We start from the raw sequence: 57,671 nt of genomic DNA on the forward strand, positions 1-57,671 counted from the left end.
ACGTGCGGCTGCGCGGTGTGCCAACGAGTTAACGGCATTGTTTGCCGATATCGGTGTCTTGACTCCGGAACGCTTTGTCGCGGTACTCGCCATGGAGGATCGGGGGGAATTGGGTGCCTCGCAAGTGAAGGTCCTTCTGCGCGAGGCCTGCACGGATCCTGCCCCGGCCGCAGAGTTGATGGCCAAGCTCGGCTTTGGAGCTCGTGATGAGGGCGCGATCAGGGCGATTGTGGAGGGGATCATTGCGCAGTTTCCCGATGAATGGAGTCGTTATTTGGGCGGTGACGAGAAGGTCGCCGGCTTTTTGTTGGGGCAGGTGATGCGTCAACACGGACGCCAGGTTTCGGGTGCTGACGCCCGTCAGGCCTTGGTCGAGCTGGCAGATGAGGCGCGCAGCGGGGCTGGCTGATTTGCTCGTCGTGGTGGCGTCCGTTCCCGAGACGTCGAGAGCGCAGCTGGCGCGGCGTCGTCCAGGGTCGAGTGAGGCTACAGTGGCTTAGAGTTGCACCACGACCAGAGGGGAAACCAAACGATGAGTGATACCAAGTCGATTCGCATTCGTAGCCAAGAGGTGACTGAAGGGCCGAGGAGAGCACCAGCGAGGGCGATGCTGCGGGCGGTTGGCCTCAATGATGAGGACTTCTCGAAGCCTCAGATCGGCATCGCATCCTCGTGGAACGAGGTGACTCCCTGTAATCTCGTGCTCTCTGATCTCGCACAGCGTGCGAAGGCCGGCGTGCGATCCGCCGGCGGTGTGCCGCTGGAGTTCGGCACCATTGCCGTTTCGGATGGGATATCGATGGGTCACGAAGGCATGCACTCCTCCTTGGTCTCTCGCGAGGTGATAGCGGATTCGGTAGAGCTGATGATGCACGCTGAGCGCTTTGACGCGATGGTGACCTTGGCTGGTTGCGATAAGTCGCTCCCAGGAATGATGATGGCGGCGGCCCGCCTCGACCTCCCCTCTGTCTTTGTCTACGGTGGGAGTATTCTTCCTGGTCGCTTCCGCGGTGAGACACTCGATATTGTGAGCGTCTTCGAGGCGGTTGGCGCCTATGCTGCCGGCAGCATCGACGAGCAGCGACTTGGCGATGTCGAACGCAACGCGTGCCCTACCAAGGGCTCCTGCGCGGGGATGTACACCGCTAACACGATGGCGTCCGTGGCGGAGGCACTGGGAATGGCCCAGATCGGTTCTGCCTCGGCACCGGCGGTTGATCGTCGCCGAGAGGACATCGCGTTTGAGGCTGGTCGAGCGGTGATGAACCTGTTGGAGTTGGGGATCACACCTCGCCAAATCATGACCAAAGCGGCTTTTGAGAATGCGATTGCTGTCGTGATGGCGCTTGGCGGGTCGACGAACGCCGTCCTCCATCTGCTGGCTATTGCCTATGAAGCCAAGGTCGAACTCACCCTCGACGACTTCAATCGAGTCGGGGCTCGAGTCCCTCACCTCGCTGACACAAAACCCCATGGCAAGTACCACATGACCGATCTGGATCGTATCGGCGGGATCCCGGTGGTTCTCGGCGAACTCCTTGAGGCTGGCCTTGTGCATGGTGATTGTCTGACAGTCACCGGACGAACACTCGCCGAAGAGTTGCGTGCCTATGATCCACCGCGTCCAGATGGGGAGGTCGTCCATCATTATGATCAGCCGATCCATAAGGTTGGCGGGATCGCTGTACTCCGGGGATCGCTCGCACCCGCAGGTTCGGTCGTGAAGGTGGCCGGTCTTGATCAGGAGCATTTTGACGGAACTGCCAGGGTGTTTGATCGTGAAGAGGCGGCACTTGACGCCATTCTCGCCGGAGAGATCCAGTCTGGGGATGTGGTGGTGATTCGCTACGAGGGGCCCAAAGGTGGACCTGGGATGCGTGAGATGTTGGCGGTAACGGGGGCGATGAAGGGTGCCGGGCGTGGTCACGATGCTGCTTTGATCACCGATGGCCGCTTCTCTGGCGGAACGCACGGGTTCTGCATCGGCCATGTTGCGCCGGAAGCCACCGATGGTGGACCTATCGGTCTGGTCCGTGATGGCGACCGAATCGTGATCGATGTTCCCTCCTACTCGATCGAGTTACTGGTGGACGAGACAGAGCTGGAGCTTCGACGGCAAGCTTTTGTTCCGGCACCCGCGCGCTACACCGAGGGAGCGCTCGGGAAGTACGCTCTTTTGGTCAAAGGGGCAGATATTGGAGCGGTAACTGGCGGATAGCACTCCAGACTGGGTATGCTTCCTCGTATGACTATTCGACGCGCGCTGGTAGTACTCCTTCGTTAGGGCACGGCTCTTCGCTGCGTCGTGCCCAAGACCTCCCTTCGCGGGAGGTCTTTTCGTATCTACGCTCGTGAGGATGCCCGCTCGGAGAACTATTGGCGATGCGTTGCTAGTGCGTATGCATGGAGGAGACGATCATGAAGTTAACCGGAGCACAGGCGTTGATTAAATCCCTTGAAATGCAGGGGGTTGAGACGGTATTTGGCCTCCCTGGTGGGGCGATTCTTCCCGTCTATGACCCCCTTTTGGAGTCGCCGATCCGGCATATTCTGGTTCGCCATGAACAGGGTGCTGGCCATGCCGCGGAAGGGTTTGCGCAGGCGACCGGGAAGCCAGGGGTGGCTATTGTGACAAGCGGTCCTGCGGCCACCAATATCGTCACCGCCGTCGCCGACGCCTACGTTGACTCGATACCGATTGTGGTGATCACCGGGCAAGTGGCTACGACCTCGATCGGTACCGATGCCTTTCAAGAGACCGATACGACAGGGATTACGATGTCGGTCACCAAACACAACTGGTTGATCACCAAGGCTAGCGACATCCCGCGTGTGATTGCTGAGGCTTTCCATGTCGCGACGACAGGTCGACCTGGACCGGTCGTGGTCGACCTCCCCAAAGATGTGGCGAACGATACGATGGAGTGGTACTGGCCGCGCCGGCTCGATCTGCCCGGCTACCAGCCGACGGTCAAGGGGCACGCCAAGATGATCGAGCAGGCGGCTGCCATGATTGCGGGGGCCACACGGCCGATCATCTATGCAGGTGGTGGGTTGATCCGTGGCAATGCCGCAGCGGAGCTGCGAGCACTGGTGGATCGATCTGGCATCCCAGTGGTGACGACGCTGATGGCCAGAGGAGTGCTGCCTGACTCCGATCCGCTCTGCCTTGGTATGCCCGGCATGCATGGCAACTTTACTGCGGTGACGGCGCTGCAACAGGCTGATTTGGTGATCGCACTCGGAGCTCGTTTTGATGACCGTGTGACCGGAAAGGTGGATGCCTTTGCGGCCAAGGCGCGCATTATCCACGTTGATATCGATCCGGCTGAACTGGGTAAGGTGCGCCGTCCCGATGTTCCAATCGTCGGAGATGTGAAGTCGGTGATTCCAGAGATTACGCGGCACCTGCCTGCCAAAGGGGCGGATCTCTCGGCCTGGGTCGCCCAACTGCACGCCTGGCAGGAACACTATCCCTACTCCTATGAACCCTCGTTACCCGGTGCGGCTATCAAACCTCAGTATGTCGTTGAACGACTCTCGGCGCTTGCACCGGCTGACACGATCGTGGCTTCGGGGGTTGGGCAGCATCAGATGTGGGCTTCGCAGTACTTCCAGTTCGCGTCGCCGAACTCGTGGATCAACTCCGGGGGACTCGGAACGATGGGTTTTGCTGTGCCGGCCGCGATCGGTGCGAAAGCCGGCCGTCCTCAGAGCACGGTTTGGGTCATCGACGGCGATGGATGTTTCCAGATGACGGCGCAGGAGTTGGTGACGGCGACGGCTGAACGCATCCCAATCAAGGTTGCTATTTTGAACAACGGTTATCTTGGTATGGTACGCCAGTGGCAGGAGATGTTCTATGAGGAGCGGTACTCCGAGGTCTTTCTCTCACCCGATCTGCCTGACTATGTCAAGTGGGCTGAGGCAATGGGCGCGGTTGGTTTCCGTGTCGACCAGGTCAGTGAAGTTGACCCAGTCATCGAGAAGGCGAACCAGATCGATGACCGACCGGTAGTGATTGACTTTCGGGTTGACACCTTCGAAAAGGTCTATCCGATGGTGCCGGCCGGCGCGCCAAATGATGACATCGTGTTGCCTCCGCACCAGCAGGGGAGTCGATGATGGCGGAGCGATCATCGAACCTCGTACCGATTGGATCGATTCGTCCCCCGGTGGAGGGCCGCCATCATATCCTGAGTGTATTAGTAGAGAACCGAGCTGGCGTGCTTGCCAGGGTAGCGTTGCTCTTCTCCCGACGCGGCTTTAACATCTACTCGCTAGCGGTTGCACCTACTGACGATGAACGCTTTTCGCGTCTCACCATTGTGGTCGACGTCGAGACAGTGCCACTTGAACAGATCACGAAGCAACTGCATAAGTTGATCAACGTGATCAAAATTACCGAGATCGACCCAGTGGATGCACTCGAATATGAGTGTATGCTCGCCACGATTAATGCGGAAGCGGGTGCCCGGGCGAAGGTGATGGAGCTGGTAGAGATTTTTCATGGTGAGATCATCGACGTCTCGATGGATCGATTGACTGTGGTCTTCGCGCTCTCTCCAGAGAAGCTTGACGACGTCGAGGCATTCCTGGCTGAGTTTGGTCTGATTGAGCTGCAACGAACCGGTAGGATTGCTCTTAGCAAGCTACCAAAACCGACACGTCGACCGAGAAAGGGAAGAGTATCGTAAATGGCTCACATGTACTACGACAAGGACGCAGACCCATCCATCATTAATGGCACCCGTGTTGCCATCATCGGCTATGGTTCGCAAGGACATGCCCACGCACTGAACCTGTCCGACTCCGGCGTTAAGGTTCGTGTTGCGCTTCGCCCGGGGTCGGCCTCTGGCGATAAGGCGTGGGCTAGTGGACTCGAGGTTCTGTCGGTGCCAGAGGCGGTCGCTTGGGCGGACCTTATCATGTTTCTCGCACCCGACACGGTGCAAAAAGAGATCTACGACAACGAGGTAGCTCCACACCTTCGTCCAGGTCAAACGCTTGGCTTCGCCCATGGCTTTAACATCCGCTTCGGGGAGATCGTTCCACCTGAGGACGTAACGGTGATGATGGTGGCCCCAAAGGGCCCTGGACACCTTGTGCGCCGCACCTACGAAGAGGGTGGCGGCGTTCCGTCGCTGATCGCTGTCGCAAATGACCCACAGGGGACCGGTCACGCGCTCGCTCTCTCCTATGCATGGGGTATCGGTTCCACCAAGGCTGGCGTACTTGACACGACCTTTGCCGAAGAGACGGAGACGGATCTCTTTGGTGAGCAGGTGGTGCTCTGTGGTGGTTTGAGCGAGCTCATCGTCGCTGGTTTCACCACGTTGGTCGAGGCTGGCTATCAGCCGGAGTCCGCCTATTTCGAGTGCCTGCACGAGATGAAGCTCATTGTCGACCTGCTTTATGAAAATGGATTAGCCGGTATGTGGTTCTCGGTCTCAGAGACTGCGGAGTACGGGGGACTCACGCGTGGGCCACGGGTGGTGAACGAGGCGACGCGGGCAGAGATGCGACGGATTCTTGGCGAGATTCAGGATGGAACCTTTGCGCGGGAACTCATCGACGAGATGGCGGCTGGGCGTCCCCACTTCAATCAACTCCGCCAGCAGGCAAAGGACCAACCGGTCGAGCAAGTTGGCGCTACGCTGCGTGCGATGATGCCCTTCCTGTCGACGAAGTCGAAGATCACCGAGGTGTCTGGCGGTTGACGTGACCCCTCTTGCCCTGCGTGCCTGGCGTAAACCAGTGTTGTGGGGGGTTGTCAGTTTGATCGTCTTCGTGGCCGTTCTTGATCGTGATCTCGACAAGGTCGTGCACTCGCTGCCTGGAGCTGCGCTCGGAGGCGGTCTGCTCTCAGCCTTCTTCGTCGCGAGTGCTATCAGCCTTGGGCAGCGCTGGAGTCGTGCGGTGGCCGTAGTGGTCGTGGTGGTCACGATCGCCTACGCAGCGGTTGCCTGGTACGCACTGCGCCACCAGGGCCTCATCCACCAAGACGTGGCACCTTGGTTGCTGCTGGCGGGTGCGCTCGCCCTCTGGATGGTTGGCCTAAACCGGTGGACGGTGGCGGGTATCGGGATCGATCTGGGCCTAGGGCTTGGGGTGTTGCTCTGGATCGTCGGAGTGGCAAGTGGCACTGCGCTGGTCATTCAACGCGGCGTATCCCACCTGCTCATTGGAGACGGTGCCCTGGAGCGATCGGTGTTCGCGCTGTTTATCGGGATCGTTGTCCTAGTCGGGTCCCGTTGGGCGCCGCAGGTGCAACGGGCACGTGCTCTGGATGGACGTTTTGTTGAGCAGTCGTTGAGTCTATCGTCGTTGTTGCGTTATCCTGGGTTGACCCTGGGCGCGATTAGCGTTGTTCGACTGGAGACAAGGACATGGTTGCGGGTACTGCTCGTGACACTGGCACTCGTGCCGTTGGGTATCGGTCTTGCCGAGGGGCTGCTGGTGCTCGGACCGCTTGTGGCGGCCATTGGTTGTTGGCTTGGTTGGGAGTTGAGTCCCATCGCTGCGACACTCGTGTCGCCGGAGGGACTCCTCGGGGTTCTGCCGCGGACGCGCGGATCCTATGGGCGGCGTGGGTCGGTGGTGCCGGCGTTGTTGTCGAGCGTACTCGTTGTGATGGCGATCGGCATTGCCTGGCGGGTGAGCTTTCTCATCGGTTTTGGGACCGCTGTGGTCATCGCACTTGGTTGCGGTGTGGGCTTCCTTGGCGCGGGAGTCGCGCTTCGGGTGATGGCCACAGATGTCCATCTCGCGCAAGAGCGATGGGTGAGTGGGGTGCTCGCCGTTGCGCTCGCTGGGTGTGCCCTTGCCCCGTTGGTGCAACTGAACAACGCCTTTGGGGCCCACGGACTCTTCCTCGAGTACGTGATCACGGGAACGAGCTTTTCGGTCATCATGGGAATCGTTGGTGTCTCGCTGGTCAGTTGGTGGCAGGGAGAGGTCCGTGACACCTAAGACGGTGCTTGAAGTGCAGGGTTCGGTCGCCTATGGCGATGCGACGCTACGTTTAGGGACATGGAAGCTCGCTGAGGGTGAGACGATGCTCTTGACCGGCGGCCCACCGGAGCCGGTTGTTCGGGCTTTTCTTGGCTTGGATCCCCACGCTGCGATCAGTGTCCTTGGTGCTCGAGTCGGCAGTCGGGAGGCGCGCTCCGTGCTCGGTATCGCCTTTGGGGGCTTTGTGCCTATGCACTCGCTCAAGGTGCTCGAACATCTCGCGCTAGCGGTGCGGATAGGGCCCCCTCGGCTCGGAAAGGTTCCGTCGTTTCGAGCGGTTCTTGAGGAGGTTGGCCTGCTCCCTTTGGCGAATGAACCCGCCGGTCGCCTCGACGCTAACGGTCGATTTGCGCTCTCGCTGGCGGTCATGCTTGTTCGATTGTTGCCGGTTTGGGTAGTCGTGACTCCGCCCGGGTTTGTGCCCTCCCCATCGGTGGTGGAACGCCTCAAGCAGGCTCGTGTGGTTGGTGTAGGGATCGTCATGCACTCAGACTCCGAGGCACTGCAGCTCCTTGCTCATCAGACACGTCGATTGGAGACCAAGACCGCACAAGATTAAGGGATCGTTACGGACAACCATGGCGGGCATGGTGTCTACTATGCTCGATCGAAAGTACGAGGAGGTAAGGATGATTGCGACACGAATGCGTCAGCGCAAGACGGCAGCGGTCGATGCCCCTGGAGCCCCGAGTCGTCCAAAGGTGGTCGTCGTTGGTGCGGGTTTTGCTGGTCTGGCGGCGGTGGAGGAACTCTCGAAGCTGTCTGCCGACGTTACCTTGGTTGATCGTCATAATTTCGCCACTTTTCAGCCATTGCTCTACCAGGTGGCGACGGCTGGACTCAACCCCGGCGACGTTGCCTTTCCTATACGGACGGTGATCCGGAGTATGGCCCGGACCAAGTTCCAACAGGGTGAGTTGGCATCGGTGGATGCTGAGCGCAAGTTCATCGTGCTCGAGGACGGGCGTACCATCGACTACGACTACCTCATCCTCGCGCTGGGTGCGACCGCAAACTACTTCGGCATTGAGGGTGCTCGTGAGTATTCGCATGCGATCTATACACTCGACGAGGCGCTTGACGTGAGAAACCATCTCTTTCATCAGTTTGAGCAAGCCGTTGCTCATGGGGTCCGTGATGGTGCGCTCACCTTTGTGGTAGTCGGTGGTGGTGCGACGGGGGTTGAGCTTGCGGGTGCCATCGCTGAACTCGCCCATAAGGCCCTCTATACCGACTATACCAGCCTGAATCCCGATGATGTGAAGGTGATTCTCATCGAGCAACAGTCCCGTCTCTTGGAGGCTTTTAATGAGGGACTCTCGGAGTACGCGCGACGGGAGTTGCGCACCCGTGGCGTCACCGTACTGCTCAAGGAGGCGGTACAGGCGGTGGAGCCGGGGGTGATCCTGTTGCACAGTGGCCGTGAGATCCAGAATGGTCTCGTTCTTTGGGCGGCCGGCGTGGCAGTGCCGTCGGTAATCGGGCGGCTGGGCCTACCCACCGGTCGAAGTGGGCGCCTCATGGTCGGAGGCGACCTACGTGTGCTCGGCTCGGAGTCGATCTTTGCTATCGGGGACGTTGCGCTCGCCTCTGATCCCACTGGGAACCCCTTGCCCCAGCTCGCCCAGCCAGCTATTCAAGGAGGGCGCCATGCCGCTCGCCAAATCGGTGTCTTAGTCAAGGGGGAGGCGACCTATCCCTTCCGCTATCGTGACAAGGGGACGATGGCGACGATTGGCCGGCGCGCCGCCGTTGCGGAGGTGGGTCGTGGCATACGCCTGAGTGGGACCACGGCCTGGTTGGCTTGGCTCGGCCTCCATGTGGTCACCCTTTTAGGCTCGCGGAACAAGGCTTCAGTGATGATCAACTGGACGTGGCACTACCTCTCGTGGGGCAAGGGTCCACGAGTTATTCTTGGAGGTTGAGCTCCATCTCGGTAAAAGCGACCATGCGCCGTAACGCTTGGTAGTTGTGGGCGACCCCCTTGAAGCGGTCTTGGCGGATACGGATCTGCTCTGAGGTGGCACCCCCGAGGTAACCGAAGTGTTCGAGGACTACTTTGAGATCTGCCAGAACAGGCGCGCGTCCCAGTCCTCCTGCAATCGCCATAGCGATGGCGACTACGCCGGCCTGGATATCGGAGCGCTGTTCTGTGGGTAGGGTTTGGAGCTGGTCCGCAAGGTGTCCGTAGAGCGTGAGTGCGTAGCCTTGATCCGGGCCCGGGCGCCCGTTCAGCTGCCCCTGGGCAAGCTTGCGGCCAGTGAGCTCTGCGGGTCGATCGAGCGCCAACTCGACTGGGTTGACGGGTTCGGCCCAGAACAACGGTGCGCGTTCACCCTTACTAATCTCGACCATGTCTGGCTGACTCATGGTGCATTCCCTTCAGTTGTGATGGTTTTCACGAGTGCGAGGACGAAGCCTTCAGTCAGTGCCGAAAACGACGCCTCGATGATGTTGGTGGAGACTCCCGTGGTCGTCCACTGGGTCTCAGTGTCGGAGAAGTCGATGAGGACCCGGACAACGGCATCGGTGCCGCTTGAGGTGTCCAGCACGCGCACCTTGTAGTCATCAAGCCCCATGGTGGCGAGAGAGGGGTAGGTGGTCTGTAGCGCCTGTCGGAGCGCCTGATCGAGTGCATGGACGGGTCCATTCCCCTCAGCGGTAGCGATGATTCGTTGGCCGTGTACCTGCACCTTCACCGTCGCTTCGGTAAGCAGATCAGGTCCGTGATAGCCGTCGGTCGTCACCCGGTAGGACTCCACATGAAAATAGGGCTGTGTCCAGCCGAGAGCATGGCGCATCAACAGTTCCAGTGAACCATCTGCGACTTCAAAGTGATATCCCTGATGTTCGAGATCCTTCAGGCGCTGCAACAGTGAGGTGGTCGCGTCGTCGGTGAGCTCGAGTCCGAGTTCCCCCGCTTTGATCAGGAGGGTTTGACGGCCTGCCATCTCTGACACGACAAAGCGACTATGGTTGCCGACGAGCTCAGGATTGATGTGTTCATAGGCATCGCTGCGCCTTGCGATGGCGCTGACATGGAGGCCGGCTTTGTGCGTGAAGGCAGATGCGCCCACATAGGGAGATTGTGGAGCGAGTGGGAGATTGGTGATCTCTGCAATGTGACGGGCGGTTGAGGTGAGGAGTTCAAGATTGTGGGGTGGGATGGTGATGATCTCCTGTTTGAGTGAGAGTGCCGCAATGATAGGGACAAGGTTGGCATTACCCGTCCTCTCTCCGTAGCCGTTGATGCACCCCTGTACCTGGCTGGCTCCGAGATCGACGGCTATGAGTGAGTTTGCTATGGCACAGCCCGAGTCGTTGTGAAAATGGACTCCGATGGGAAGCCCCGCCCGCTCGTTGACACTGCTCATGATCGTGGGAACCTCTGATGGCAGGGTTCCGCCATTGGTGTCGCAGAGCACCAGTGTGGTTGCTCCGGCCTCCTCGGCAGCAGTAAGTACCGAGAGTGCGAAGGTTGGATTGTCCTTGAAGCCGTCAAAGAAGTGCTCAGCGTCGAGCAGCACGTGGCAACCGTGGCTGGTCAAGAAGGCGACCGAATCTCGCACCATGGCAAGCGCCTCTTCGAGAGAGGTGCGAAGCGCGTGCACGACATGGTAATCCCAGGCCTTGGCGACGATGCAGACGTGAGTGACGCCACTATCTACCAGAGCCTGGAGATTCGGGTCACTATTGACATCCCCATTTGCGCGGCGGGTTGAGCCAAAGGCTACCAGCTGGGCAGTATGGAGGTTCAGCTCATCGGATGCTCGGGCAAAAAACGCCGCATCCTTCGGATTAGCTCCCGGCCAACCTCCCTCGATGAACTGTACCCCAAGAATGTCGAGCTGGCGGGCAACGCGCAGCTTGTCCTCAACGGTGAGGGCGATACCCTCCTGTTGGGACCCATCTCGTAGGGTCGTATCGTAGATAGCAACGTGACGCAGAACGTTAACCCTTCACGTACTCAAGCCAGTGATCGTAGGCAGGTTCGTTGCCAGTGACGATCTGGAAGTATCGACGCTGGAGTTCCTTGGAGATCTTGCCAGGCTCGCCTGTTCCGATCAAGCGATCGTCGACCGAACTTACCGGCACTACCTCGGCGGCGGTGCCAGTAATGAACATCTCATCAGCAAGATAGAGGTCGGTTCGGAGGAGCTGGGCTTCGCGTGTCTCGATACCCATATCCTTGGCGACCTGGGTGATGGTCTTACGGGTGATGCCTGAAAGCGCTCCCGAGGCGTCAGATGGGGTGAAGAGCGTGCCATCCTTAACGATGAAGATGTTTTCGCCTGTGCATTCACTAACATTACCCTGGCCAGAGAGCATGATGGCCTCATCGTAGCCTGCTTTGATGGCCTCTGCTTTGGCGAGCGCCGAGTTGATGTATCCACCGGTCGTCTTGGCGGCTGGCGGGATAATGTTGGGGTCATGACGCTTGAAGGAAGAGATCTTCGCTCGAATGCCTTTGGCGAGGCCCTCATCGCCGAGGTAAGCACCCCACGGCCAGGTAGCGATCGCGACATCAGTCGTACCGGTCAGTGGGTTTAAGCCCATCTCACCGTAGCCGAGATAGGCGATGGGACGGATGTAGCACGATGCGTATTCGTTGTCTCCGACAAGTCGCTTGGTGGCTTCCACGAGCTCGGCGGGTGCGTAAGGGATCTCCATCATCAGAATCTTGGCCGACTCATAGAAGCGGTTGATATGGTCGGTGAGTCGAAAGATCGCTGAGCCTCGTGGAGTCTCATAGGCGCGGATACCTTCGAAGACTCCATAACCATAGTGGAGTGCATGTGTGAGAACATGAACCTTGGCATCCTCAAAAGGAACCTGTTCGCCATTCATCCAGACGTATTTCATTGCTTGTATTGGCATTAGTGCGCTACCCTTTCTCCGTAGAAATCACCTATTTCGGCGGTCGTTGCACCCGAAGGGGGCAAAACCGTCAGTGCGTGTTCGATTTTTGTGGCGATTGCTGTCTCTCCAAGGAAGGCGAGCATCATCGCTGCCGACCTGATGGCGGCGTAGGGGTTTGCCTGACCCGTCCCGACGCGGTCGTGTGCTGCACCGTGCACCGGTTCAAAGAGCGAGGGGCCTGTGCGTGCGGGGTTGATATTCGCCGAGGCCGCATAACCAATACCTTGGGAGACCGCTGCGGCTAAGTCGGTCAGTATGTCGCCAAAGAGGTTGTCGGTGACCACCACGTCGTAACGTTCTGGCGCCTCGACAAGATAGATGCAAGCAGCATCAACGTGGTTATAGCTGGTCGTTACGGCCGGATATTCCGCCGCGACCTCAAGAAAGGTTCGATACCACAAATCCCCGGAGTACGTGAGGACGTTCGTCTTATGTACGAGCGTGAGCAACTTGCGCTCTCTTGTTTGGGCGAGATCAAAGGCAAAGCGAATCGCTCGCTCGACACCGTTGCGGGTGTTTACTGAGCCCTGGGTGGCCACTTCGTAGGCGGTTCCCTTGCGCAGGAGCCCGCCTTCGCCAGTGTAGGCACCCTCGGTATTCTCACGAATAACCACCATATCAACGGGTTTGTGGGTGATGGTAACGCTCGGATCGAGGGTAAGGAAGGGGCGTTGGTTGATGTAGAGATCGAGAGCGAAGCGGAGACGCAACAGCAGACCTCGCTCGAGGATGCCCGAGGGGACCGTGGTTGAACCGATCGCAGGGCCGATAGCTCCGAGCAGGATGGCATCAAAGCTCATGAGCTCCGCTAGCGTCTCGTCGCGCAGCACCTCACCGGTGTGCTCGTAGTGAGCCGCGCCGAGTTCAAATTCCTGGGTCTCCAAGACTGCACCAGCCGACCGGGCGACCTTCAAGGCTTCTCGGGTCACCTCTGGTCCAATGCCGTCTCCGCCGACCACGGCAATACGATACTTCACCTATTCCACCCTTGTCACTATGGCTTAATACAACTATGGCTCAATAAATCTGTGTACTCGACTATTGTAGGCCGTTTTCGCAAAAATCCGAAACTGGTGGGCGATTGCGCTTGGTGATATGTCGAGTACCGCGTTGCTAGGGGCGTTCTCGCATCTGTTGCTTGCTAGTTCGGGGTTGGAACTCGTCGGAGGTGCCGAAGGAAGGACCATTTTGATGGGCAAGTGCTATGGTGGGTGAGACGCTAGAGTGTCTGTCATGACGGATACTACGATCTCCCAAGCTACCTATGACGCACTGGTCGCTGAGCTCCATGAACTCACCACCACAGGCAGAATCGAGATCGCCAAGGCTATCGAGTCTGCCCGTGCACTCGGCGATCTCAGCGAAAACGGTGATTACCACGCGGCCAAGGATGCTCAGGGAAAGATGGAGGCACGAGTACGCCAGCTTCAGTCGTTGCTCGAAAATGCCGTCGTCGTCACCGACGAGGGGGCGGACGTCGACAGTGTGCGTCCTGGACTGGTGGTGGCCCTGCGGTATGAGGAAGACGATGAGGTGAGTGAGTACTTCCTCGGTTCGATTGAGGAACGACTCGCCGGAGTAGAGGTCGTATCGCCGACATCACCTCTTGGTCAGGCACTGATAGGTGCAGCCGCTGGTGATTTAGTGGAGTACCAGGCGCCAGGTGGACGGCTCAAGGTCGAGGTAGTAGCGATTCGCCGGGCGTAGTTCGACCGCGCTGGTCAACGCAAGCGTTAAACGGGTGCGCGGCTACCTGCCATAGGGTTGCGTGTGGGCGCTGTTGGTGGGTGGCCTGCATTGTCGTGGGTGATGGAGGTGGTTCGAGTGAACCATGGAAAGGGGGAGTGACCAGTGGTCAACGGAAAGACGCTCGCCGAGAAGGTGTGGGAGTCTCACCTAGTGGATCGAGGAGGACCGGGAGAGGCAGACCTGATCTATATCGATTTACATCTTGTCCATGAGGTGACCTCTCCGCAGGCCTTCGATGGGTTGCGGCTGGCGAATCGCCGAGTTCGTCGTCCAGACCTCACCGTCGCAACGGCCGATCATAACGTTCCTACCGAGCATATCGACCGCCCAATTGCCGACCCGATCAGCGCAAAACAGCTGGAAGTATTGGCGCGCAACTGTGATGAGTATGGGATCAGGTACTATCCCATGGGCTCACAGGGCCAGGGAATCGTACATGTGATTGGTCCGGAGCAGGGACTCACCCAGCCGGGTTTGACGATCGTCTGCGGTGACTCGCATACCGCAACCCATGGAGCGTTTGGCGCTCTTGCTTTTGGAATTGGTACCTCCGAGGTAGAGCATGTTTTGGCCACGCAGACGCTGGCCCAGGTCCGACCAAAGACGATGGCGGTGACAGTTGATGGCGCACTCCCAGAGGGGACCTTCGCCAAAGACCTCATTCTGGCCATCATCGGGCAGATCGGGACGGGTGGAGGTATTGGCCATGTGATTGAGTATCGCGGTGAGGCCATTACCAATCTGTCGATGGAGGCTCGTATGACGGTCTGCAATATGAGCATCGAAGCTGGCGCTCGTGCGGGCATGATTGCGCCCGATGCCACGACCTTTGCGTATCTTACGGGTCGCGAATTTGCTCCTCAAGGTGAACTCTTTGGACAGGCGACGGCGGCTTGGAATGAGCTCGCAAGTGATCCAGATGCGGCATTTGATACAGAGGTCCGGATCCAAGCTTCCACGCTGAGGCCGCAGGTCAGTTGGGGGACGAATCCCTCGCAGGTTGTCGATATCGATGGCACGATCCCCGATCCGGATCAGTTTGCACTCGCGCCGCAACGTGAGGCTGCTCATCGTGCTTTACGCTATATGGATCTCCGCCCAGGGACAGCGATCCGCGCTATCGGAGTCGATGTCGTGTTCATCGGATCATGCACCAATTCGCGCATTGAAGACCTTCGGATCGCCGCTGCGGTCCTTGAGGGTCGACATGTCAACCCTTCTGTACGCACCCTGGTGGTGCCTGGTTCACGTCGTGTGATGCAGCAAGCCGAAGCCGAGGGTCTGGATCGGATTTTTCGTGCTGCGGGAGCGGAGTGGAGGGAGCCTGGTTGCTCCATGTGTTTGGGCATGAACCCGGATCAGCTTAAGCCTGGTCAACGGGCGGCCTCAACTTCGAATCGTAACTTTGAGGGGCGACAGGGTCGGGGAGGGCGTACCCATCTGGTCTCGCCAGCGATCGCAGCCGCAACGGCGCTGCGCGGTACCTTTAGTTCGCCAAGCGATCTGGACTAGTCACAACAACGATCGAGAAAGAGGGAGAGGGAATGGAGCCTGTAACTGAACTACGCGGACACGCGGTACCGTTAGCGATATCAGATGTCGACACCGATCAGATCATTCCGAGTGAGTGGCTCAAGCGTGTCGAACGTACAGGTTTTGGTGAAGGATTGTTCTCTGAATGGCGCCAAGACCCTGAGTTCGTTCTGAACAAGCAACAGTTTGCGGGATCGACGATCTTGATCGCACGAGAGAACTTCGGGGTTGGTTCCTCACGCGAGCACGCGGTATGGGCGTTAATGGACTACGGTTTCCGGGTCGTGATATCGCCACGGTTTGGCGATATTTTTCGTAACAACTCGTTGAAAGTCGGCCTGCTGCCGGTGGAGTTGAGCCAGCAAGAGGTGCAAGCATTGCTTGAGTTGGTTGTCAAAGAACCTGCTACGGAGATCCTGGTGGACTTAGAGAGCCAGCGCGTGAGCGTACCAGGTGCCTCGCTTGAGTTCGGATTCGCGATCGACCCAACTGCGAAGGCGCGGTTACTCGCTGGTCTCGATGAGATCGGGATCAGCTTGACCAAAGAGGCTAAAATTCGTGACTACGAAAATGACCGTCCGCCGTGGATGCCAAGTCTCTCGATCAGCTGAGCGATGCATCGGCATCCTGGGGGGGTGAGCACTAGCCTTCCCTAGAGATAGACCGAGTTAGGGGTCCAGGGGTTTAAAGTCGGCGGCGCTAGCGTCGGCCCACAATGAAGTCGATGCACTGGGTGAGGGCTTCGACGTCATCAGGGTTGATCGAGGGAAAGAGCGCGATGCGTAGTTGGTTGCGGCCAAGCTTACGATACGGCTCGGTGTCGACGATACCATTAGCACGGAGTGTGGCCGCGACCGCTGTCGCATCCACACTATCGTCAAAGTCGATCGTTCCAATCACCGGTGACCGGAGTGCGGGGTCACTGACGAAAGGCTGTGCATACGCCGCACTGTCGGCCCACTGATACAGGATGGCGGCTGAGTCTGCCGAACGTTTGGCAGCATACGAGAGCCCGCCGTGCGATAGCAACCACTCGAGCTGAGCGTTGATGAGGTAGAGGGTTGCGATTGCTGGCGTGTTGTAGGTTTGGTTCTCTCGCGAGTTGTCGATAGCAACTGACAGGTCGAGCATGGTGGGGATGTAGCGGCCAAGGGCGACAGTCTCGACGGCGCGCGATATCGCTTGGGGTGAGAGCAGTGCGATCCAGAGTCCGCCCTCAGAGGCGAAGGCTTTCTGAGGCGAGAAGTAGTAGGCATCAAAGACGGAAGGGTCTACCGGGACCGCTCCCGCTGCTGAGGTGGCATCGACGAGGACTAAGGCATCCGGCGACTGTGGCCGCTGGAGAGGGGCGAGAACGCCTGTTGAGGTTTCGTTGTGCGTGAGGGCGTAGGTGTCGATTCCCTCGACCTCCTCAAGCGTGGGGCACGATCCGTACTCGGCCTTCACCTCCTTGACCGAGTTGATGAAGGGCGCCTGCCGCGCTGCGGCGGCGAATTTTGATGAGAACTCCCCGAAGACGAGATGTTCACTCGAGGACCTGATCAGGGAATGGACGGCCATGTCCCAGAAGAGGGTGGCTCCACCGTTCCCGAGGACAACCTCGTAACCGTCGGGGAGCTTGAACAGTTCGGACATCCTTTCACGGATGACGCGGACCAGATCTTTGACCGCTGGTCGGCGATGAGAGGTGCCAAGAAGCGTATCCTGGGTCTCTGCCAGACCATCGAGGAAGAAGGTGGGGATCTTCGATGGGCCGGAACCAAATCGGCCGTCGGAGGGCAGTATCTCCGAGGGTAGGGTGATGGATGAATTCGCACTCATAGTCGCTCCAATTCGAAAGGTGAAACCCAATGTCTCCTCGCCGTATCGCAACACGAATCGAACAGCTCAACGAATCTGCGACGCTCGCGATCGATGCGACGGCAAAGTCGATGCTAGCCCGTGGAGTCGACCTCGTGAGCTTTGCGGCGGGAGAACCTGACTTTGCAACACCATTTTTTATTGTTGAGGCCGCTGTTGAGGCTGCGCGTGATCCACGCAATCACCACTACACACCCGCTGCTGGGCTTGCCGAACTTCGTGAGGTCATTGCCAAGCGCACCGAGCAATTGAGCGGACTCTTTGTGGATCCGAACCAAGTGGTCGTCACCAATGGAGGCAAGCATGCGGTCTATTCGGCGATGATGACGTTACTGGACGACGGTGACGAGGTGCTTATCCCGTCTCCCTATTGGGTGACCTATCCTGAGGTAGTACGGCTTGCTGGTGGAGTCCCCGTCGCGGTCCCGACCGATCTCTCCACTGCTTTTAAGGTCACGCCTGCGTTGCTTGAGCGCTACTGCACACCGCGCACCAAGATGTTGATTCACGTCTCCCCGTCGAATCCTACCGGTGCGGTCTACTCCGACGAAGAGAGCGCTGCGCTGGCTGACTTTGCCGATCGTCGTGGTCTCTATATCGTTAGCGATGAGATCTATCAGCAGCTGACCTATGGGATGGAGAGTGCTCCGGCCATTGGAAGCTTTGCGAGCCAAGAGCTCACGCAACGTTTGATCCTAGTCAACGGAGTCGCGAAGACTTTTGCCATGACCGGATGGCGCGTCGGGTGGGTGATTGCACCGGTTGATATCGCCAAAGGGGTCGTCAAGCTCCAGTCACAGCTATGTTCCAACGTCTCCAACGTCTCGCAGCGGGCGGCGGTGGCGGCGCTCGGTGCTGACGCGGACGCGACAGGCTACATGCGCGAGGCGTTTGCCCGTCGACGGGAGAGCATCGTTAGCCTTCTCGCCGCTATCGACGGAATCGATGTGATGTGGCCACAGGGTGCCTTCTATGTCTTCCCTTCGGTGCAGGGTGTGCTTGAGCGGCAGTTCGAGGGATCGCCGATTGGATCAAGCTATCGCTTTGCGGAGTTGTTGCTTGAACACGCCAAGGTTGCGGTCATTCCGGGCGAGGCGTTCGACGCTCCTGGTTATCTGCGCCTTTCCTACGCATTGTCTGATGAAGGTATTGTCGACGGGATCGGTCGGATTGCCGACTTCGTTACTAGACTTTGAGGGAACGTGCACTTTTTGCTGCTGACCAGCTTGTGGGCTAGGTAGCTGAAGGGTAGCGGTTGGCCGCTGGTAGCAGTGGCGCAGGCAACGGTGCCTAGGTGAAGGTATCAAAACACGATATCGTAATATGATGTCGTAATACAGTGGGGAGTAGATGTGGCTACCATCTTAGTGAGCGAGGTTATTGCAGATCGCGGGCTTGATATCCTTCGGGGGGCGGGGCACGAGGTTCGCGTCGCGCTCGATCTCTCGCCTGAGCAACTCCTTGAGGCGGTACGAGACGTGCACGCGATCATCATTCGGTCGGCCACCAAGGTGACGGCTGAAGTCGTCGCGAACGCACCGCATCTGATTGTGGTGGGGCGGGCTGGCATCGGTCTGGACAACGTTGATGTGGAGGCTGCTACTCAGGCTGGCGTGATGGTGGTGAATGCACCTCAATCCAACATTATCTCTGCAGCTGAACACACCATGGCATTATTGCTGGCGCTTTCAAGGCAGATCCCACAAGCACATGCCAGCTTGGCCTCTGGCACTTGGGCCCGGTCCAAGTTCGAAGGTGTCGAACTCTATGGAAAAACGCTTGGCATCGTTGGTCTTGGACGGATTGGCGCACTTGTGGCCCAGCGAGCGCTGGCTTTTGGCATGACACTTATCGCCTATGACCCTTATATATCCCAGGAACGAGCCAAAAAAATGGGCGTTGAGCTGACCTCGCTTGTGGATCTTGTGCAACGGGCTGATTTTGTCACGATCCATCTACCCAAATCCAAGGAGACGAAAGGGCTTATTGGCAAGGAATTGCTCGCGCATGCGAAGCCAGGCATACGCTTTGTGAACGCCGCTAGGGGTGGAATCATCGATGAAGATGCGCTCTATGCTGCTCTCGTAGAGGGAACGGTTGCCGGGGCCGCTTTGGACGTTTTTGCAACAGAGCCGCCCACGGGATCGCCTTTGCTCGGTCTCGACACGGTGGTGGCCACTCCCCACCTCGGTGCAAGTACCGAGGAGGCCCAGAATAAAGCAGGCATCACCATCGCCGAGCAGGTGCAGCTAGCGCTGGCCAATGAGTTTGTTCCGTTTGCGGTGAATGTGAATGCAGCCGAGGCATCGGCACAGGTGCGTCCATATTTGGGTTTGGTGGAGTTCCTCGGCCAGTTCATCTCATCGTTGACTGGTGGCCTACCCGGATCGCTTGAGATTGAGTATCAAGGCGAGCTCGCCCACGAGGACACCCGACTCTTGACGCTGTCGATCCTCAAAGGGATCTTTTCGGTTGGTCTGAACGAGCCCGTCTCCTACGTGAACGCGCCTCAGCTCGCCTCAGAACGAGGGCTGGAGATTCGTGAGACGACGGTTGCCAATAGCCTGAACTTCCGCAACCTGGTCATCTTGCGCACACCGGAACATCTGGTTGGCGGAACACTCGCTGGGGCCAGTGGCGCTGAGCCAAGGATCGTGCTTGTCGATGGTCACTGGGTCGAGGTACCACCCTCAGTCTCGATGTTGGCAGTCCGTAATTTTGACCAGCCAGGCATGATTGGTGTCGTAGGCAAAGTGCTTGGCGATGGTGGGTACTCTATCGACTCGATGGCGGTCTCCCCGAGGGTAGATGATGGAACTGCGTTGATGTTGCTCAGTGTTTCACGTCCAGTGGATCCGGAGATTATTCAGCTGCTAGAGGCCAATGCGGGGATCATTTATGCGAAGTCGGTCGGATCTGCGTTAGAGGTCGATTAGGTTCTAGCGGATATGGGTACGTTGGCAAGTAAGCGACTTCTTCTTATTTAGGGCGATCACCGTCGGTGATCGCCCTAGACCCTCTTGATCGTTGATCAGAGGGTCTTTTTATTTCCCGGCAAAGAAAGCTGAGTCAACACTCTGTGGCCGTGCGTGGATAGGGAACGATGGCGATGACCGGTTGGAGAAGAGTCATACAAATGTGAGTCGTGAGCGTTGTCGTTGAATTTGGAGGAAAAATGGACGAACAGGTTATTATTTTCGACACCACCCTTCGAGATGGCGAGCAGTCTCCGGGTATCTCCCTGGATGTGTTGGAGAAGTTAGAGATCGCCGAACAGCTGGCACGTTTGAACGTGGACTACATCGAGGCGGGCTTTCCTGTTGCTTCGCAAGGCGACTTCGAGGCGGTGCAGGCGATTGCTCGTCGAGTCGAAGGGCCAGTTATCGCCGCCCTATCGCGGACGCAACTGCGTGACGTGGACCGTTGTTGGGAGGCCTTGCGCGATGCAGAACGAGCTCGGATCCATATCTTTATCTCGACCTCTCCATCGCATCTTACCCACATGCTTAAGATGACGAACGAGATGGTTCTCGAAGAGGTGAGGGCATCGGTGGCGCATGCGCGTAACTTTACCGATGATGTCGAGTTTTCCCCACAGGATGCTACTCGTACGCCACTGGAGTTCCTCTATGAGGTCATCCAGGTAGCGGTCGACCATGGAGCTGGGACGATCAATATTCCGGACACGGTGGGGTACGGTATCCCTGCCGAGTTTGGCCGAATGGTTGAGGAGGTCCGGCGCAATGTCCAGGGAACGTATGTGATCTCAAGTCATTGCCATAACGATCTTGGGTTGGCGACGGCGAACTCACTTGCTGCGGTAGCCGGCGGGGCGCGGCAAGTGGAGTGTTGCATCAACGGTATCGGCGAACGCGCTGGTAATGCGGCGCTAGAAGAGGTGGTCATGGCCTTACGTGTGCGCTCTGATCTGTTCGAAGGCCTTGGAACTCAGATTCGTACGGAGGAGTTGGCCAAGGCCTCACGTCTCGTGTCGCGGCTGACTGGCTATCCAGTGCAGTACAACAAATCAGTCGTCGGGCGTAATGCATTTGCGCATGAGTCAGGCATTCACCAGCACGGCGTGCTCGCTGATCGCAGCACCTATGAGGTGATCGACGCCAGTGCGGTCGGGCAGCAAGGATCTCAGATCGTCCTAGGCAAACATTCTGGGCGTCATGCGTTCACTTCAACCCTGCACGATATGGGATTTGATCTGTCGGGAGATGCACTCAACGCTGCATTTGAACGCTTCAAAGACATGGCAGATCGCAAGAGTGAGATCACCGAGGCCGATCTCGAGGCGATCGTTACCGATGAACTCGGAGTTGTGATAGCAGACCGGTTCGAGCTCATCAGTCTGTCGGTTGCCTCCATTTCGGGTGAGGCCGCGAAGGCGAGCGTGGTCGTCAAAATCGATGGCGAAGCGGTGATGGCCGATGCTGTTGGGAATGGAATGGTTGACGCGATTGGTAAGGCGCTGTCGGAGGCGACTGGCGTGAGTGCCAAGCTGACCGGTTTTACCGTCACCTCGGTAACCGGCGGGGTAGACGCTCTTGGTGATGTCGTCGTTACCTTGCGGACTCCAGATGCTGAAGTCACCGGTAGAGGCATCTCGACGGACATTGTGGAGGCATCGGCTCGGGCGTATCTCAATGGCCTGAATCGGTTGCTGCGGGCGAGAGAAAAGGCATCGAATAACGAGACCCCCTAGCGTTGTTGTGACCCTAGTGTTGCTGTGACCCTAGTGTTGCTGCGACCCTCACATTCTGGAGGTGAGCTCCCTGTTGCGTGGCGGGTTGCAATGTCACGAGGGCAAAAAGGTGTTTTAGAGAGAGACAGGGGGCTGAAACAAGGAGTCAACGTCTTGGGGATGAGTGGTGGCCAGACTCGCGAAGCCTGGCGTCGATAACATGACGCTTCGACGCGATTGGTGCGCTACGGGAAGCTCTTTGCGTCAGTGAGGAGGTGTGTGGTGCAGGCGATCTGGGCGCCCTGTCGCTCGGGCAACCCACAACGATGTTTCCTGCGCTACGTGGTCACGAGGTGAGCTGAGCTAACTTGCTAGTAATCGATAACCGGTAATCCTGATTATCTTGCCATGTGGAAAGCGGGCCGTTTGCGAAACTTACCTGAACTGGGAGAATGCCGTGTCAAGTAGAGCAGCTATCCTCTGTGAACTATGCGACTATCCTTTTGTAACGCTGGCTCCAAAACAGCGCTGATCTGGGGATTCCAATCATTAGATCGTAAGAGGACTCTAAACTCTTGGAAACTTGCGCCTGAACGTAGGCGATCGAGTTCCTTCAGAGCGAACCGGTTGTCCGGTCGTTGAGCACGTAGGATCGACCAGGTGCAACAATCTCTCCACTCCCCCGATTGGACAACGGAACCTGACACGACGCATCTGGCGCGTCAATGTACCCCGACCACGGTAGTAATATCGAGTACAAACATCGGTGGCCTAGGGCTATGAGTAGTTGCACTTTCAGTGATCAGGTGGTGGGATCAGTTCTCTGCGAAACCACTGGGTGAGTCAAGCCTCGTTACGCTCAAAGCAGGCCATGGTTCCAGCCGAGAGATCGGCGGTGGCTGTTGCCTCGAGAACCTCTGGGAGGCTGGCATCCTTGTCGGGATGCCATGCGACCCAACGATCATTTGTTTGTGACCCTGGATCACAGAAGAAGGCATAGGCACCAAGATCACGTGCGCGATACTCGCCAAGGAGCCACAATGATGAGAGCCGTTGCTCGGTACCAGGGATCAGTGGTGGTTCGGGCAATTCATCAGCGATGTCTCGGCCGTGAGGCTCCTCGTCGCTGTCGTGAAGATGCAGTGGCTGGGGTCCCGACATGGATGGAGCCGGTGCTCCCAAGCGGAGCCAGGTCAGCTGATTCACCTTTTGCTGGTAGGTTGGCCAGCCGTCAAAGACCAGACTCAGAATGAGGTCTGGGGGCTCTTCGAGGTAGAGCTTGAGAACACGGCTCTGCACACCTTCAGGGAAGTATTTGTTCGCCCCACCAGGACTTCGATAGCTGCTCTGCGACCAGAGATCAGCTTGCATCGCGGCATCACCCCAGAAGGGGAATCCGAACTCGTCTTCGGAAGTGACTCCCGCTGACTGGAGTCTCTCTCGCAGAGTACGAAGATGGGAGACAGTGGTGTAAGCAATGAAGGCAAGGCACCAAGTACGCGGTGTGTGGCCAGTCGATCCTGCATTGACAAACACATGCGTCGTATCCGCTGGGTTGAGGGGAACAGGATTGTCAAGCATGAACGTCGAGAAGAAGCCGACGTCATAGATAGCGAAGCTACGGGTGAAGCCCCCGAAGAGCGCATGTTTTAAAGTACAAGCGATGTCCTCGTAGTAGCCCTCGTTCCCCTGGTAGAGCACCTCTGCGGTGTTGACCTTGCCGCACCGATAGGTGCATGGCTCCCTGGGATCGATAAGATCGGAGGGTGGTGTTCCGCTCCAGGGCATCGAGGGCTCCTCTCTACATGCTCGTATTGACCCAACTGGGACAATCAGGACAATAGTACGGGGTTGGATCCTCCGGATAGTTAGGACCAGCGCAATAGGCCGTAATCACGCCGACTGGACCGGTACCCATCATTGAATAGCTGCCAACCGCATCATCGGTCGACGTCACGATGCGCACCTGGAGATTCTCATCGCCGTCGGAGTTGTAATGATAGTCTCTGAGAACACCAGGATCGTTCGGATCTTCTGACCCAGTGCCAATCCCATCCAGAACGGGCTGCAAATCCAGCTTATGATACTTGAAGAACTTTTCCCAGCCGAACTGCAGACCAGGGTAGTCCGTATTATTGTACGCACCTACGCGGACGACGATAACTTCCCCAAGGGCCTGACTGTAGTTTGACGCACGGCAGTACCAGTACGGATCACCCTCGGAACCCTCATCAATTCCAGCACACCCGAGATCATTGTAGTAAGAAGGAACAATCCTGGGGATCGTAACCCTAACCGCATTCGTTGGTGCGGTACCGGTGGCGGTAGGTGGAGTTGGACTCCAAAACCCTGCTGCAGGATTCACATTCTCCGTCTTGGTCTGGACCGTAGGCGGCTGATTTAACGTTGAACTGGCCGTCAGGGATGATCCGCCTCCAAGACCCACCATGGCGACGCTTGCCGCTATTGTCGCCCACCCCGAACCATGTTCCGTACCTTCATCACTACCCCCTTCTGGTAATCATCGCTACTGGAGTTATCGTCTGGTGCAATTGAAAACCTAACACATCGTGGCGACGATTGTACGGGATTTTGAGATATTCCCGAAAGATTATCATCTAGCTGGAGGTTTGGCGGAATCCATGGAAGCCAGACGAAATGAACCGGAGCACGAGGGGCCTTCAAGATCTAGCTCGAATCCTCGCAGCAGATCTGCTCACCGCAGCGAGCTGGTGGTGCTACCACGGTCGTGGTAATTAAAGACAGCCAACGGAGAGCTATTGTTTGCTATGCACTTCTCACTGTACCGCGGCGCTTCATTCCGATCATGAACGCTCCTCCACTTACGGCGATAACGACAACCCCCGCTGCGAACCAAAGACGATCGGACGATCCATTGCTGTTACCCCTAGACCCAGGGGGAAGCACAATAGATAAACCGTCAGCACTCGTTAGGTATGCAGTGTCGGTATTCGGATCAACCGCGATTCCAGCTCCGTCGGAAGGTACAATAGTGCGGGTCACTCTATCGGTGGATCCATTGATCGCGACCACTGAATGAGTACCGTCGACATACACGGTGTCAGTGGTTGGATCAACCGCGATTCCAGTTCCATCAGAAGAAGGAAGGATAGTACGCGCCATCTTATCTGTGGATCCGTTGATCGTAAAAAGTGCACTGGGAACCGTCTTTACAGGAGAGGAGCCACCATAGTTTGTCACGTAATGGGTGGTGGGGTGATAGCTGGTCACATACACGGTGTCAGTGGTTGGATCAACCGCGATTCCACCGCCAAAGAAGTTCCCGTGGATAGTACGCACCACCTTATCGGTGGATCCATTGATCGCAACCACTGAATGAGTACCGTCGACATACACAGTGTCAGTAGTCGGATCAACCGCCACGACTATTGGATTAGTATCCAAAGGAATGCTACTGGTAACTCTGCCTGTGGTGAGGCTGATATCAGATATGGTTTTCTTCAGGGTATTTGCTGTATACATCGTATCGGTAGTCGGATCAATTGCGAGACTCATCGGGGTGGAGTCCACTGCAATGGTACGAGTGACTGAAGACGTGGCGGACCAGGAGACGCCTGGTGCGGTGGCACCGACGACCACGCAACTCGATGCAATGACACCTAACGTACGAAGAAGCGTACTCCAATTGACAGATCTAATCAATAACCTCTGCATAGAACCCTTCTATCCTCTCTATCCTCGCCTCTTCACACCCATCTAGAGACACGACCGCCGGTCGCCACCGAGCGCCAGGCTAACCAGCAAAAACGCTGTAACTCACACTACCGGTAGCGGTATAGTAGATGATGACACCGGGTTCAGTGTGTAGCGCCTGAACAAAATAATCTACCTCATTTCCAATGGCCGGAGCAATATCGGTGATACAATTATTGTCGATCTCACTACCTTGACTGAGGTCATTACAGAGAGCGGTTCCTATTGCCGGTGCGTAACCTTGCATTACTTCATACACTAAATTGACGTAGCTGGGCGAAAAAGACATCGAACCTTCGCCGCCACCGCCTCCGCCTCCGACAGTCTCCCCAGGTTGCGCCTGTACCACTGGAGACTCGTTCGCTGTCAACCCGATCCCAGTTCCAAGGCTAGCGAGTCCAAGACTCAGGGCTACGACTGCCCCCCCCCGAACCATGTTCCGTACCTTCATCATTACCCCCTTCTGGTAATCATCGCTACTGGAGTTATCGTCTGATGCAATTCAAAACCTAACACATCATGGCGACGATTGCACGGCATTTTGAGATATTCCCAAAAGTTTGTCATTGAGCTGGAGGTTTGGCAGAGTGGTTCTGGGAATGCCAGTTAAAGACAGGAAGTGGTATTCGGATGGGCAGATGATTTGGTCCTAGTAAGGGTTCTAGACTGTTGGCTTGTGGCCCAGGATCTCAACATTGCCGAGCGATCCGAGGCACTCTTTGGAAGCGCTGATCTGATTGAGGCGGGCGTGGTGATCAAGGAGTGGCCACTACGTCAAAGAGATATTGGCCAAAGCGTGTCGTCCTCACTTGGCGTCAGCTTTTGGCCAAGCCAGTCTCTTCGCCCATTGAGAACGAGAAGGCCGAGAGGATCTGTGTTCGGCTATGGGGAGGACTAGACCGTGTTCCCAATTGGGTCGATGAGCACAGTGAGATGAGCCCGGCTGATAGGTCGCTTGAGATCCTCGCTGATCATGTTCGTCACCATTTGATCTGGGAGCTTGAGTTGAGGGAGCGAAAGCGGAAATGGATGGCTGAAGGTGAGCAGTCATAGCCATCAGCAGTCTCTGAAGCCTCGTTCTGGCCGGTCGATCAGGTCCCGCTGATTCAGCGAATGGTCCGTGCGTCGTCGCGTACAATCGTCACCTCTGGTGGATCCTCAATCCCGATCTTTACCGAACCGGCTTTCGTCTCCACGAGGTGATAAGAACACCCTCTCCGATTTTGACTTGTTCTCCGTCCTTGCGGGTAAGTACCAGCATCCATGCCTCCCTCTCTTGGATTCACGATAGCACTCCGAATGAGGGGTGGCAAGGCAGTGCTGGGCGCAGTTGCTCCGAGGTTTCGCTAGCAGGAAGATTCCAAGGTCATTGATGCTATATCGACTTTGCTGACCAAAGGCACCCCGAGCCAGGTTTGGATCCGAGAAGTCCGACGCAGTGTCTGAGCCACCCCCCATACTGATACTTCCCCGGCGAGTTGGCTTGTTCTCGATTGTCGCCGGAAGGCTAACCAGAGACAAAGGGTCACGCTGATGGATGTGATGCGCCCAAAGAAGAACCCAAGAACAATCCAGGGTTATTCAATACGCCCGTTAAGGGCAGAGTCGTCCAGTCGTTCAGTCATCCTTTGAAGGTACCGGGCTTCCAAAGATTTGGTGAAGGCCACTGTCATTTGCACCAAGACGAACTCAATCACCTTTGAGGTGACCGCTGGGGCCAAGTATGCCCAGAAGCTTATCTACGGCAGTCGCGAGTCGCGCAAACTCTATGCATCTGCCCGCAACACCATCGAGGGCTTCAACGGGTATGTGAAAGGCTCAGATCATGGAGCACTCGGTGATCCAGGGCGGAGGCGGGCAGCAGGATTGACCAATCAGTTCCTGTTTACCACCCTCATCTTGGCGGCCTCAAACATTCGAAAGATCATGAGTTTCATAAGAACGAAGGTCGATGCAACACTTCGGAGCCGCAAGCCACGACGGCGCGATTGCCGGAGTGATGTGATCGCTATCAAGGAAACTCCGCCTAGCACGTAGTTCCTCTTCTCCGTAAGTCTCGGCAATGACAAGTCCCTCATCGATCACGCGCTCGGTGAGAGACGTTCTTGTTTTTAGGCCAGAGTTTCACTCCAACTCATCGCAATGGTGGAAACTCGGCCTTCAGGGAGCAGACTTTTCCCGCGAGGGGGCACTTTTGGCGGTTTCGCAAACATGGATGGGACAGTTTCGCAAACCGCCCAAAGCTCGGGGGGGAGGACTCGAACCCCCAATGGCAGAGCCAGAATCTGCAGTGTTGCCAATTACACCACCCCCGAAGGTTCCTCTGATCCTAGCAGTTGTTACCCAGCTCACCGTCCAGTCTGGGTCGGTTCATCGGAGAGAACGGACTCTTCTTTCTCATTTCTAGGGGTGTGAATTCGCTGCAGTCTGAGCAAGCGCATTGATTCTGGCAACACATTCGTTCTGTCCAAGAATCGCCATGGAGCTAAAGAGAGGAGGGCCAACAGGAGCACCGGTTACGGCGAGACGGATGGGTGCCTGCAGCTTACGAAGATTGGTGCCAAGGCTGTCGGCACAGGCTCGTAGACAGGTCTCGATTTCGCCTGCAGTGAAGTCTTTTAGATCCAGTAGTGTCGCGCTGGCCTGGGTGAGGTAACTGAGGTCGTCGGCGCGTAGCTTCCCAACGAGCTCTACGTAATCTGGGGCAAAAGTGAAGAGAAACCCAATCATCTTGGGCAGCTCGGAGAGCGTACCGATTCGCGTCTGGACTTCAGGTGCGATACGGGCAAAGCGTTCTTCTCCATCTGGATGCATGGTGATGAGCGCTGCAACAAATGGACGGGCAACTGTTGCGAAGGATGCCATGGGGAGGGAGGCAAGGTAGGACTTGTTGAAGTGTAGCAAGCGTTGTTCGTCAAAGAAGGCGGGTGAATGGCCTACACGGTCGAGTGAAAAGGCTTGAACGAGTTCCGCCAGGGTAAAGAACTCACGATCATCCCCTGGATTCCAGCCGAGCAGTGCGAGGTAGTTGATCATCGGCTCAGGCAGGTAGCCGAGCTGTCGGTAGTCTTCGACCGCTACGCGATCGCGACGTTTCGAGAGTTTGCGACGTTGCTCGTTGACGAGAACGGGAAGATGGCCGAATTGAGGGATAGGGGCGCCTAAGGCCTGGTGAATGAGGACTGCCTTGGGTGTGGTGGGCAGGTGTTCTTCCGCGCGTAAAACTGTCGTAATGGCGAAGTCAATATCATCGATGACGTTCGCCAAGACATAGAGTGGAGCAAGTGAGGACTTCAAGATAATGAAGTCCTCGATGGATCCTCTCGGGAAAGTGACCTCACCACGAATCAGATCGGAGACGATCACCTCGGCGTCGGGAACGCGAAAGCGCAGTGCTCTGCCGGGACCCTGCTCGAGCCCGCGATCGCGACAGAAGCCGTCGTAACCAGGCGGCGTTCCGGGCGCTTTCCGAGCTTCAACTGCATCACGTGTGCAGTCGCACCAGTATGCGTGACCGCTCTTTAGGAGGTCGAAGGCGACTGATTGGTAGTGTTCGATCCTGCTCGATTGACGAATTGGACCTTCGTCCCAGTCAAGGCTAAGCCACTGGATGGCGCGATAGATCCCGTCAACCCATTCCTCGCGGTTTCGTTCAGTATCAGTGTCGTCAATCCTCAGTAGTAGCGATCCATGTGTTTGGCGCGCGACGAGCCAGTTGTAGAGAATTGTTCGAGCACTTCCAACATGGAAGAAGCCGGTCGGCGATGGAGCGAACCGAACCTTCTCTGGGCGGGACGGATGCAACAGCTCCTCCTTTGGGCTTTGGGTCAGACGATCATCCTAGCCTCGCCCTACAGAGGAGGTGCTTGTCGACACTAGTTGTACTGGTAAAACCCACGTCCTGCTTTACGCCCCAGCAACCCAGCTTCGCACATGCGTGATAGGAGTGGCGGTGGAGCATACAGTGGCTCTTTGAACTCTTCATAGAGAGACTCCGCAACTGCCATGGTGGTATCGAGGCCGATGAGGTCGGCGAGTGCAAGGGGTCCCATTGGATGAGCACAGCCGTCCACCATACCAGTATCGATGTCCTCGGCGGTAGCAAAACCGGATTCGAACATTCGCACCGCAGAGAGCAAGTAAGGGATGAGCAGTGCATTTACAATGAAGCCGGCGCGGTCTTTGGACTTGATCACATGTTTGCCCAGTTGCCCGGCTGCGAATTCGTTGGCCTGCTGTTCCACTTTGGCGTTGGTCATCAATGAAGTGACGACCTCGACAAGAGGCATGACTGGTACCGGATTGAAGAAATGAATGCCAACCACCTGCTCGGGACGCCCTGTCGCCATCGCCAGTTTCATGATCGGGATTGACGAGGTGTTGGAGGCGAGGACGGCGGTAGGATCCTCTACGATGGTGTCGATACGTTTGAAGACGGCGAGTTTGGTGGTCTCATCTTCGATCACCGCCTCGATCACGAGTTCCCTGTCGCCTAGCTGTTCCATGTCCGTGGTCACCAAGACGTGGCTGAGTGCCTCCTCTCGACTCTTTTCGTCGAGTTTTCCAGAGCGGACGCCACGATCGAGGGACTTCGTGATCCGAGCCAATCCTGCCTGCGCGGCACCAGCGTCAGCCTCGATGACGATCACATCAATGCCCCGTCGGGACGCAACCTCTGCAATGCCTGATCCCATCAGACCTGCTCCAATGACACCGAGTCGCTGAATCATTACTTACCTCCTAGGACTTGGCGAGCGATGACGATGCGTTGGACCTGGTTGGTTCCCTCATAGATCTGGGTGATCTTGGCGTCGCGCATCATCCTCTCGAGTGGAAAGTCTTTGGTATAGCCGTAGCCGCCAAGGAGCTGGAGGGCGTCGATGGTGGTGGACATGGCCACATCCGAAGCGAACATCTTGGCCATTGCCCCGTACTTGGTCAACTGCCCATCGGGGTCGTTGTCGATGAGCTGACACGCCTGATAGACCAGCCCCCGTGCCGCTTCGACCCGCGTTGCCATATCGGCGAGCATGAATTGAATGCCTTGATTATCCGCGATCGCCCGTCCGAATTGCTGTCGGTTTTTGATGTAGTCAGCTGCATAGTCAATAGCCCCTGTGGCGATCCCGACGGCCTGAGCGCCGATCGTTGGCCGTGATCGATCCAACGTGCCCATCGCGATGTAGAAGCCCTGTCCCTCTTCCCCGATACGATTCGCAACTGGTACGCGCACCTCGTCGAAGGTTATCTCACCGGTGGGGGAACCTCGGACGCCGAGCTTCTTCTCAAGTTTGGCCACCTTGACGCCCCAATCGGCCTCAACGAGGAAGGCGGTAATGCCTCGATGGCCGGCCTTTGGATCAGTCTTTGCGAAGACAGTATACGTATCGGAGATGCCCGCGTTGGTGATCCAGTACTTGGTACCAGTCAAGACGTAGTCGTCGCCATCGCGTACGGCCCTTGTCGTCATCGCGGCCACGTCGCTGCCTGCATCCGGTTCTGAGAGGCAATAGGAGGCCTGGGCATCTCCGGAGGCGACTCGCGGCAGATATTTGCGTTTGAGCTCCTCTGATCCCCAGTAGATCACCGGCGTCATCCCCAACTTGGAGATCAGCATCGTGAGTGATGTTGACGCACAGACGCGAGCGAGTTCCTCAACCATGATGGCGTTGGTGATGCCGTCCGCTCCTGCCCCCCCGTAGGCCTCAGGGATGCCGAGGGCAGGTAACTCCATCTCTTTGCATGCCTCAAAGCTCTTCCATGGAAAGCTTGCGGACTCGTCGACCTCTTGCGCGTGAGGCGCGATGCGGTTCTCGGCAAAGGATCGGAGGACCGAGCGAAATTGTTTGTGCTCCTCATTGAGTGCAAAGTTAGTCATTCCTCCATTGTGCACCCTCGCGACAACTTCTGCCAGTTTTGAGACGACGCCTTAGGTTCGAGCGAACGACGCCGATAAAAAATGTACGCAAGAAGTTTCGTGTGTCCTATGGTGTTTTAGATGGTGTGCGCTGCCGAGGGGCTGAGGTATGGAGGTAAATTCAGAGTCCGGTTCAGATCTGATAGCAGCGTGCCAGAGTTCTGAGGGGTCAAGGTTGGAGACTCGCAGAGTTCCCGGAAGAGTGATTAAGGCGTTGCGACAGCTCCTGCCCAAGCTTCGCGAACTCCTCGAGGCTGACCTCGGAAGTTTTCATGAGCGTGACGCCTCGGAGGTAGATCGGATTGCTCAGCTGATCACTGAGGAGTTCATCCGGCTCTTCTCCGAGCATCGCATCGACTACGAGGTGATTGCTCGCATTGGCGATGTACATCTCCGTATGAATATCCGCCCAACATGGATTGATCTCATCTACTCGCTGTATCGTACCGACTTGGCTGGAGTCCTCGACGAGTCGGAGCAGACACTGCTTTTGCTGCACGAGAAGGAACTCCTTGCGTGCACCAGCGAGGCGAGTATGCGCCTTTGGAGTGCCCGCGAGGCGCTCCAACAGACCATCGTTGAGGTGGCGAATCTGTTTGATCGGTATGTGCAGATGCCGGAGTCATTGCTAATAGAACAGCTGGTGGAGATGGTGCAGCGGGCCACGCAGGCGCCACTGGTCTATTTTGCCACCGTGCTCGGCACTCCAGCGACGGGGCTCGACGAAAAGATCTCCATTGTGGCAGCGGTTGGCGATGGGCGCGAGTATGTAGCCGATCTTGATTTCCGAACCGATCCAAATGACCTACGGGGCCAGGGTCCTGTGGGTATCGCTTTGCGCACTGGCGACGTCAGCTTGAGCTCTCGCGACGTCGAGAGTCGTTTTGAGCCTTGGATCGACAAACTGAAACGCTACGAGCTAGGCTCCGCCATTGTCGTGCCCTTCCCGCTCTCGTTGAACAGAAGTGCCGCTCTGGCTTTGTACCGGAGAGAGTCAGATCCGATGCCCGTCGATATCGAGGACATGATGGGTGCCCTTGGATCGGAGCTGGGTCGCCTTTTTGAGGCAAGAACCGCTTTCGCTCATGGACGGTTGCTCGATCGCATCATGGACGCCAAGATTGCCTTGCAACTGTCCATGACGACCGATTGGGTAATGGCGATGGGGGAGGTTGCCCAAAGTATCGTGGGGGAGACCTCGATTAGCCAGGCTGCTCTTCTCTGCTTGGATACACAATCGGGTTTGCTGCGTTGCGCGGGAGTTTGGGGTGAACTCAGTGACTCTGCCCGCGATGAGCTTCTTACTCTTGAGATATCGGTATCCGACGAGACCGGCCCGCCTGGTCCCTCTGTCACGTGTTTTCGGTCACAGCGCGAGATCGTGACTAACGGCCTGATCGGCCGTTCCCAAAGTTACGAGCTCAACGAGATGGCGGCCCTGTTGGCTCATGGCAGTGCTGTGCTGCGGCTTCCAATCGTGATGAGTGGTCGGAGTCAAGGTGTGATCATCTTTGCTATCGATGATCAGGCGGATCAGGGTATTGGTGAAGATGTCGTGCACTCGATCGACGAGCTGATTCGACAAGCCATCGCTCGGGTGGAACACAATCGTTCTGAGTGGGAGAACCGTTGGCTCAATAACCTGACCCTGACCGTCCTCCAGAGCGCCTCGATTATGGTATCTGCTCGCACGGAGGTCGAGCTTTTGCAGTCCTTCTGTGACGTGTTGGTGACCGAGAGTGTCTTTACCTCCTCGTGGGTCGCCGTCCCGAACCCAGACATGAATCGACTTGTCCCTTTGGCCAGCGCAGGACGTGGAGCTGAGGAGGTCGGCGCTCTCATGGTGCCACTGGATCTCGTCGGTGACGGCGGACCGTTGGCGTTGCGTGCAATCCGGAGTGATGCGGTCGTATGGAACCAAGATGAACTCGGTGATGTCACGGTAAGCCCGTGGATCGACTTTCTCCGAACCTTTGGTTGGAATTGTGGGGTGTCGCTCCCCATCCATCGCGATGGCAAAGTTTTTGCCGCTATCACGGTCATGTCGCAGGTCACCAACACTGTCACTCCCGCAGTGCTCTCACTGCTTGAGACGGTGGTCAAGATGATTGAGCAAGGGATCGCTGATTTGAACCTCAAGCAGGCACTTGAACGGGAGCGAAACGTCCAACGCATCGCGGCACGAACCGACATGCTCACCGGCCTGGATAACCGGCTCGCATTCGAGGAAAAAGTTCGCCATCTACTAGTTGCAGGTCGAGAGGTCGCCATTGGGATCCTTGATCTCGATGGTTTCAAAGAGTTGAATGATACAGCGGGGCACTGGGCTGGCGACAAGTTTTTGGAAGCGCTCGGTGCAGGTTTACGGTCACTCATCACTGGTGACGACTTTGTCTCTCGCCTTGGCGGTGATGAGTTTGGTTTCTGCGTCGCCGATGCTGAGTTACACACCGTCGATGATCTTGTAGAACGAGTCATGGGGCTCGTAACGACCACGGGTGAGAAATTCCGCATCACCGGATCGTTGGGATGGGCGATGTCGGTGACGGATGGACGCGACTATCCAAGCTTGCTTGCTCATGCAGATGAAGCCCTTTATGCGGCAAAGGGGGCCGGTAAGGCACGTTCCTATCTTTTTGGAGGCATGGTGGCACGTTCGATCGCGCTACGCCGCCAGGTCCGTGATCGGCTTCCTGCTGCTATTGAGAGTGGCGAGCTATATTTTTTGCTGCAACCCAAAGTCAACGGTACGACCGGCTTGATCAACGGTGTCGAGCTATTGATGCGCTGGGACGGAGTGCCACTCGAATCGGTGCTGAAGGAGGTGAAGAGCGATCCAGTATTGGCACGTATGCTTGGCAATCATGCGATTCAAGCTGCCCTCGCTACGCATCACCGGCTTGCGGCCGCTGGATACCCCGATCTCAACGTATCACTTAATGTGACCCCGTCGCACTTCCTCTCCAGGCAATTCCCCCAGGATGTAGCGCTCTTTGCGGCCGAGGAGCCATGGCACTTCACGGTTGAGATCACTGAAGATGTCGCACTTGACGACTTAGCGGCTGCGCGTTCCACCATCGGTATGCTGCACTCAGTGGGTGTTGCGGTCTCCGTTGACGATTTCGGGACTGGTTACGCTTCGCTGAGCAATGTCGCCCTACTCGATGTTGATGAACTCAAGATCGATCGGTCCTTCATCTCGCGTTTTGGCATGGATGTCAACTCATTTGCGATCGTGAGCTCACTGAGTTTTCTCGCGAGAATAGCGGGAATCCGTGTTGTCGCAGAGGGTGTCGAGACGATTGATGAACTGTCACGCTGGATTCATTTGGGTGGCCAGTTGGTGCAGGGGTACCTCTATTCGCGCCCCGCTGACTTTGAAGCACTGCTTGTCGTTCTCAGTCGAGGCGAGTTGCTACACTTCCCCGGACGGGTCTTCGCTGTCGAGGATTTTCTCTTGCTCAATGATGCCTTGGTGGTTGAGCACCTCGATCAACGGCGTGAGGAGTCTTCCCAGGTCTGTGCCTTTTTCGATTGGTTCGCTATGCGCAGCGGTCGTTGGGGAGAGCTTGCGAGCTTTGCCACGTCGGCGGCAATGCATGAACAGCTTCACCGTCCTTCCGGAGTCGACGAGAGTTACCATGCCTTGGCCTCATACTGGGTCAGCCATGTCAAGGCCCTTCGTGATGACATCGCGAACTGTCTGCGTTGAGCTACGACCCGTGATTTGATCCGGGTGCTCTGCTGGAGCACCCGCGCTTTGCTAGGCTGACTGCCAGGAGGGCGATTGATGATGACGGATGAGCAAGAGGTACGCCAAGCGACGCTTCGGCTTCTCGAGGAGGTCGATTTCGAGAGGGTCGGGGGGATCGCATTCCGTGGTGAACAATACGATCGCGGTCTCGCCTTTGTACATCATCCGGTTGGTCTCGGTGGCCTTGCAGCGAGTCCCGCCCTGCAAGGGGTGATCGATGAGCTGCTGGCGAATGCGAATATCCCTCCCGCCTTTGCGAGTAACCCAATCGGCGTGGGAATGGGAGCTCCGACGGTGATGACCTATGGATCTGTCGATCTTAGGCAACGGTTGCTACGCCCGCTCTTTACTGGTGAAGAGATTTGGTGTCAGCTCTTCTCTGAGCCTGGAGCTGGGTCAGACGTCGCTTCCCTGGCGACGAGGGCGATTCGTGATGGGGATGAATGGATCCTGAACGGACAGAAAGTATGGACTACCCTCGCTCATGTTGCTCGTTGGGGAATGCTTGTCGCACGGAGCGATCCCGGAGCACCCAAGCACCGAGGGCTGACCTATTTTGTTTTGGATATGCGCGCAGTGGGTGTTGAGGTACGGCCATTACGACAGATCACCGGTGAGGCAGAGTTCAACGAGGTGTACCTCACGGATGTGCATATCCCCGACACGATGCGCCTTGGTGATATAGGCAAGGGGTGGTCGGTCGCGATCACCACCTTGATGAGCGAGCGAGCCTCGATCGGTGGTGTGGTAATGCCGAGAAGTAGTGGGGCTATCGCAGAGGCGATCGGAGCTTTTCGCACCATGGGGAGTCCGAGCAGCGGGCTCGATCAGTTGATGCAACTATGGTGCAGCGCAGAGGCCCTCCGGTTGACCTCCTTGCGGGCCGCCGCGCAGCGACAACAGGGTAATCCGGGTCCTGAAGGGTCGGTGGTGAAGCTCGCAAATGCTGAGCTCAACCAGAAAATCTACGAATATTGCATAGATATCCAGCAAGACGCCTCGCTGTTGTATCCGGACTACACCATGCGACGCCCTGAGTTTGCGGGTGTGCATGGTGACACCTCCTCGCGGACGATGACACAGGCATTTTTGCGATCCCGCGCCAATACGATCGAAGGTGGCACCTCGGAGGTGATGCGAAATATCTTGGGTGAACGCGTGCTTGGGCTGCCTGGTGAACCACGTTCCGACAAGGAGTTGCCATGGTCGCAGATTCCAGGATAATCACCATGTCGTGAGTATGCCGAAGTCGATCTCGCACCTCCCTCTTTTGGGGTGTGTTGGCCGACGGTGACACCTCGCAGAATAGCGGTAGAGATGCGACTCGTATCCTTGAATCTGTGAAATGTCTGAACGCCCAATCCTTGTGTGACCAAAGTCCCTAACATCGTTTGCCGTGACTCCATAGGATAGTCGTTGGAGTTGTTCCACCGTGGATAGCTCGGTTGTTGGGTGTGTCATTTACGCGCAAGCGTTAGAAAGGATACCGCCATGAACGGTCATCCAGTCATCGGGGCGATTGTTAACCTTAATCATCCTGATCATTACATTCACTGGGGTTTTATCCTGATCTCGATGGCGAACTTTATCGTTATCGTGATCTTGGTCGTGTTGTTCGCTCTTGCTATCAGTCTCCCCTTCCTCAAGGGCAAGCCGGTCAAGCGCAAGAAGTACCAACCAGCCGCCGCTGCCAGCGGTGACGATGAGTCCGAGGGCTGGACGGCTCATGGTCGACGTCTCGGTTTAAAGTATCTGCCACCTGATAAGTTGTTGCCAGATGGTCAACCATCGTATGTGGCATCGTGGGTCTACGTGTTTGGCGTGCTCACCATTGGCGCGTTAATCATGGCTATTCTCAGCGGTATGGTTCTCGCTATTGAGGGCCCAACGTGGTGGCACTTGAGTGATATTGGTCATTTCGTTAATTCGCTTCATCTGTGGTCGGTAGAGCTGTTTATGGGCTTTATGACCGTGCATCTGTGGGCGAAGTTCTGGATGGCGGCCTGGCGTGGCAAGCGCTGGCTGACCTGGATGACCGGCATGCTCGCCTTCTTAGTCTCTATCGTCGAGGCCTTCACCGGGTATCTCTCTCAGACCAACTTTGATTCCCAGTGGATCGCCTTTGAGGCAAAGGATGCATTCAACGCAGGCGGCATCGGCGCATTGTTCAACGCCATGAACTTTGGCCAAGCACTGATGCTCCATATCGTTTTGGTCCCGATCATCTTGGTGTTGATCGTGGGGATTCATGTGTTGATGGTTCGCATCCGCGGTGTTGTTCCGCCGATTGGTGCTGAGCCGGCTCACCTTGGTGAGAACGGTAGTGACGCAACGATCGCCCCCAGGACAGAAACGGCAGAGGGCCAAGAAGTGAGCACAGTGGAGGTAGGGCAATGAGTCGGTGGAGTGAAAGCGAACGTAAGGATGGCCGACCATGGCACGGGCCGCTACGCCATTATGATATTCTGAAGGAGGCGACCATAGCATTCGGGATCGTGCTCGTCCTGGTCTTTCTCCTCGCCATCACCTTCTCGTCGCCAGATGCCCCCCCGGTTACGGTGCAGTCGTGGGCAAAGGCCCAGCCGGTTGGCTTTGTTGACATCGCTCTGACTGAGCTCAACGGGACGAGTAACTCTGCGACCTATGGACCACCCTACAATACGTCGAACAATCCGGCGACGGACTCTGTGCAATCCCTTGGTCCGATCTCGGTCCAGAAGTTCTTTGGTGTGAAGTATCCGCTCAATACGGCGAAGGACTTTGTGCTGAACCCGCTGTCGACTCTGCCGGACTTCCCTTCATTAACGGCGGCTATCGCAACCTATGAACAGGCACCCAAGGCGACCGAGGACCGCTGGGTCAGCAACTACCAAGCACAGCTCAATAAGCTTCCGCTCGGCAGCTCAGCCGTTATCTCGCAGATGCCCTCGGCGGGGCCAGTTCCCACACTGATGAGTCATCTCCTCGCCATGGCGCAGTCAGGCGCTCTTGATGCGCAACTCCTGACCCAGTCGAGCTTTTATACCACGAACTATACGAATCCTTTGATGTTCATCGGCGATTCTGTGGTGGCACAACCGAATAGTTACTGGAACAAGCTTGTCACGGTTGATCATTTACAAGGTAACCAATGGGGCGTGATGAACGAGACCGGATCCTGGCCCGGCCAGCCGTGGATGTGGCTCTACACGATGTGGTATCAGATCTCACCGATGTCAACCTCGGGCAATGGTGATGTAGAGGTCCTCGCCATCATGACAGTATTGAGCCTCCTCTTGCTCTTTGTACCGGTCATTCCTGGACTCCGCAAGATCCCAGAGAAGATCCCGTTGTATCGTCTTATCTGGCGTAACTACTACCGTGACCCCGATTTCACCAAGGTAGACGTACCAGCGCAACGGGTCTGAGAGATCGACCGGGGCAGCACGGGGTTCATCCCCATGCTGCCCTCGTTGCTGTTACGGCGTACGTAGCAGCCAGTGGGCCGAGATAGGGCTGGTTCTAACGGCTCGACTTTGTGTGACTTAAGACTCTAGCGCTTCTTCCCGCCTGTGTGTAGGCTCACGCTGGGAGTTGTTCCACCGTGGATAGCTCGGTTGTTGGGTGTGTCATTTACGCGCAAGCGTTAGAAAGGATACCGCCATGAACGGTCATCCAGTCATCGGGGCGATTGTTAACCTTAATCATCCTGATCATTACATTCACTGGGGTTTTATCCTGATCTCGATGGCGAACTTTATCGTTATCGTGATCTTGGTCGTGTTGTTCGCTCTTGCTATCAGTCTCCCCTTCCTCAAGGGCAAGCCGGTCAAGCGCAAGAAGTACCAACCAGCCGCCGCTGCCAGCGGTGACGATGAGTCCGAGGGCTGGACGGCTCATGGTCGACGTCTCGGTTTAAAGTATCTGCCACCTGATAAGTTGTTGCCAGATGGTCAACCATCGTATGTGGCATCGTGGGTCTACGTGTTTGGCGTGCTCACCATTGGCGCGTTAATCATGGCTATTCTCAGCGGTATGGTTCTCGCTATTGAGGGCCCAACGTGGTGGCACTTGAGTGATATTGGTCATTTCGTTAATTCGCTTCATCTGTGGTCGGTAGAGCTGTTTATGGGCTTTATGACCGTGCATCTGTGGGCGAAGTTCTGGATGGCGGCCTGGCGTGGCAAGCGCTGGCTGACCTGGATGACCGGCATGCTCGCCTTCTTAGTCTCTATCGTCGAGGCCTTCACCGGGTATCTCTCTCAGACCAACTTTGATTCCCAGTGGATCGCCTTTGAGGCAAAGGATGCATTCAACGCAGGCGGCATCGGCGCATTGTTCAACGCCATGAACTTTGGCCAAGCACTGATGCTCCATATCGTTTTGGTCCCGATCATCTTGGTGTTGATCGTGGGGATTCATGTGTTGATGGTTCGCATCCGCGGTGTTGTTCCGCCGATTGGTGCTGAGCCGGCTCACCTTGGTGAGAACGGTAGTGACGCAACGATCGCCCCCAGGACAGAAACGGCAGAGGGCCAAGAAGTGAGCACAGTGGAGGTAGGGCAATGAGTCGGTGGAGTGAAAGCGAACGTAAGTATGGCCGACCATGGCACGGGCCGCTACGCCATTATGATATTCTGAAGGAGGCGACCATAGCATTCGGGATCGTGCTCGTCCTGGTCTTTCTCCTCGCCATCACCTTCTCGTCGCCAGATGCCCCCCCGGTTACGGTGCAGTCGTGGGCAAAGGCCCAGCCGGTTGGCTTTGTTGACATCGCTCTGACTGAGCTCAACGGGACGAGTACGACCGCGACCTACGGACCTCCGTACAATACTGCGACGGGTTCGTTACAATCCCTTGGTCCGATCTCGGTCCAGAAGTTCTTTGGTGTGAAGTATCCGCTCAATACGGCGAAGGACTTTGTGCTGAACCCGCTGTCGACTCTGCCGGACTTCCCTTCATTAACGGCGGCTATCGCAACCTATGAACAGGCACCCAAGGCGACCGAGGACCGCTGGGTCAGCAACTACCAAGCACAGCTCAATAAGCTTCCGCTCGGCAGCTCAGCCGTTATCTCGCAGATGCCCTCGGCGGGGCCAGTTCCCACACTGATGAGTCATCTCCTCGCTATGGCGCAGTCAGGCGCTCTTGATGCGCAACTCCTGACCCAGTCGAGCTTTTATACCACGAACTATACGAATCCTTTGATGTTCATCGGCGATTCTGTGGTGGCACAACCGAATAGTTACTGGAACAAGCTTGTCACGGTTGATCATTTACAAGGTAACCAATGGGGCGTGATGAACGAGACCGGATCCTGGCCCGGCCAGCCGTGGATGTGGCTCTACACGATGTGGTATCAGATCTCACCGATGTCAACCTCGGGCAATGGTGATGTAGAGGTCCTCGCCATCATGACAGTATTGAGCCTCCTCTTGCTCTTTGTACCGGTCATTCCTGGACTCCGCAAGATCCCAGAGAAGATCCCGTTGTATCGTCTTATCTGGCGTAACTACTACCGTGACCCCGATTTCACCAAGGTAGAGGTACCAGCGCAACGACCCTCTTGATTTGTTGGCTGTAGATGGTAGAGCCGGGGACGTATGGCGGGGCGGTCCCCGGGTGTACCACGGATGGTGGTAAGAGACACGACATGTTGCTCGATCGGAAGCCATTATAGTGGATCGAGTCTCCTAGAGGCCCCATCGTCTAGAGGCCTAGGACACCACCCTCTCAAGGTGGAGACACGGGTTCGAATCCCGTTGGGGCTGCCAAGTATGACCTGCGAATATGCAGGTCATTGCTCTGGGAATGGTCTCTTCGACTAGGTGGAACGGGTGTTGTGCCTGTGACGGCGACGTGGAGCTTTTCGTGGCATGCGCAATGATCCCGCACTAGCACCTTTGGCTGTGGTGACTCCTCCAATCACTCTTGGGAACTATCGGCGGCTACACGAATCTCCCTATTCGACCGTTGCGTTGACCAAGATATCGGCACAAGCGCCGCGTTTCGGACGGGGGTGGGATCTCGGTAGGGTTCCAAACCGGACATCGATGATGATGGACATGCTAGTTTTCGATGATGCTTGAGACAGTTTTGGGTCTCAGTCATTGCGATGAGCGCAAGGCCCTATGTCGAGTTTCCTGCGATGGCCGGTCGCTTATGAGTCCCCCAGATGACGACGCAACCTGCAGCGATGAAGGTCGCTGCCATCAGGATGAATGCAGTTTGGAAGCCACTATCGGTGACAGTCACGCCAATGATGGCGATCCAGAGCGCTCCAATCGTCTGCGAGACAGTAAAGAACACTCCAAAGCCAGCACGGGACATACCTGGGGGCAAGTAGTCAGCGAAGACCGTTTGGCGAAGTGATAGCTCTGAATATGAGAAAATGCCAATGGCGATGCCCACCAGAGCAAGGCTAAGCAGCTCTCGGCCGACGAAGACAAAAACGAGTAGGGCAAGCGCTCCCAGTCCGTAGTTGGCGATCAATGTGAACCGATGATTGCTCCGATCCGCGATCGATCCCATCAAGATCGGACCAATGACGGCACCGACATATAACAGCGTTAAGACGATCGTCAGGCCTAGTGCCGATAGGTGGAGGGAGCTATGCAGGTAGCCCGGAGTGTAGACGCCAACAATACCGATTCCTTGTCCGCCTGCAGCAATCGTTCCGGCGAGAAGGAGAGCGAAAACGGGACGTTGCGTCATCAATGTCCGTAGGCGATGCCAGAAGGGGGCGCTCTCCGAATGAGCTTGATCCTCCACGGTGTCGGGTGCTGTGATGCGATGCCAGGATGAGGGGAGCCAGATGGCGACGACCGCTACGGTCGTGACAAGGAGGATGGCGAGGGCCCAGAACGCTGCTCGCCAGCCGTAAGTCACAATGACCAGGGGCATAATGAGTGGTGCAAGGAGCGTGCCGAGGTTCCCGGCGGTAACATGCCAACTCAGCGTGGTGCCGCGCTGCGCAGGATACCTGTTAGCGAGATACGAGCCCCCCACGGGGTGTTGGGGCCATCCGGCGCTGGCCTGCAACAGGCGACCAGCCATGAAGACATAGATGCCTGGCGCCAAGGCTGCAATGACGGCTCCCACCGTTGACCCGATATTTTGAATGGTAAAGAGAACACGAGCCGAAGTTCGCCGTACCACAAGCGATAGTGCCTGGAGCGCGCTTCCGGCAATCGCGGCGATGGAGAGCAGTATGCCGACCGTGGCGTAGTCGGTGTGAAATGCCGCGATAACGTAGGGAATTGCGATTCCTAGTGATGCAACGTAGGCATGTTGTCCTGCATGAGACCAACCCACTACGATCAAATCCCGGAGCCGATGTTGATCGTCTCGCCGTGATGCAGGGTCGTTCAAGGTTCGACAGTTCCGTTGGCGTCGAGCTTGGTCATTGACGTGGCTCGGTCCTTGTAGTCGCAATCGTGTTGGTGGTCCGTCAATCGACTATCCGTGTACGTGTCGGTGTGATTTCGACGATGACACGTGCTGATTCGATGGTGCCAGCAAATGCTTGGCCAGTGTATCTCCTTGCTAGCTCTTCAAGATGATCGTTTGCACGGTCACCGAGAGTCGTCGCTGTGACAAGACCACGTACCTCAACGTAGTGGTAAGGATTCTCGCGCTCCCAAACCAACACGTTGACATGCGGATTCAGTGAGATGTTACGGAATTTCGCTCGGGCAATTTCGGTATTGATGAGGAGATGCTCATGATCGCAGTCGATCCACATGACCGACGTCTGAGGTTCTCCAGCGGGCGTGAGTGTCGTGAGACTGGCAAAATTGTTGTGGTGAACGAGGGCTTCGAGAGCGGCATCAAGCATACCACTAGAATATCGCAAGGAGGTTGACGCCATGGCGGTGGTATGGATTGATGGATATCTTCACGAGGCCGACGATGCCGGTATTCCGGTATCTGATCATGGACTCGTCTGTGGTGATGGTGCCTTTGAGACTCTGGTTGTCGTCGATGGCAAGGCCTTCGCTGTCACGAGGCACCTCAGTCGCTTGGGCCGGACGGCTCGAGGCATGGGGCTTCCTGAACCGGATGTGGAGATGCTCCGCAAGGGAATCGACGCGCTGGTCATTCGGAATGGGTTAGAGAATGCAAAAATTCGCATCACCTACACTGCTGGCAATGCTGGCCTTGGCTCGCATCGGCCGACCGAGTTGCAACCGAGAGCAGTGATCGCAACTGAGCCGATCTCGCTCGAACCGGCTACGACGACGCTTGCGTTGGCTCCTTGGCCCCGCAACGAACGTGGTGTCCTAGCTGGTCTCAAGACAACCTCCTATGCCGAGAATGTGATTGCCCTAGCTTGGGCCAGGGGACAAGGCGCGGATGAGGTGCTGTTTGCCAACACCCTCGGCAATCTCTGCGAAGGCTCTGGATCCAACATTTTTCTTGTTCGAGATGGAGCCATTCTGACCCCACCGTTAAGCGCTGGCTGTCTAGCAGGGGTCACGCGTGATCTCGTACTCGAAGGGGTTGGTGCTCGCGAGGTGGACATTCCCCTCGATATGCTCGCAGATCCGTTGGTTACTGAGATGTTCGTCACCTCAACCCTGCGAATGGTTCAGGGCGTTGCGCTCCTCGATCAACGTCACTTCGACGACGCTCCGGGACCGATTACGGTGAAAGCCCAGCGTTACTTCGCCGATCTTATGTTAGAACAGTTGGACCCGTAGAGGTGGTTGGGTGACCTTCGATGAACTGAATCTGCTTGGGCAACTGGGGCTCCTTCCGGAGGCAGTGGTTGTGCGGCTCGTTGAACTACGAGGATTTGGAGGCGGCGATCGGGCGAGCGATTTGATGGTGATTGCGGACTCGCAGCAGTACGGTTCGGTTCTTTCTCCGGAAATCGCGACGCGCCTGCTGACCGATCCCAACGATGCCAAACCCCGTACCATCACGGCTGAGATCGGTGATGCTCAAGCGGTGACCAACGGACTGGCGTGTGGTGGATCGGTGCGGGTGATGGTGCATCCTTGGGGTTGGCTCTCGGAGATCGGGCCCTATCTTGGCGCGCGCAAAGCGTTTGCGCTCGTCACCGTACTTGATTCCCAAGATCGTCCGACCCGAGTACGGGTCGTTGCACTTGGCCAGACCACCGACGATGCTACCGAGCAGGCAGCAGTCGGACTACTGGAGCGGGCCCATGCGGGGGTGAGCGTGTTGAATCTCGAAGGTGCGCAGTTCCATATCCATTGTTTCCTTCCCCGTCCTCGGCTGGTTATCGTTGGTGGGGGGGTTCTTGCAGAGGCGTTGAGCGCCCAGGTTCAGCTCATCGGTATCGAGGCGATGGGGTTTGACGAGGCTGATGGCTTCCCACAGGTTGGTCGTAGCGATGCCGTGGTCGTGCTCGACCATGATCATGAGCGAGTCACGCCACTCTTGCATGAGCTATTGTGCACCACCGAGGTTGCCTATATCGGCTCACTGGGCTCTCGGGGAACACAGACAGAGCGCCGCCGACGTCTGCTCGACTGTGGGTGCGCAGATCAGCTCAGTCGGATCTATGGACCGGCTGGTCTCGATATCGGATCGCGCAGTACCGAGGAGACCGCCATGGCCATTGTTGCAGAGATGGTGCGTGTGCTACGCGGACGTTCGGGCGAAAGCCTGAGGGACGGATCGGGTCCAATCAACGGCTGACGGTTCCTCAATAGAGAGCTCGTCCCTTTTGGCGGAGGCGATGTCTTGGTCGATCGGTCGTTCTCAGGGCGGTATCGATCGGCGGGAACAGAACAGCAGTGTGCATTGTTGGTTGGATCTCTCGGAAGCGAGAACGAGACGAGGCTCAAACAGCGAGTCGCAGCGCTTCGGGTAACTTCCAGGCAGGCAGGCTGTGGGTCTGCATGGCGTTCCAGCGTAGCTCTGCAACATCGGCGAGTTCGGGCACATAGCTTGCAAAACGCCCGAGAGCGGCGATCTCAAGACACTCTCCGAGGAGTTCAAGGGATTCTTTTAGATACCACGTTTCACCAGCTAGGCCGTCTAGTGCGATCTCAACGCTCTTGAGCACTGGGCCTTGCAACGATTGTGGTACCCACTTCGTGAGCAGGGCTCTGACTCCGATAGCGGCCTCAGGGTGCCGTAGCACCTCAGCGGCGTCCAAGGCATGGATGTTTGCACTCCCCTCCCAGATCGGCAGGACTAGTGCCTCGCGATGCCAACGCGCGATAGCATACTCCTCTAAAAATCCAAGGCCCCCAAAGCATTCCATTGCCTGTTGGGTGATGATGGTGGAATGTTTTGCGGTGTGGATCTTGGTCGCGTGACTCAGCAGCCTGAGTACAAGGTAGTTTGCATCGTTGTGGTCGCTGAAATCGTAGCTCTCCTGGAAGGTCTCAGCACCCAGCAGGGCGAGAGAGAGGATACCGAGATGGGCAAGGCGTAACATCACGAGATCGCGAGCAAAGAGGGCATGTTCCCTGAGAGGATGTCCGAAGGCCTGCCTTCGTTCTCCTCGGAGGGTGGCCTCTATCGTTGCGATTCTCGCCACACCAGCGCTCGCAATCGCGTTCGCCGTCCGGGCAAGGGTGAGGCTTTGCAGAATACGATAGATGCCATCATTCTCACCAGCTAGCAGCGTTGCCTGCGCCTCGACGAGCTCGATTTCTCCGGTTGGGATCGCCTTTGTGGCGAGTTTTGACTTGAGTCGCCGAAGAGTGAAATTCAGCTCTCCTTCGTCGGTATATTTGTCGACAAGATAGAGATGGAGGTCCCGTAGTGAGCTGGCATGCGGAGGATATGCGCTGGTGATTGCGAGATCAGTGAGGCCTGCTCCGCTTGCAAAGTATTTGTCCCCGCTGGAGAGGAGCCATTTGTCTATGTCTCGTCGAGCTTGCGTCCGGGTGGCGGCTAGGTCGCTTCCCGCATGTGTCTCCGTGAACCAGGTTCCTCCCCAGCTTGGACCATCGGTGAGTCGTCGAAGGTAGCGACTGGAATCCGGGAGCAATAGTTGCAGTGCACTTGCGACCTGGGTCGTAAGCGTCAGCAAACAATAGAAGCCTGGGTCTGCTATCAGGTAACCTTGGAGAAAATGGCCGATAAAACCTGCTTTGCTCCAGGGCGTTGAGACGACATGGCGAAGTTGTTCGTAGATTGCGGTATGGGAGGTAGTGAGGCGGGCCTGATCGATGCGGTGGCCATCGAGATCGTGACTGATCAACGCGATGGAGGGGGCCTGATCGATCTCGATGCCGACCGGTAACACGTGATCGCCGACGGTGGCACCCAATTCGACGAGTTGGGACGTGAAGGAAGGTGCGATGAGTCCCTCGGCGATTCTCGTTAAGACTGGATCCACAAGATACTGATTGAGGCCAACGGCATAACTGAGTGGGCTTGTTGTCGGTTCCATAGTGCCAACCGTACTCACTCGAGAGAAGGTTTGCTTGGCAGCGAGGCAATCACCCGGTTGCGTTAGCTAGTAACCGGCAATTCCAGCGGCCTCTGATCGTGGATCTGCCGCGATCATCCAGCTGTGTGATCGACGTAGGGTGACATGCGCCACACCAGACTCCGTGCCAAAGGCGGGAGTCGCTACCACTGCACCCAATCTTCGTGTGAGTTCATCGAATATCGATGGCGACAGATGATCTTCGCAAGTGATAATCGGTTCTTGGCTCCCGTCATAGGTATCAAACCCCGACAGCTCGCTCGAGGTCATCGACGAGAAGGCAAAGCGTGGTTGGACGAGAGCGTCACGTGGATCGCTCTGATCGCGTAATGCTGCGGTGATGACCTGGGCCAAAATGCTGGGTTGCCGATCTCCGCCCATCGTACCGGCGATCAGGGCAAGATCACCACTGAGGGTCTGGGCCATGATGGGTGCAAGCGTGTGACGAGGACGCGCTCTGGGTCTGAGCTCGTTTGGATCGCCAGGCAGCAGGTTAAACCCAACTGCTCCGCGATCATGGATGAAGATGTTGGTATCAGGTGTCGCAAGACGTGAACCGAAGGCATGTCCGTTGGACTGCACGAGAACGGCCGCGAGCCCGTTTTCATCGACCGCGGTGATCGCAGTTGTGTCCGGCCCATTTGCCACGGTGTGGGTGCGAGGGGCGGCAGAACTCATTGTGCCAGCTAGGACACTTGCGAGATCAGCGTCATCGTGGTGATAGCCGTGCATCCAACGAATCGTGCGGAAGGCCTCGATGAGCTCTACGTACCAATCCGCATCACCGAATGTGGTGGCAGTGTTGCCGAGCTGTGCCAACGCGCCAAGGATAAGAAACCCTGCACTCGGTGCAGGGTTGGTGGTCAACACATGTCCAAAGAGGGTCGCTGTCAGCGGCGTTGCAAACCTCGCAATGGGTTTAGCCAAGTCGTCGGGTCGGAAAACACCGTCACTGAGCTTCATGAGCTCTGCTCCGAATTCGCCAGCATAGAATCCTTCGCGTCCAAGTTTGGAGATTGCTAGAAGAGTCCGAGCAACGCCAGGGCGGCGCACGAGCGGTGCAGAGCTCGTTGTTGCCATCAAGAAGCCACCGAGTTCAACCCCTGAGGCATGGCTGCGGATCTGTTCATAGTTCCGTCGTAGCCGGTTGGACGCGGGGAATCCGTTGGTGGCGTAATCGATAGCAATCTCGAGCACTTGATCAAGCCGAAGTTTGCCGAATCTGTGGTGGAGCGCTAACCATCCGTCGACCGCACCAGGTACCGTCAGGGCTCCAAGACTGGAACGTGGGATCGTCCGATGGCCGTTCGCGCGCATCATCTCTGCCGATGCCCCAGTGCCGGAGGTACCTATCGCCTGGAGCGACTGTACTTGAGCCGGACCCCGAGATGAGGGAGGGGAGTAGACCAACGCAACGAGATCACCCCCTAGGCCACACTGGTCAGGTGCGGTTACCGAGAGCACGGCGTTGGCCGCGATAGCGGCGTCGACGGCGGAGCCACCCTTGCGCAAGAGGTGGATGGCTGCCTGTGATGCCAACGGATCGATAGAGGAGACGGCTGCATTCGGGAAGAGTTCGCTGAAGGATGGTGAGAAGTAGTGCACTGGCCCTAAGAATAGCCTTTAGCTGGTGCTCTTGCGTCGGTCTGCGGGGCAATCGTGATCGTTGGTGCCTCGGCGAATGAGGATTACCGTTAGATTTTCGTCATTAGGTGTTGAATCAGCAGAATCCACTCCTGAATTTTATGGATTCGCTTGCATGGTTGGTGCGTATGCTCTAGCATGGAATCGGGGTAATTTTCAATGTTGTCCCACCATGGTTTCTGTCGCCAGCGTTGTCTGTCGCCACGAGTGATTGAGGAGTAATTGTATGGTTCAGTCGATCGGCCTTCCTAAGGAGATCAAGGACGGAGAGCGAAGAGTAGCGCTTGATCCCTCGGCAGTGAAGTCCTGCGTTCAGGCTGGGTTTGATGTGTGGGTAGAGACGAACGCAGGCGTAGGTGCCGGTTTCGCTAACGCCGATTACGAGGCTGTTGGGGCCAAGATTACTCCAGATGCCAAGGCAACCTGGGCCGCTGATCTCGTCGTGAAGGTGAAGGAGCCACAGGAGTCGGAGTGGGGGTTCTTCCGTAAGGATCTCACGCTTTTTGCCTATCTCCATCTCGCTGCAGAGCCTGCACTTGCGAAGGCGCTCGCAGATAGCGGTATCGACGCGTTCGCGTATGAGACATTGGAGGAAAAAGGTGGCCTCCCGTTGCTCGCGCCTATGAGCGAGGTGGCCGGGCGTACGGCCGCGATCGTTGGTGCTCATTATCTCGCTAGTGGCTCCGGAGTCCTCCTTGGTGGATCGGCTGGAGTGCCGCCAGCGCGAGTTGTGGTCATTGGTATGGGTGTAGCAGGCACGATGGCAGCTCGCGGTGCTCGAGGAATGGATGCTGAAGTTACTGGAGTGGACATCGATCTTCACCGACTGTACATGGCCCAGCAAGAGGGTACGGTGACCGCAACACTCGCCAGTTCCGAGCATGCGATTAGTGAGGCAGTGAGAGAGGCAGACCTCGTTGTGGGTGCTGCATTGGTCACCGGTGCTAAGGCACCAAAGCTCGTGTTGCGTGACCATATTGCCAGTATGAGGCCGGGCTCTGTCGTTGTTGACCTCGCGATTGACCAGGGAGGGTGCATTGAGACATCGCGACCCACTTCGCACTCTGAGCCAATCTATGAGGAGTTAGGTGTGATACACTACTGTGTCACCAATGTCCCTGGTCAATACCCGAAGACGGCGTCGCGAGCATTGTCAGCGGCAGTGGCTCCAAAGCTTGTCCGGTTGGCGCGAGATCCTCAGGATCCGGTACTTACCGGTTCGCTGAACGTTGCCAAGGGCGAGATCGTACATCCGGTCGTCGCTAAGGCGCTTGGGTTATAGCGGCACTATTTGATGATTGAGCGATAGCCTGTGGTGAGTCCTCCGAGCTTTTGGTTACAGCAGCTAGGTGATATAACCCCGCGGGCATCGCTGCAATCGTCGATGCAGGTCGATGTCGCGATCGTTGGCGGGGGCCTCACGGGATTGTGGACGGGGCGATATCTTGCTGCACTCGATCCCACGCTCCGTATCGCTGTTTTTGAGCGTGACTATGTCGGTTTTGGGGCGTCGGGGCGCAACGGTGGTTGGGTCTCAAGTCTCTTTCCGGTCCCGGCTTCGAAGGTGGAACGGATCTATGGTGCACAACTCGCGGACGAACTGTTGCGCGCACTCGGAGAGACCGTCGATGAGATCGCCCAGCAAGTCGATCAGCTCCATATCGCGTGTGATTTCACGAAGGCAGGCACGCTGGTCCTTGCTAGGGATCGTGTGCAATGGCAGCGGCTGCGGGGCGAAGTCAAGGACGTAACGACCCTGTTGGATGCGCGTGGAACCGATCGCTTCCTGAGGGCGAGGCACGTCATTGGGGCCGCGCATGAGCCGCAGTGTGCGACGGTGCAGCCGGCCAGATTGGTGCGCGGTCTTGCCGATCGACTCGAGGAGTTCGGCGTACGAATCTATGAGGGTACGAACGTGAGCAGTATCGGAGACCATGCGTTGGTGGCAAACGGACACACCGTGCAAGCGGGAGCAGTCGTCCTCGCCACGGAGTCGTACACCGCTCAATTCGCCGATTGGCACCGGTTGGTTCTTCCCCTGTATTCGATGATGGTAGTCACCGCTCCGCTGAGTGACGCACAGTACGAAGCGATTGGAAGTCCTCAACTTGGCTTGAGTTTCGCCGATGAGCGGAATCTGGTCATTTATGGACAGATCACCGCCGATCGGCGCATCGCCTTTGGTGGGCGTGGTGCCCCTTATGGCTATGGTTCGGTGATCACCCCGGCACCTGATCGGGGTAGGGGAATGCGGCGGCGACTCGAGCAGACGCTGTTGGAGCTGTTGCCAGGCCTTGGTGGTATCGAGTTTTCTGCCTTCTGGGGAGGTACGCTCGGAGTGACCAGAGACTGGTTCCCGCGTATTGATGTCGATGAGTCGGCCGGCGTTACCAAGGTGTACGGGTACGCTGGCGACGGTGTCGCGATGACCAACCTGATGGGTAGACTCGTCGCCCAAGGACTGGTCTCCCCCCAAAAACTTCCAGCAATGCACGCCATTTTTAGGCGAGTTCCGCGTGTATGGGAGCCAGAACCTCTGCGCTACCTAGGGATTAACGCGGGGCTACTGATGACCCAACTCGTCGACATCGGTGAGCAACGTGGCGTTCCCGTACGGTTTCTTGACACCTTGAGGCGCGCCTTAATTGGTCAAGTTGGATAAAGTCATGATACAACAGCAAACAAAGGAGGAAATGTGGCATATCTAGCACCAGTCTGGTCAAAACTCACCCCACTGACGGTTGTGCGTGGAGAGGGTGCGTACGTCTTCGACACCGAGGGTACGCGTTATCTCGATGCAACATCGGGCATTGCGGTGACATCGACAGGTCACAGCCACCCCAGGGTGGCCAGGGCCATTGCCGAACAGGCGCAAGAGTTCATTCACGCGCAGGTCAACATCTATACTCATCACCGATTGCAGGAACTCGCGGACCGTTTGGAGAGCGTTACCCCTGCGGGGATCGACACCTTTTTCTACAGCAACTCTGGTGCCGAGGCCACGGAAGCCGCGGTCAAATTGGCGAGGCAGTACACCAAGCGCACGAATATTATCGTCTTTCAGGGAAGCTTCCATGGGCGTACGGCTCAGGCGATGGCGATGACCACCTCCCGCACTGGTTATCGAGCTGGCTATCAACCACTTCCAGCTGGAGTGTTTGTCTCATTGTTCCCCGGCTTTCCGCGCGCGGGTGGAGCTGATGGTACAAGTGTTGGCGAAGCGATTGATTATCTCGATTACCTATTAGCGGCACAAACGGCACCGAGCGAGACCGCAGCGATGGTCATCGAGCCGGTCTTGGGTGAGGGTGGATACCTGCCAGCGCCAACTGAGTTCCTTGAGGCGATTCGCGAGCGTTGTACCCAGCATGGCATCCTTTTTGTGGCTGACGAGGTGCAGACCGGGTTTGGACGTACAGGGCGTATGTTTGCGGTTGAGCATGCGGGCGTCAGCCCCGATATTCTCGTGATGGCTAAAGGCATCGCGTCAGGGTTTCCATTCTCAGCGATTGGCTCCTCCTATGGCATCATGAAGGAGTGGACCGTTGGAAGTCATGGTGGAACCTATGGTGCCAATCCTATTGGCGTCGCGGCGGCAATCGCAACCCTTGATGTCATTCAGGAGGAGGGTCTCGTTGAGAACGCCGCCCAACGAGGGGCGCAGCTCGCTGAAGGGTTGCGCCGCATTGCCGAGTCACGCAAGGAGATTGGGAGGATTCGTTCGCTCGGTTTGATGGTTGGTGTAGAGATTGTCGACCCGGTGACTGGAGCGCCAGACGCAGCACGGACCACCGCCATTTTGAAGGAACTCTTTACTGCCCATCGGATTATTGCGATGAACGCAGGGACCTTTGGTAACATCATTCGCTGGATGCCGCCCCTCATCATCTCGCAAGAGCAGATCGATACCATGCTCGATGGGTTTCGCGCATCGGTCGAGGCAACTGCGTGAGCTGCTCATACGAGCGCTAAATGGCTGACGGGTTCCGGTGATGTCAACGCAATGATCGCGTCGAGATTGATCGGCGTTGGCGAGACGTTGTTCGCACCGCCTTGTCCATGGGTGCGTTTGGAGTGACTGTTGCGAGCCACGTCCAACGCCGACATGTATCTCTGGTAGCAACAAGGCCCTGGATAGAGATCCAGGGCCTTGTTGGGTTCGGTCTGTGCCCTACGTATGTGTTAAGGGACGTGAGAACCCTGTGACGGTATGCGGCGCGTCGGGGTCAATCCTTGCCGGTGTAGCTCATCACGTGCTTGATACGGGTGTAGTCCTCAAAGCCATACATCGAAAGGTCTTTGCCATAACCTGAGTGCTTGAAACCACCATGTGGCATCTCGCCGACGATCGGTATATGGGTGTTGATCCAGACAGCACCAAAGTCGAGATTGCGTGACACACGTAGGGCGGTACCGTGATCACGAGTCCAAATGCTCGATGCGAGGCCATACTCCACATCGTTGGCCAGCCTCACCGCCTCCTCTTCTGTGTCAAAGGTTTGAACGGTGATAATTGGTCCAAAAATTTCATTTCGGATAATCTCGTCCTCCTGCCGAAGATTGTCTACGACGGTGGCGGGGAAAAAGTAGCCGTTCCGATCGATCCGAGCCCCACCGGCTGTCACCTTTGCATGATCAGGCAGTCGATCGACGAGTCCGAGAATTCTGTCATACTGGTTGATATTGTTCAGGGGGCCAAAGTAGGCGTCATCGTCTCCTGGTGCCCCCGTCTTCGTCTCGGCGGCAGCCTTTGAAAGCGCCTCGACGAAGGCGTCATGTACTCCTCGCTGGACTAGCACTCGCGCAGCTGCGGTACAGTCTTGGCCCGCGTTGAAGTAGCCGGCTCCGGCGATGCCTTCGGCGGCTCGGGCAACATCTGCGTCGTCGAAGACGATGACGGGTGCATTGCCACCGAGCTCTAGGTGGACACGTTTGACATCCGCTGCGGCAGCCATCGCAACCTCTCGTCCAGCACGGAGCGAGCCAGTGATTGCTACCAATTGCGGTGTCTTATGACTGACGAGCAGGCGTCCGGTATCTCGGTCGCCGAGGACGACGTTAAAGACGCCGGCTGGAAAGATCTCGCCGATAAGGCGGGCAAGAATGGTCGAACTTGCGGGTGTCGTGTCTGATGGCTTTAAGACCAAGGTATTGCCTGCCGCTAGCGCAGGTCCGATTTTCCATATGGCCATCATCATCGGATAGTTCCATGGCGTCACGGCAGCGCATACACCAATTGGCTCACGGCGAATATAGGAAGTATGGTTAGCCATGTACTCACCAGCGCTCTTGCCCTCGAGATTGCGAGCAGCGGCAGCAAAGAAGCGGATCTGGTCCGCCATCGGTGGAATCTCCTCACTCATGGTGAGTCCGACTGGTTTGCCGGTATTGGTGGTCTCCGCTTGGACAAGCTCCTCGGCGTGTTCTTCGATAGCGTCAGCCAATCGAATAAGCATCAGGCTTCGTTCTGAAGGTGTTGAATCTCTCCAACTTTCGAAGGCTTCAGCTGCGCTCGTGAAAGCGAGATCGATGTCTGCCTCTCGCGAGGCTGGAGACGTTGCGTACACCTCACCGGTCGACGGGTTCACGATCTTCATCGACTCATCGGATTTAGCTTCGACGAAGTTGCCGCCGATATAATTGTGAAACTGTTCGCTCATGGACTACCCTCCTCCTTGTTGGGCCATATTGCTATGGCCGTACTGCTATGGCTGGTCTTTACCCAGTGCTTCGATGACGATCCGCATCACTAGCGCTGTTGACGGAACCATCTGGGCTACGAGCCCACTCTCCCCTTACCTTACACTATCTCGGTCCTGCACGCAGGTGTTACGATGGAAATCGCAGAATTTCAATAAAAATAGTGCGTATTCGGTTGACAATGCCTAAAATATGGTTAAGAATAGTTGTGTCGTTGTGGTTGCTCTATGTAAGTAGACATAAGTTCCTCCCAGAATAGGCTCCTCACAAGGGAGCGTAGCCAGTGTTCGTTGCGCGGTGTCGGTGGTTGGTTCACCAATGACGGTGCTTCGCAGAGATGGGACTGCTGCTGATCGCTATGAAGTGTGAGGATGCTAACCAAACGGTCACATTGGTGGACAATGGAGAGGACAGGAGAGGGGGATGACGCTTGGCGAATCGTAGTGAAGCTGGGAAGGTAGAACGCACTTTCCCGTTGATCCGTGGCCAGGGGTTGCCGCCAATCCGGGATCAGAATCCCAGTGGGCACCCGGCGATGACTCTTGATGGGACATCAAAACGTTTGATCGAACTCTTGCAGGAGGATGGCCGCGCATCATATGCCGCTCTTGCCAAGGTGGTTGGCCTATCCGAGGCAGCGGTCCGTCAGCGGGTTCAGCGACTCATCGATAACGGCGTCATGCAAATCGTGGCGGTTACCGATCCAACGAGAGTTGGGTTTATGCGCCAAGCCATGATTGGACTCAAGGTAACTGGTACGTTATCGTCTGTCGCAGAGCAGTGTGCAGCGTTGCCGGAGGTTGATTATGTGGTCATTGCTGCTGGTCGGTATGATCTTCTCCTTGAGGTGGTGTGCGAGAATGATGAGCACCTCCTCGAGCTCATGAGTGATCGCATACGAACGCTCGAGGGAGTTGTCTCCGCTGAGGTGAATGTGTACCTGAGATTGGAGAAGCAGACCTACAGTTGGGGGACGCGTTAGCAGGCGGAGTCCTGTTGCGGTTGATGGTGGTGGTTTGTTCTGCTAGCGTGGCACCGTAGAGACCCACCAATAGCTCCATCAGCGGTTCGAGCTGAATGCGTGTCGAGCAGGCGTTCTGTGCGTCGCGGGAGATCTGACACCACGAGTGTCAAAGCAGATGTGGCACAACAAGTGCCCAGAGAAGGAGACAAGAGGAAATGAATACAGAAGAGCTTTCAGAATCAGCCAAGCGACATCTTTGGATGCACTTTACGCGAATGTCTTCGTACGCCGATCACGAGGTGCCAGTGATGGTACGGGGCCAGGGGCCCTACGTCTATGACAGCAAAGGCAAGCGTTATCTCGATGGACTGGCCGGGCTCTTTGTGGTTCAGGTTGGTCACGGGCGTACTGAGTTGGCTGAAGCGGCCGCGAAGCAGGCGAGCGAGTTAGCCTACTTCCCACTATGGAGTTATGCTCACCAGCCGGCAGTGGAGCTTGCTGATCGGCTGGCGGCGATCGCCCCTGGCGATATCAATCGCGTGTTCTTTACGACTGGTGGATCAGAGGCGGTCGAGTCAGCGTGGAAGTTGGCACGACAGTACTTCAAACTCATCGGCAAGCCAGAGAAGACCAAGGTCATCTCCCGCAACCTCTCGTATCACGGGACCACCTTTGGTGCTCTATCGCTGACAGGTCTCCCAGGTATTAAGACCCCATTTGAGCCGCTTGTCCCGGGGGCCATCAAGGTCCAAAACACGAATCACTATCGCTGTGTTGACTGCGCCATGCTTGACCAGTGTAATCTGGCCTGCGCCGATGATATTGAGCAGCGAATTGAGTTCGAAGGGCCAGAGACGATAGCCGCCGTATACCTTGAGCCAGTCCAGAATGCGGGAGGTTGCTTCACGCCAGCGCCGGGATACTTCCAGCGGGTGCGAGAGATCTGCGATAAGTACGATATTTTGCTCGTGTCCGATGAGGTGATTACTGCCTTTGGCCGTCTCGGTTATTGGTTTGGTGCACAAAAGTATGGCTACCAGCCTGATATCATTACCTGCGCCAAGGGATTGACCTCTGGATACTCTCCGATCGGCGCGATGTTGGCCTCTGACCGCCTCATGGAGCCGTTCTTGAAGGAACAGAATAGCTTCCTCCATGGCATCACGTTTGCAGGACATCCGGTTAGCGCGGCAGTAGCTCTCGCAAACCTCGATATCTTTGAACGTGATCAGCTTCTTGACCATGTCCGTGGCAAGGAAGGTGAGTTCCGGGCAAAGCTCGAGACCCTGACTGATCTCGACATCGTGGGAGAGATTCGAGGTACGGGTTTCTTTTACGGAATCGAGTTGGTGAAGGACAAGAGCACTCGGGAGACGTTCAACGATGACGAGTCAGAACGACTTCTGCGTGGGATCTTGACACCGAAGCTTTTCGAACTCGGATTGATCTGCCGGGCTGATGATCGTGGTGATCCTGTGGTCCAGCTCTCGCCACCGCTTGTCTGCGACTCTGAGCAGTTCGATGAGATGGTATCTATTCTTCGAGAGGCCTTTGAGGCGGCACAAGCAGCGCTCTAGCCGGGCATCCTCGACGCTTCCTGCTTCTCGCAGGAAAGCGCCGGGACCTGCTGGGCAGACCTAGGATTGTAGACGTACGATTAGGGAAGAGTAGTCGGGCCGAATCGTGGGCCGGTCGATTGGTGGAGTCCCCACCCTCAACGGTGAGAAACCAAGGGGGGTGGGGTTGCGCCTGTTTAAGATTCGAGGGTCTCTCGACTACTATATCGAGCGAGAATTACGTGATGAAGTCGGTGTGGTCAACCGGGTTGGCGTGGGGTGCCAGTCGGATGTCCCCGTTGAGCTTGTTGACCTCGGTAGTGCCGCCACGACCATCCGTTACCCTATCAAGGCGTTGGATTTCACGATTGCTGCCCCGAAAGCTGTCTCGGTCCGTTGGGCACTTGCGCCGGAGGCGGAGCGCATCCAGATTGAGGCGGCTCACCATGTTGCCGTTCGCCATACGTTTGAGCTGATGACTGAGTTTGACGCAGCGAAAACCATTCACGGTACGATCCAACCGGTTGCGGGGGTTGCCGCCTTTGATGTCGGCCATCGGCTCTCTCGCTCCGGTGATCCGCATCTTCATTCCCACCTCGTTGTACTGAATTACGCCGATGTAGACGGGCGAAGGGTCGCACTCGACCACGCGCATTGGGCACGTGGCCTCCCTGTCTGGGAGCTCTGTTACCGGACCGAATTGGCTCACGAACTAGAGGCGCTTGGGATCGGGCTCATTGGCCAGGGTCTCGGATCGTGGCGGGTGGCGGGGCAGGCTGCAGGTCTCAATGAAGTGTTTTCCAAGCGGCGTCACGAGGTTATCGCTTTCAGCGGCGATCATGGTTCTGGACGGATGCGTCAGTTGGCGGCCCTGAGAACTCGCCAGGAGAAGGTTCCACATCTACAGTCGGAACTTCGTGCGCGTTGGGAGTCTGAGGCACGCTCGGTGTCCCGTGAGGTGGCGGCCCCACCTGTCCTTGCTGGGGAAGCGAGAGCAGTCGTTCGTGTGAATGACCCACTCCTCAACGAGTTAGTCAAGGCAATAGAACGAGGTGCAACGGACTTAGCGACGGCGAAGGAGGTGGCGCTTCGTGCTGCGCTGGGGGAGCAACGGGCCGCACGGCTCACGAGGGGTGAAAGGATTACGCTCGCTGGCAAGAGGACGGGGCTTGACGGATCGCTCTGTCAAACCTATCGTTCCTTGCCGGTTGCAGAGCGATTGGCTTTGATGGATGTA

Annotated in this window: 46 protein-coding genes and 2 tRNA genes (2 of these 48 running past the window's edge); 30 read left to right on the plus strand and 18 right to left on the minus strand. The window is 56.9% G+C overall.

The features are described 5' to 3' along the window. From gatB to M7Q83_RS00590, 8 genes are all read left to right on the plus strand, one after another. A protein-coding gene (gene gatB / locus M7Q83_RS00555) for an Asp-tRNA(Asn)/Glu-tRNA(Gln) amidotransferase subunit GatB (protein WP_298334287.1) crosses the window boundary here: on the plus strand, positions 1-409 show its 3' portion. 1,055 nt of this gene lie to the left of the window's left edge; the window shows 409 of its 1,464 coding nt (coding positions 1,056-1,464); its start codon lies beyond the left edge, outside the window; it ends in the stop codon at positions 407-409. Positions 410-532: 123 nt separating this feature from the next. After that, the gene (gene ilvD / locus M7Q83_RS00560; RefSeq protein WP_298334289.1) at positions 533-2,218 is read left to right on the plus strand and encodes a dihydroxy-acid dehydratase; all 1,686 of its coding nucleotides are present in this window, start codon (positions 533-535) and stop codon (positions 2,216-2,218) included. A 200-nt stretch (positions 2,219-2,418) separates the two neighbouring features. Continuing rightward, positions 2,419-4,125 carry an acetolactate synthase large subunit gene (locus M7Q83_RS00565; protein WP_298334291.1) on the plus strand — a complete coding sequence of 569 codons (1,707 nt, stop codon included), beginning with the start codon at positions 2,419-2,421 and terminating at the stop codon, positions 4,123-4,125. Further along, positions 4,125-4,697 (plus strand): acetolactate synthase small subunit, encoded by a 573-nt coding sequence (gene ilvN, locus M7Q83_RS00570; RefSeq protein ID WP_298334293.1) that lies wholly within the window; start codon positions 4,125-4,127, stop codon positions 4,695-4,697. Before M7Q83_RS00565 ends, ilvN begins: the two co-directional genes overlap by 1 nt. Next, a complete protein-coding gene (ilvC, locus tag M7Q83_RS00575; RefSeq protein WP_298334295.1) occupies positions 4,698-5,720 on the plus strand; it encodes a ketol-acid reductoisomerase in 1,023 nt (340 codons plus the stop codon). It abuts the gene before it with no gap. A gap of 1 nt (position 5,721) precedes the next feature. Further along, positions 5,722-6,972 carry a hypothetical protein gene (locus M7Q83_RS00580; RefSeq protein ID WP_298334297.1) on the plus strand — a complete coding sequence of 417 codons (1,251 nt, stop codon included), beginning with the start codon at positions 5,722-5,724 and terminating at the stop codon, positions 6,970-6,972. Continuing rightward, positions 6,962-7,573 (plus strand): hypothetical protein, encoded by a 612-nt coding sequence (locus tag M7Q83_RS00585; RefSeq protein WP_298334299.1) that lies wholly within the window; start codon positions 6,962-6,964, stop codon positions 7,571-7,573. The genes M7Q83_RS00580 and M7Q83_RS00585 overlap by 11 nt, the downstream gene beginning before the upstream one ends. Positions 7,574-7,643: 70 nt before the next feature. Then, complete coding sequence (locus M7Q83_RS00590) at positions 7,644-8,939, plus strand: NAD(P)/FAD-dependent oxidoreductase (protein ID WP_298334301.1); 1,296 nt, start codon at positions 7,644-7,646, stop codon at positions 8,937-8,939. Here M7Q83_RS00590 and M7Q83_RS00595 read toward each other — a convergent pair. From M7Q83_RS00595 to M7Q83_RS00610, 4 genes are read right to left on the minus strand one after another with little or no spacing between them, the layout of a single operon-like run. After that, positions 8,923-9,384: a hypothetical protein gene (locus M7Q83_RS00595; RefSeq protein WP_298334303.1), complete on the minus strand. Its 462-nt coding sequence runs from the start codon at positions 9,382-9,384 to the stop codon at positions 8,923-8,925. The two genes, M7Q83_RS00590 and M7Q83_RS00595, sit on opposite strands and share 17 nt — an antisense overlap. After that, positions 9,381-10,961 carry a citramalate synthase gene (gene cimA, locus M7Q83_RS00600; RefSeq protein ID WP_366526348.1) on the minus strand — a complete coding sequence of 527 codons (1,581 nt, stop codon included), beginning with the start codon at positions 10,959-10,961 and terminating at the stop codon, positions 9,381-9,383. Before cimA ends, M7Q83_RS00595 begins: the two co-directional genes overlap by 4 nt. Positions 10,962-10,965: 4 nt before the next feature. Beyond that, positions 10,966-11,892 carry a branched-chain amino acid transaminase gene (locus M7Q83_RS00605; protein WP_298334305.1) on the minus strand — a complete coding sequence of 309 codons (927 nt, stop codon included), beginning with the start codon at positions 11,890-11,892 and terminating at the stop codon, positions 10,966-10,968. Beyond that, the gene (locus tag M7Q83_RS00610; RefSeq protein WP_298334307.1) at positions 11,892-12,911 is read right to left on the minus strand and encodes a 3-isopropylmalate dehydrogenase; all 1,020 of its coding nucleotides are present in this window, start codon (positions 12,909-12,911) and stop codon (positions 11,892-11,894) included. Before M7Q83_RS00610 ends, M7Q83_RS00605 begins: the two co-directional genes overlap by 1 nt. A 256-nt stretch (positions 12,912-13,167) precedes the next feature. Between M7Q83_RS00610 and greA the strand changes: the two genes are divergently transcribed. The 3 genes from greA to leuD all read left to right on the plus strand — a co-directional run bounded on the left by greA (position 13,168) and on the right by leuD (position 15,827). Next, positions 13,168-13,641, plus strand: coding sequence for a transcription elongation factor GreA (gene greA, locus M7Q83_RS00615; protein WP_298334309.1), 474 nt, complete (start codon positions 13,168-13,170; stop codon positions 13,639-13,641). A 144-nt stretch (positions 13,642-13,785) separates the two neighbouring features. Further along, complete coding sequence (gene leuC / locus M7Q83_RS00620; RefSeq protein WP_298334310.1) at positions 13,786-15,195, plus strand: 3-isopropylmalate dehydratase large subunit; 1,410 nt, start codon at positions 13,786-13,788, stop codon at positions 15,193-15,195. Between the two features lie 32 nt (positions 15,196-15,227). Beyond that, a complete protein-coding gene (leuD, locus tag M7Q83_RS00625; RefSeq protein WP_298334312.1) occupies positions 15,228-15,827 on the plus strand; it encodes a 3-isopropylmalate dehydratase small subunit in 600 nt (199 codons plus the stop codon). An 88-nt stretch (positions 15,828-15,915) separates the two neighbouring features. Here the strand turns inward: leuD and serC are convergent, their stop codons facing one another. Then, a complete protein-coding gene (gene serC, locus M7Q83_RS00630; protein WP_298334314.1) occupies positions 15,916-17,037 on the minus strand; it encodes a phosphoserine transaminase in 1,122 nt (373 codons plus the stop codon). Positions 17,038-17,066: 29 nt separating this feature from the next. Between serC and M7Q83_RS00635 the strand changes: the two genes are divergently transcribed. The 3 genes from M7Q83_RS00635 to M7Q83_RS00645 all read left to right on the plus strand — a co-directional run bounded on the left by M7Q83_RS00635 (position 17,067) and on the right by M7Q83_RS00645 (position 21,787). Then, positions 17,067-18,272 carry a pyridoxal phosphate-dependent aminotransferase gene (locus M7Q83_RS00635; RefSeq protein WP_298334317.1) on the plus strand — a complete coding sequence of 402 codons (1,206 nt, stop codon included), beginning with the start codon at positions 17,067-17,069 and terminating at the stop codon, positions 18,270-18,272. A gap of 156 nt (positions 18,273-18,428) precedes the next feature. Next, on the plus strand, positions 18,429-20,012 hold the full coding sequence (serA, locus tag M7Q83_RS00640; protein ID WP_298334319.1) for a phosphoglycerate dehydrogenase: 1,584 nt from the start codon (positions 18,429-18,431) through the stop codon (positions 20,010-20,012). Between the two features lie 239 nt (positions 20,013-20,251). After that, positions 20,252-21,787, plus strand: coding sequence for a 2-isopropylmalate synthase (locus M7Q83_RS00645; RefSeq protein ID WP_298334321.1), 1,536 nt, complete (start codon positions 20,252-20,254; stop codon positions 21,785-21,787). 822 nt (positions 21,788-22,609) lie between these two features. Here M7Q83_RS00645 and M7Q83_RS00650 read toward each other — a convergent pair. From M7Q83_RS00650 to M7Q83_RS00665, 4 genes are all read right to left on the minus strand, one after another. Then, a complete protein-coding gene (locus M7Q83_RS00650; RefSeq protein ID WP_298334322.1) occupies positions 22,610-23,554 on the minus strand; it encodes a hypothetical protein in 945 nt (314 codons plus the stop codon). Positions 23,555-23,567: 13 nt separating this feature from the next. After that, positions 23,568-24,215, minus strand: coding sequence for a hypothetical protein (locus tag M7Q83_RS00655; RefSeq protein WP_298334323.1), 648 nt, complete (start codon positions 24,213-24,215; stop codon positions 23,568-23,570). A 338-nt stretch (positions 24,216-24,553) separates the two neighbouring features. Beyond that, positions 24,554-25,192 carry a hypothetical protein gene (locus M7Q83_RS00660; RefSeq protein ID WP_298334325.1) on the minus strand — a complete coding sequence of 213 codons (639 nt, stop codon included), beginning with the start codon at positions 25,190-25,192 and terminating at the stop codon, positions 24,554-24,556. 349 nt (positions 25,193-25,541) lie between these two features. Continuing rightward, positions 25,542-25,952 (minus strand): hypothetical protein, encoded by a 411-nt coding sequence (locus M7Q83_RS00665; protein WP_298334326.1) that lies wholly within the window; start codon positions 25,950-25,952, stop codon positions 25,542-25,544. Between the two features lie 1,205 nt (positions 25,953-27,157). Between M7Q83_RS00665 and M7Q83_RS00670 the strand changes: the two genes are divergently transcribed. Continuing rightward, positions 27,158-27,538 (plus strand): hypothetical protein, encoded by a 381-nt coding sequence (locus M7Q83_RS00670; protein WP_298334328.1) that lies wholly within the window; start codon positions 27,158-27,160, stop codon positions 27,536-27,538. A gap of 206 nt (positions 27,539-27,744) precedes the next feature. Here the strand turns inward: M7Q83_RS00670 and M7Q83_RS00675 are convergent. The 4 genes from M7Q83_RS00675 to M7Q83_RS00690 form a co-directional block, all read right to left on the minus strand. After that, positions 27,745-27,816, minus strand: a tRNA-Gln gene (locus M7Q83_RS00675). An 88-nt stretch (positions 27,817-27,904) separates the two neighbouring features. Continuing rightward, positions 27,905-29,305: a glutamate--tRNA ligase gene (gene gltX / locus M7Q83_RS00680; protein WP_298334330.1), complete on the minus strand. Its 1,401-nt coding sequence runs from the start codon at positions 29,303-29,305 to the stop codon at positions 27,905-27,907. 71 nt (positions 29,306-29,376) lie between these two features. Further along, on the minus strand, positions 29,377-30,231 hold the full coding sequence (locus M7Q83_RS00685; RefSeq protein WP_298334332.1) for a 3-hydroxybutyryl-CoA dehydrogenase: 855 nt from the start codon (positions 30,229-30,231) through the stop codon (positions 29,377-29,379). After that, the gene (locus M7Q83_RS00690) at positions 30,231-31,379 is read right to left on the minus strand and encodes an acyl-CoA dehydrogenase family protein (protein WP_298334334.1); all 1,149 of its coding nucleotides are present in this window, start codon (positions 31,377-31,379) and stop codon (positions 30,231-30,233) included. Before M7Q83_RS00690 ends, M7Q83_RS00685 begins: the two co-directional genes overlap by 1 nt. A 214-nt stretch (positions 31,380-31,593) precedes the next feature. On the opposite strand from M7Q83_RS00690, the gene M7Q83_RS00695 reads away from it, so the two are divergent. From M7Q83_RS00695 to M7Q83_RS00725, 7 genes are all read left to right on the plus strand, one after another. Beyond that, on the plus strand, positions 31,594-35,130 hold the full coding sequence (locus tag M7Q83_RS00695; RefSeq protein ID WP_298334336.1) for an EAL domain-containing protein: 3,537 nt from the start codon (positions 31,594-31,596) through the stop codon (positions 35,128-35,130). Between the two features lie 78 nt (positions 35,131-35,208). Continuing rightward, positions 35,209-36,396: an acyl-CoA dehydrogenase family protein gene (locus M7Q83_RS00700; RefSeq protein WP_298334339.1), complete on the plus strand. Its 1,188-nt coding sequence runs from the start codon at positions 35,209-35,211 to the stop codon at positions 36,394-36,396. A 267-nt stretch (positions 36,397-36,663) separates the two neighbouring features. Beyond that, positions 36,664-37,569 (plus strand): cytochrome b N-terminal domain-containing protein, encoded by a 906-nt coding sequence (locus tag M7Q83_RS00705; protein ID WP_298334341.1) that lies wholly within the window; start codon positions 36,664-36,666, stop codon positions 37,567-37,569. Beyond that, positions 37,566-38,579, plus strand: coding sequence for a hypothetical protein (locus M7Q83_RS00710; protein ID WP_298334343.1), 1,014 nt, complete (start codon positions 37,566-37,568; stop codon positions 38,577-38,579). The genes M7Q83_RS00705 and M7Q83_RS00710 overlap by 4 nt, the downstream gene beginning before the upstream one ends. 235 nt (positions 38,580-38,814) lie before the next feature. Next, the gene (locus M7Q83_RS00715; protein WP_298334341.1) at positions 38,815-39,720 is read left to right on the plus strand and encodes a cytochrome b N-terminal domain-containing protein; all 906 of its coding nucleotides are present in this window, start codon (positions 38,815-38,817) and stop codon (positions 39,718-39,720) included. Then, on the plus strand, positions 39,717-40,721 hold the full coding sequence (locus M7Q83_RS00720) for a hypothetical protein (protein WP_298334345.1): 1,005 nt from the start codon (positions 39,717-39,719) through the stop codon (positions 40,719-40,721). Before M7Q83_RS00715 ends, M7Q83_RS00720 begins: the two co-directional genes overlap by 4 nt. A gap of 128 nt (positions 40,722-40,849) precedes the next feature. Next, positions 40,850-40,925: transfer RNA gene (locus M7Q83_RS00725), tRNA-Glu, on the plus strand. Between the two features lie 355 nt (positions 40,926-41,280). Here M7Q83_RS00725 and M7Q83_RS00730 read toward each other — a convergent pair. Together M7Q83_RS00730 and M7Q83_RS00735 are read right to left on the minus strand one after the other, a co-directional pair. Next, positions 41,281-42,465, minus strand: coding sequence for an MFS transporter (locus M7Q83_RS00730; protein ID WP_298334347.1), 1,185 nt, complete (start codon positions 42,463-42,465; stop codon positions 41,281-41,283). Positions 42,466-42,601: 136 nt separating this feature from the next. Then, entirely contained in the window at positions 42,602-42,988 is a 387-nt protein-coding gene (locus M7Q83_RS00735) for a TIGR03618 family F420-dependent PPOX class oxidoreductase (protein WP_298334349.1), read from the minus strand. 31 nt (positions 42,989-43,019) lie between these two features. On the opposite strand from M7Q83_RS00735, the gene M7Q83_RS00740 reads away from it, so the two are divergent. Both M7Q83_RS00740 and M7Q83_RS00745 read left to right on the plus strand, forming a co-directional pair. Beyond that, the gene (locus M7Q83_RS00740) at positions 43,020-43,853 is read left to right on the plus strand and encodes an aminotransferase class IV (RefSeq protein ID WP_298334351.1); all 834 of its coding nucleotides are present in this window, start codon (positions 43,020-43,022) and stop codon (positions 43,851-43,853) included. A gap of 10 nt (positions 43,854-43,863) precedes the next feature. Next, complete coding sequence (locus tag M7Q83_RS00745) at positions 43,864-44,820, plus strand: XdhC family protein (protein ID WP_298334353.1); 957 nt, start codon at positions 43,864-43,866, stop codon at positions 44,818-44,820. Positions 44,821-44,965: 145 nt separating this feature from the next. Here the strand turns inward: M7Q83_RS00745 and M7Q83_RS00750 are convergent, their stop codons facing one another. Then, positions 44,966-46,531: an acyl-CoA dehydrogenase family protein gene (locus tag M7Q83_RS00750; protein WP_298334355.1), complete on the minus strand. Its 1,566-nt coding sequence runs from the start codon at positions 46,529-46,531 to the stop codon at positions 44,966-44,968. Between the two features lie 66 nt (positions 46,532-46,597). Next, positions 46,598-48,175 (minus strand): gamma-glutamyltransferase, encoded by a 1,578-nt coding sequence (locus M7Q83_RS00755; RefSeq protein WP_298334357.1) that lies wholly within the window; start codon positions 48,173-48,175, stop codon positions 46,598-46,600. 265 nt (positions 48,176-48,440) lie between these two features. Here M7Q83_RS00755 and M7Q83_RS00760 point away from each other — a divergent pair, with 265 nt between their 5' ends. The 3 genes from M7Q83_RS00760 to M7Q83_RS00770 all read left to right on the plus strand — a co-directional run bounded on the left by M7Q83_RS00760 (position 48,441) and on the right by M7Q83_RS00770 (position 52,166). Further along, positions 48,441-49,496 (plus strand): alanine dehydrogenase, encoded by a 1,056-nt coding sequence (locus M7Q83_RS00760; protein WP_298334359.1) that lies wholly within the window; start codon positions 48,441-48,443, stop codon positions 49,494-49,496. A gap of 102 nt (positions 49,497-49,598) precedes the next feature. Next, positions 49,599-50,876, plus strand: a complete 1,278-nt coding sequence (locus M7Q83_RS00765; RefSeq protein WP_298334361.1) for an FAD-dependent oxidoreductase — start codon at positions 49,599-49,601, stop codon at positions 50,874-50,876. A 33-nt stretch (positions 50,877-50,909) separates the two neighbouring features. Continuing rightward, positions 50,910-52,166: an aminotransferase class III-fold pyridoxal phosphate-dependent enzyme gene (locus tag M7Q83_RS00770; RefSeq protein WP_298334363.1), complete on the plus strand. Its 1,257-nt coding sequence runs from the start codon at positions 50,910-50,912 to the stop codon at positions 52,164-52,166. Positions 52,167-52,440: 274 nt separating this feature from the next. On the opposite strand, the gene M7Q83_RS00775 is transcribed toward M7Q83_RS00770, so the two are convergent. After that, positions 52,441-53,874, minus strand: coding sequence for a gamma-aminobutyraldehyde dehydrogenase (locus tag M7Q83_RS00775; RefSeq protein WP_298334364.1), 1,434 nt, complete (start codon positions 53,872-53,874; stop codon positions 52,441-52,443). Positions 53,875-54,449: 575 nt separating this feature from the next. Here M7Q83_RS00775 and M7Q83_RS00780 point away from each other — a divergent pair. The 3 genes from M7Q83_RS00780 to mobF all read left to right on the plus strand — a co-directional run. Then, entirely contained in the window at positions 54,450-54,896 is a 447-nt protein-coding gene (locus M7Q83_RS00780; RefSeq protein WP_366525230.1) for an Lrp/AsnC family transcriptional regulator, read from the plus strand. A gap of 197 nt (positions 54,897-55,093) precedes the next feature. Next, on the plus strand, positions 55,094-56,455 hold the full coding sequence (locus M7Q83_RS00785) for an aspartate aminotransferase family protein (protein ID WP_298334368.1): 1,362 nt from the start codon (positions 55,094-55,096) through the stop codon (positions 56,453-56,455). Between the two features lie 166 nt (positions 56,456-56,621). Beyond that, positions 56,622-57,671: the 5' portion of a MobF family relaxase gene (mobF, locus tag M7Q83_RS00790; protein ID WP_298334371.1), read on the plus strand. Its footprint extends 1,047 nt past the window's final position; the window shows 1,050 of its 2,097 coding nt (coding positions 1-1,050); its start codon is at positions 56,622-56,624; its stop codon lies beyond the right edge, outside the window.

The sequence above is a fragment of the Ferrimicrobium sp. genome (genome assembly GCF_027364955.1).
In the GTDB taxonomy this organism is placed as follows: domain Bacteria; phylum Actinomycetota; class Acidimicrobiia; order Acidimicrobiales; family Acidimicrobiaceae; genus Ferrimicrobium.

Coding starts and splice junctions, on each gene's coding strand:
- M7Q83_RS00690 (WP_298334334.1), bottom strand. CDS start 31,379: ATGACTAACTTTGCACTCAATGAGGAGCACAAACAATTTCGCTCGGTC.
- M7Q83_RS00720 (WP_298334345.1), top strand. CDS start 39,717: ATGAGTCGGTGGAGTGAAAGCGAACGTAAGTATGGCCGACCATGGCAC.
- M7Q83_RS00685 (WP_298334332.1), bottom strand. CDS start 30,231: ATGATTCAGCGACTCGGTGTCATTGGAGCAGGTCTGATGGGATCAGGC.
- M7Q83_RS00775 (WP_298334364.1), bottom strand. CDS start 53,874: ATGAGCGAACAGTTTCACAATTATATCGGCGGCAACTTCGTCGAAGCT.
- M7Q83_RS00715 (WP_298334341.1), top strand. CDS start 38,815: ATGAACGGTCATCCAGTCATCGGGGCGATTGTTAACCTTAATCATCCT.
- M7Q83_RS00735 (WP_298334349.1), bottom strand. CDS start 42,988: ATGCTTGATGCCGCTCTCGAAGCCCTCGTTCACCACAACAATTTTGCC.
- ilvC (WP_298334295.1), top strand. CDS start 4,698: ATGGCTCACATGTACTACGACAAGGACGCAGACCCATCCATCATTAAT.
- M7Q83_RS00635 (WP_298334317.1), top strand. CDS start 17,067: ATGTCTCCTCGCCGTATCGCAACACGAATCGAACAGCTCAACGAATCT.
- serC (WP_298334314.1), bottom strand. CDS start 17,037: ATGAGTGCGAATTCATCCATCACCCTACCCTCGGAGATACTGCCCTCC.
- ilvD (WP_298334289.1), top strand. CDS start 533: ATGAGTGATACCAAGTCGATTCGCATTCGTAGCCAAGAGGTGACTGAA.
- greA (WP_298334309.1), top strand. CDS start 13,168: ATGACGGATACTACGATCTCCCAAGCTACCTATGACGCACTGGTCGCT.
- leuD (WP_298334312.1), top strand. CDS start 15,228: ATGGAGCCTGTAACTGAACTACGCGGACACGCGGTACCGTTAGCGATA.
- M7Q83_RS00780 (WP_366525230.1), top strand. CDS start 54,450: ATGACTCTTGATGGGACATCAAAACGTTTGATCGAACTCTTGCAGGAG.
- M7Q83_RS00595 (WP_298334303.1), bottom strand. CDS start 9,384: ATGAGTCAGCCAGACATGGTCGAGATTAGTAAGGGTGAACGCGCACCG.
- M7Q83_RS00705 (WP_298334341.1), top strand. CDS start 36,664: ATGAACGGTCATCCAGTCATCGGGGCGATTGTTAACCTTAATCATCCT.
- M7Q83_RS00565 (WP_298334291.1), top strand. CDS start 2,419: ATGAAGTTAACCGGAGCACAGGCGTTGATTAAATCCCTTGAAATGCAG.
- M7Q83_RS00665 (WP_298334326.1), bottom strand. CDS start 25,952: ATGAAGGTACGGAACATGGTTCGGGGGGGGGCAGTCGTAGCCCTGAGT.
- M7Q83_RS00710 (WP_298334343.1), top strand. CDS start 37,566: ATGAGTCGGTGGAGTGAAAGCGAACGTAAGGATGGCCGACCATGGCAC.
- M7Q83_RS00650 (WP_298334322.1), bottom strand. CDS start 23,554: ATGCCCTGGAGCGGAACACCACCCTCCGATCTTATCGATCCCAGGGAG.
- M7Q83_RS00655 (WP_298334323.1), bottom strand. CDS start 24,215: ATGGTGGGTCTTGGAGGCGGATCATCCCTGACGGCCAGTTCAACGTTA.
- M7Q83_RS00785 (WP_298334368.1), top strand. CDS start 55,094: ATGAATACAGAAGAGCTTTCAGAATCAGCCAAGCGACATCTTTGGATG.
- M7Q83_RS00645 (WP_298334321.1), top strand. CDS start 20,252: ATGGACGAACAGGTTATTATTTTCGACACCACCCTTCGAGATGGCGAG.
- M7Q83_RS00760 (WP_298334359.1), top strand. CDS start 48,441: ATGGTTCAGTCGATCGGCCTTCCTAAGGAGATCAAGGACGGAGAGCGA.
- M7Q83_RS00605 (WP_298334305.1), bottom strand. CDS start 11,892: ATGCCAATACAAGCAATGAAATACGTCTGGATGAATGGCGAACAGGTT.
- ilvN (WP_298334293.1), top strand. CDS start 4,125: ATGGCGGAGCGATCATCGAACCTCGTACCGATTGGATCGATTCGTCCC.
- M7Q83_RS00765 (WP_298334361.1), top strand. CDS start 49,599: ATGCAGGTCGATGTCGCGATCGTTGGCGGGGGCCTCACGGGATTGTGG.
- M7Q83_RS00700 (WP_298334339.1), top strand. CDS start 35,209: ATGATGACGGATGAGCAAGAGGTACGCCAAGCGACGCTTCGGCTTCTC.
- M7Q83_RS00740 (WP_298334351.1), top strand. CDS start 43,020: ATGGCGGTGGTATGGATTGATGGATATCTTCACGAGGCCGACGATGCC.
- M7Q83_RS00590 (WP_298334301.1), top strand. CDS start 7,644: ATGATTGCGACACGAATGCGTCAGCGCAAGACGGCAGCGGTCGATGCC.
- M7Q83_RS00750 (WP_298334355.1), bottom strand. CDS start 46,531: ATGGAACCGACAACAAGCCCACTCAGTTATGCCGTTGGCCTCAATCAG.